This window comes from Halomicrobium urmianum, from assembly GCF_020217425.1.
Lineage (GTDB): Archaea > Halobacteriota > Halobacteria > Halobacteriales > Haloarculaceae > Halomicrobium > Halomicrobium urmianum.
In genome coordinates, this window is record NZ_CP084090.1 from 2,385,616 (window position 1) to 2,440,826 (window position 55,211).

54 protein-coding genes (2 of these 54 only partly in view) are annotated in these 55,211 nt (G+C 68.9%); 23 read left to right on the top strand and 31 right to left on the bottom strand.

Annotation, left to right across the window (positions count from 1 at the left end; genetic code table 11):
- Positions 1-1,209, top strand: partial view of an ABC transporter ATP-binding protein gene (locus tag LCY71_RS11935; protein ID WP_225333367.1) — the 3' portion only. 687 nt of this gene lie to the left of the window's left edge; the window shows 1,209 of its 1,896 coding nt (coding positions 688-1,896); the start codon falls outside the window, past its left edge; it ends in the stop codon at positions 1,207-1,209.
- 1 nt (position 1,210) lies between these two features.
- On the opposite strand, the gene LCY71_RS11940 is transcribed toward LCY71_RS11935, so the two are convergent.
- A complete protein-coding gene (locus LCY71_RS11940; RefSeq protein WP_225333368.1) occupies positions 1,211-1,672 on the bottom strand; it encodes an Hsp20/alpha crystallin family protein in 462 nt (153 codons plus the stop codon).
- Between the two features lie 236 nt (positions 1,673-1,908).
- On the opposite strand from LCY71_RS11940, the gene LCY71_RS11945 reads away from it, so the two are divergent.
- The gene (locus tag LCY71_RS11945) at positions 1,909-3,267 is read left to right on the top strand and encodes a DUF389 domain-containing protein (protein ID WP_225333369.1); all 1,359 of its coding nucleotides are present in this window, start codon (positions 1,909-1,911) and stop codon (positions 3,265-3,267) included.
- Between the two features lie 25 nt (positions 3,268-3,292).
- Here the strand turns inward: LCY71_RS11945 and LCY71_RS11950 are convergent, their stop codons facing one another.
- Positions 3,293-3,952, bottom strand: a complete 660-nt coding sequence (locus LCY71_RS11950; RefSeq protein WP_225333370.1) for an HAD family hydrolase — start codon at positions 3,950-3,952, stop codon at positions 3,293-3,295.
- 134 nt (positions 3,953-4,086) lie between these two features.
- On the opposite strand from LCY71_RS11950, the gene LCY71_RS11955 reads away from it, so the two are divergent.
- Entirely contained in the window at positions 4,087-5,805 is a 1,719-nt protein-coding gene (locus LCY71_RS11955; protein WP_225333371.1) for a radical SAM protein, read from the top strand.
- A gap of 183 nt (positions 5,806-5,988) precedes the next feature.
- Here LCY71_RS11955 and LCY71_RS11960 read toward each other — a convergent pair whose 3' ends face one another.
- From LCY71_RS11960 to LCY71_RS11975, 4 genes are all read right to left on the bottom strand, one after another.
- The gene (locus tag LCY71_RS11960) at positions 5,989-7,611 is read right to left on the bottom strand and encodes a cellulase family glycosylhydrolase (RefSeq protein ID WP_225333372.1); all 1,623 of its coding nucleotides are present in this window, start codon (positions 7,609-7,611) and stop codon (positions 5,989-5,991) included.
- Between the two features lie 164 nt (positions 7,612-7,775).
- Positions 7,776-10,310, bottom strand: a complete 2,535-nt coding sequence (locus tag LCY71_RS11965; RefSeq protein WP_225333373.1) for a fibronectin type III domain-containing protein — start codon at positions 10,308-10,310, stop codon at positions 7,776-7,778.
- Positions 10,311-10,485: 175 nt separating this feature from the next.
- Positions 10,486-13,584 carry a beta strand repeat-containing protein gene (locus tag LCY71_RS11970; RefSeq protein WP_225333374.1) on the bottom strand — a complete coding sequence of 1,033 codons (3,099 nt, stop codon included), beginning with the start codon at positions 13,582-13,584 and terminating at the stop codon, positions 10,486-10,488.
- Positions 13,585-13,784: 200 nt separating this feature from the next.
- Positions 13,785-14,384 (bottom strand): hypothetical protein, encoded by a 600-nt coding sequence (locus LCY71_RS11975; RefSeq protein ID WP_225333375.1) that lies wholly within the window; start codon positions 14,382-14,384, stop codon positions 13,785-13,787.
- Positions 14,385-14,505: 121 nt separating this feature from the next.
- On the opposite strand from LCY71_RS11975, the gene LCY71_RS11980 reads away from it, so the two are divergent.
- Entirely contained in the window at positions 14,506-15,369 is an 864-nt protein-coding gene (locus LCY71_RS11980) for a DUF8054 domain-containing protein (protein WP_225333376.1), read from the top strand.
- Between the two features lie 162 nt (positions 15,370-15,531).
- Positions 15,532-17,388, top strand: coding sequence for a lysylphosphatidylglycerol synthase domain-containing protein (locus LCY71_RS11985; protein ID WP_225333377.1), 1,857 nt, complete (start codon positions 15,532-15,534; stop codon positions 17,386-17,388).
- A gap of 25 nt (positions 17,389-17,413) precedes the next feature.
- Here the strand turns inward: LCY71_RS11985 and yjjX are convergent, their stop codons facing one another.
- Complete coding sequence (yjjX, locus tag LCY71_RS11990; protein ID WP_225333378.1) at positions 17,414-17,938, bottom strand: inosine/xanthosine triphosphatase; 525 nt, start codon at positions 17,936-17,938, stop codon at positions 17,414-17,416.
- Between the two features lie 244 nt (positions 17,939-18,182).
- Between yjjX and LCY71_RS11995 the strand changes: the two genes are divergently transcribed.
- Together LCY71_RS11995 and LCY71_RS12000 are read left to right on the top strand one after the other, a co-directional pair.
- The gene (locus tag LCY71_RS11995; protein ID WP_225333379.1) at positions 18,183-19,157 is read left to right on the top strand and encodes a transcription initiation factor IIB; all 975 of its coding nucleotides are present in this window, start codon (positions 18,183-18,185) and stop codon (positions 19,155-19,157) included.
- A 122-nt stretch (positions 19,158-19,279) separates the two neighbouring features.
- Positions 19,280-20,320, top strand: coding sequence for a DNA-methyltransferase (locus LCY71_RS12000; RefSeq protein WP_225333380.1), 1,041 nt, complete (start codon positions 19,280-19,282; stop codon positions 20,318-20,320).
- A gap of 46 nt (positions 20,321-20,366) precedes the next feature.
- Here the strand turns inward: LCY71_RS12000 and LCY71_RS12005 are convergent, their stop codons facing one another.
- Positions 20,367-20,915, bottom strand: a complete 549-nt coding sequence (locus tag LCY71_RS12005) for a hypothetical protein (protein ID WP_225333381.1) — start codon at positions 20,913-20,915, stop codon at positions 20,367-20,369.
- A 74-nt stretch (positions 20,916-20,989) separates the two neighbouring features.
- On the opposite strand from LCY71_RS12005, the gene LCY71_RS12010 reads away from it, so the two are divergent.
- Entirely contained in the window at positions 20,990-21,274 is a 285-nt protein-coding gene (locus tag LCY71_RS12010; protein WP_225333382.1) for a hypothetical protein, read from the top strand.
- Here the strand turns inward: LCY71_RS12010 and tnpA are convergent.
- Positions 21,238-21,678: an IS200/IS605 family transposase gene (gene tnpA / locus LCY71_RS12015; protein ID WP_225333383.1), complete on the bottom strand. Its 441-nt coding sequence runs from the start codon at positions 21,676-21,678 to the stop codon at positions 21,238-21,240. The genes LCY71_RS12010 and tnpA overlap by 37 nt on opposite strands.
- Before the next feature lie 95 nt (positions 21,679-21,773).
- Here tnpA and LCY71_RS12020 point away from each other — a divergent pair, with 95 nt between their 5' ends.
- The 4 genes from LCY71_RS12020 to LCY71_RS12035 all read left to right on the top strand — a co-directional run bounded on the left by LCY71_RS12020 (position 21,774) and on the right by LCY71_RS12035 (position 24,627).
- Entirely contained in the window at positions 21,774-21,917 is a 144-nt protein-coding gene (locus LCY71_RS12020; protein ID WP_225333384.1) for a hypothetical protein, read from the top strand.
- Positions 21,914-23,191 (top strand): RNA-guided endonuclease TnpB family protein, encoded by a 1,278-nt coding sequence (locus LCY71_RS12025; RefSeq protein ID WP_225333385.1) that lies wholly within the window; start codon positions 21,914-21,916, stop codon positions 23,189-23,191. The genes LCY71_RS12020 and LCY71_RS12025 overlap by 4 nt, the downstream gene beginning before the upstream one ends.
- A gap of 126 nt (positions 23,192-23,317) precedes the next feature.
- Positions 23,318-24,031, top strand: coding sequence for a type I 3-dehydroquinate dehydratase (locus tag LCY71_RS12030; RefSeq protein ID WP_225333386.1), 714 nt, complete (start codon positions 23,318-23,320; stop codon positions 24,029-24,031).
- Between the two features lie 140 nt (positions 24,032-24,171).
- Positions 24,172-24,627 carry a zinc ribbon domain-containing protein gene (locus LCY71_RS12035; RefSeq protein WP_225333387.1) on the top strand — a complete coding sequence of 152 codons (456 nt, stop codon included), beginning with the start codon at positions 24,172-24,174 and terminating at the stop codon, positions 24,625-24,627.
- Positions 24,628-24,792: 165 nt separating this feature from the next.
- On the opposite strand, the gene LCY71_RS12040 is transcribed toward LCY71_RS12035, so the two are convergent.
- Together LCY71_RS12040 and LCY71_RS12045 are read right to left on the bottom strand one after the other, a co-directional pair.
- Positions 24,793-25,071: a hypothetical protein gene (locus LCY71_RS12040; protein WP_225333388.1), complete on the bottom strand. Its 279-nt coding sequence runs from the start codon at positions 25,069-25,071 to the stop codon at positions 24,793-24,795.
- A 70-nt stretch (positions 25,072-25,141) separates the two neighbouring features.
- Positions 25,142-26,308 carry a 3-dehydroquinate synthase II gene (locus LCY71_RS12045; RefSeq protein WP_225333389.1) on the bottom strand — a complete coding sequence of 389 codons (1,167 nt, stop codon included), beginning with the start codon at positions 26,306-26,308 and terminating at the stop codon, positions 25,142-25,144.
- Between the two features lie 153 nt (positions 26,309-26,461).
- On the opposite strand from LCY71_RS12045, the gene LCY71_RS12050 reads away from it, so the two are divergent.
- The gene (locus tag LCY71_RS12050) at positions 26,462-27,337 is read left to right on the top strand and encodes a DUF7537 family lipoprotein (protein ID WP_225333390.1); all 876 of its coding nucleotides are present in this window, start codon (positions 26,462-26,464) and stop codon (positions 27,335-27,337) included.
- A gap of 160 nt (positions 27,338-27,497) precedes the next feature.
- Positions 27,498-28,844 carry a P-loop NTPase gene (locus tag LCY71_RS12055; RefSeq protein WP_225333391.1) on the top strand — a complete coding sequence of 449 codons (1,347 nt, stop codon included), beginning with the start codon at positions 27,498-27,500 and terminating at the stop codon, positions 28,842-28,844.
- A 13-nt stretch (positions 28,845-28,857) separates the two neighbouring features.
- Here the strand turns inward: LCY71_RS12055 and LCY71_RS12060 are convergent, their stop codons facing one another.
- The 4 genes from LCY71_RS12060 to trpC are packed head-to-tail and all read right to left on the bottom strand — an operon-like array spanning position 28,858 to position 32,580.
- A complete protein-coding gene (locus tag LCY71_RS12060) occupies positions 28,858-29,664 on the bottom strand; it encodes a 2-amino-3,7-dideoxy-D-threo-hept-6-ulosonate synthase (protein ID WP_225333392.1) in 807 nt (268 codons plus the stop codon).
- 26 nt (positions 29,665-29,690) lie between these two features.
- Positions 29,691-30,563, bottom strand: a complete 873-nt coding sequence (gene trpA / locus LCY71_RS12065) for a tryptophan synthase subunit alpha (protein WP_225333393.1) — start codon at positions 30,561-30,563, stop codon at positions 29,691-29,693.
- Positions 30,563-31,810 carry a tryptophan synthase subunit beta gene (trpB, locus tag LCY71_RS12070; protein WP_225333394.1) on the bottom strand — a complete coding sequence of 416 codons (1,248 nt, stop codon included), beginning with the start codon at positions 31,808-31,810 and terminating at the stop codon, positions 30,563-30,565. Before trpB ends, trpA begins: the two co-directional genes overlap by 1 nt.
- The gene (gene trpC, locus LCY71_RS12075) at positions 31,807-32,580 is read right to left on the bottom strand and encodes an indole-3-glycerol phosphate synthase (RefSeq protein WP_225333395.1); all 774 of its coding nucleotides are present in this window, start codon (positions 32,578-32,580) and stop codon (positions 31,807-31,809) included. The genes trpB and trpC overlap by 4 nt, the downstream gene beginning before the upstream one ends.
- 107 nt (positions 32,581-32,687) lie before the next feature.
- Between trpC and LCY71_RS12080 the strand changes: the two genes are divergently transcribed.
- The gene (locus tag LCY71_RS12080) at positions 32,688-33,059 is read left to right on the top strand and encodes a cupin domain-containing protein (protein WP_225333396.1); all 372 of its coding nucleotides are present in this window, start codon (positions 32,688-32,690) and stop codon (positions 33,057-33,059) included.
- Between the two features lie 75 nt (positions 33,060-33,134).
- Positions 33,135-33,602 (top strand): MGMT family protein, encoded by a 468-nt coding sequence (locus LCY71_RS12085; protein WP_225333397.1) that lies wholly within the window; start codon positions 33,135-33,137, stop codon positions 33,600-33,602.
- A gap of 18 nt (positions 33,603-33,620) precedes the next feature.
- Here LCY71_RS12085 and LCY71_RS12090 read toward each other — a convergent pair whose 3' ends face one another.
- From LCY71_RS12090 to lonB, 3 genes are all read right to left on the bottom strand, one after another.
- Positions 33,621-34,178: a hypothetical protein gene (locus LCY71_RS12090; RefSeq protein ID WP_225333398.1), complete on the bottom strand. Its 558-nt coding sequence runs from the start codon at positions 34,176-34,178 to the stop codon at positions 33,621-33,623.
- A 160-nt stretch (positions 34,179-34,338) separates the two neighbouring features.
- A complete protein-coding gene (locus LCY71_RS12095; RefSeq protein ID WP_225333399.1) occupies positions 34,339-35,145 on the bottom strand; it encodes a CPBP family intramembrane glutamic endopeptidase in 807 nt (268 codons plus the stop codon).
- A gap of 6 nt (positions 35,146-35,151) precedes the next feature.
- A complete protein-coding gene (gene lonB / locus LCY71_RS12100; RefSeq protein ID WP_225333400.1) occupies positions 35,152-37,248 on the bottom strand; it encodes an ATP-dependent protease LonB in 2,097 nt (698 codons plus the stop codon).
- Positions 37,249-37,402: 154 nt separating this feature from the next.
- Between lonB and LCY71_RS12105 the strand changes: the two genes are divergently transcribed.
- Together LCY71_RS12105 and LCY71_RS12110 are read left to right on the top strand one after the other, a co-directional pair.
- Positions 37,403-37,981 (top strand): nicotinamide-nucleotide adenylyltransferase, encoded by a 579-nt coding sequence (locus LCY71_RS12105; protein WP_225333401.1) that lies wholly within the window; start codon positions 37,403-37,405, stop codon positions 37,979-37,981.
- Positions 37,981-38,745: an SAM hydrolase/SAM-dependent halogenase family protein gene (locus LCY71_RS12110; RefSeq protein ID WP_225333402.1), complete on the top strand. Its 765-nt coding sequence runs from the start codon at positions 37,981-37,983 to the stop codon at positions 38,743-38,745. The genes LCY71_RS12105 and LCY71_RS12110 overlap by 1 nt, the downstream gene beginning before the upstream one ends.
- Before the next feature lie 315 nt (positions 38,746-39,060).
- Here LCY71_RS12110 and thsA read toward each other — a convergent pair whose 3' ends face one another.
- Positions 39,061-40,623: a thermosome subunit alpha gene (gene thsA, locus LCY71_RS12115; RefSeq protein ID WP_225333403.1), complete on the bottom strand. Its 1,563-nt coding sequence runs from the start codon at positions 40,621-40,623 to the stop codon at positions 39,061-39,063.
- Between the two features lie 386 nt (positions 40,624-41,009).
- Here thsA and LCY71_RS12120 point away from each other — a divergent pair, with 386 nt between their 5' ends.
- Entirely contained in the window at positions 41,010-41,819 is an 810-nt protein-coding gene (locus LCY71_RS12120; RefSeq protein ID WP_225333404.1) for an amidohydrolase family protein, read from the top strand.
- A gap of 213 nt (positions 41,820-42,032) precedes the next feature.
- On the opposite strand, the gene LCY71_RS12125 is transcribed toward LCY71_RS12120, so the two are convergent.
- From LCY71_RS12125 to LCY71_RS12135, 3 genes are all read right to left on the bottom strand, one after another.
- On the bottom strand, positions 42,033-42,932 hold the full coding sequence (locus LCY71_RS12125; RefSeq protein WP_225333405.1) for a glycosyltransferase family 2 protein: 900 nt from the start codon (positions 42,930-42,932) through the stop codon (positions 42,033-42,035).
- A gap of 78 nt (positions 42,933-43,010) precedes the next feature.
- A complete protein-coding gene (locus LCY71_RS12130; RefSeq protein WP_225333406.1) occupies positions 43,011-43,715 on the bottom strand; it encodes a class I SAM-dependent methyltransferase in 705 nt (234 codons plus the stop codon).
- Positions 43,716-43,808: 93 nt separating this feature from the next.
- The gene (locus tag LCY71_RS12135) at positions 43,809-44,204 is read right to left on the bottom strand and encodes a PPOX class F420-dependent oxidoreductase (RefSeq protein ID WP_225333407.1); all 396 of its coding nucleotides are present in this window, start codon (positions 44,202-44,204) and stop codon (positions 43,809-43,811) included.
- A gap of 139 nt (positions 44,205-44,343) precedes the next feature.
- Here LCY71_RS12135 and LCY71_RS12140 point away from each other — a divergent pair, with 139 nt between their 5' ends.
- From LCY71_RS12140 to LCY71_RS12150, 3 genes are all read left to right on the top strand, one after another.
- Positions 44,344-44,613, top strand: coding sequence for a helix-turn-helix domain-containing protein (locus tag LCY71_RS12140; protein ID WP_225333408.1), 270 nt, complete (start codon positions 44,344-44,346; stop codon positions 44,611-44,613).
- 141 nt (positions 44,614-44,754) lie between these two features.
- Positions 44,755-45,537, top strand: coding sequence for an MBL fold metallo-hydrolase (locus LCY71_RS12145; protein WP_225333409.1), 783 nt, complete (start codon positions 44,755-44,757; stop codon positions 45,535-45,537).
- A 67-nt stretch (positions 45,538-45,604) separates the two neighbouring features.
- Entirely contained in the window at positions 45,605-46,369 is a 765-nt protein-coding gene (locus tag LCY71_RS12150; protein WP_225333410.1) for a YkgJ family cysteine cluster protein, read from the top strand.
- Here the strand turns inward: LCY71_RS12150 and LCY71_RS12155 are convergent.
- Entirely contained in the window at positions 46,356-46,748 is a 393-nt protein-coding gene (locus LCY71_RS12155) for a TRAM domain-containing protein (RefSeq protein ID WP_225333411.1), read from the bottom strand. The two genes, LCY71_RS12150 and LCY71_RS12155, sit on opposite strands and share 14 nt — an antisense overlap.
- A 329-nt stretch (positions 46,749-47,077) precedes the next feature.
- Here LCY71_RS12155 and LCY71_RS12160 point away from each other — a divergent pair, with 329 nt between their 5' ends.
- The gene (locus LCY71_RS12160) at positions 47,078-47,323 is read left to right on the top strand and encodes a DUF7123 family protein (RefSeq protein ID WP_225333412.1); all 246 of its coding nucleotides are present in this window, start codon (positions 47,078-47,080) and stop codon (positions 47,321-47,323) included.
- Between the two features lie 254 nt (positions 47,324-47,577).
- On the opposite strand, the gene LCY71_RS12165 is transcribed toward LCY71_RS12160, so the two are convergent.
- From LCY71_RS12165 to mfnA, 8 genes are all read right to left on the bottom strand, one after another.
- On the bottom strand, positions 47,578-48,180 hold the full coding sequence (locus LCY71_RS12165; RefSeq protein ID WP_225333413.1) for a winged helix-turn-helix transcriptional regulator: 603 nt from the start codon (positions 48,178-48,180) through the stop codon (positions 47,578-47,580).
- Between the two features lie 39 nt (positions 48,181-48,219).
- Positions 48,220-49,398, bottom strand: coding sequence for an SPFH domain-containing protein (locus LCY71_RS12170; RefSeq protein WP_225333414.1), 1,179 nt, complete (start codon positions 49,396-49,398; stop codon positions 48,220-48,222).
- An 83-nt stretch (positions 49,399-49,481) separates the two neighbouring features.
- A complete protein-coding gene (locus LCY71_RS12175; protein WP_225333415.1) occupies positions 49,482-50,057 on the bottom strand; it encodes an NfeD family protein in 576 nt (191 codons plus the stop codon).
- A gap of 25 nt (positions 50,058-50,082) precedes the next feature.
- Positions 50,083-50,439 (bottom strand): DUF7312 domain-containing protein, encoded by a 357-nt coding sequence (locus LCY71_RS12180; RefSeq protein WP_225333416.1) that lies wholly within the window; start codon positions 50,437-50,439, stop codon positions 50,083-50,085.
- A 76-nt stretch (positions 50,440-50,515) separates the two neighbouring features.
- Positions 50,516-52,654 carry a methionine--tRNA ligase gene (gene metG / locus LCY71_RS12185; protein WP_225333417.1) on the bottom strand — a complete coding sequence of 713 codons (2,139 nt, stop codon included), beginning with the start codon at positions 52,652-52,654 and terminating at the stop codon, positions 50,516-50,518.
- Between the two features lie 252 nt (positions 52,655-52,906).
- On the bottom strand, positions 52,907-53,590 hold the full coding sequence (locus tag LCY71_RS12190; protein ID WP_225333418.1) for a LiaF transmembrane domain-containing protein: 684 nt from the start codon (positions 53,588-53,590) through the stop codon (positions 52,907-52,909).
- Between the two features lie 93 nt (positions 53,591-53,683).
- On the bottom strand, positions 53,684-54,265 hold the full coding sequence (locus LCY71_RS12195) for a YqaA family protein (RefSeq protein ID WP_373325168.1): 582 nt from the start codon (positions 54,263-54,265) through the stop codon (positions 53,684-53,686).
- A 69-nt stretch (positions 54,266-54,334) separates the two neighbouring features.
- On the bottom strand, positions 54,335-55,211 hold the 3' portion of the coding sequence (gene mfnA, locus LCY71_RS12200; RefSeq protein WP_225333419.1) for a tyrosine decarboxylase MfnA. Its footprint extends 173 nt past the window's final position; only the last 877 of its 1,050 coding nucleotides appear in the window; its start codon lies beyond the right edge, outside the window — the gene reads right to left on this strand; it ends in the stop codon at positions 54,335-54,337.

Below are 55,211 nucleotides of genomic sequence, written 5' to 3' on the forward strand. Positions count from 1 at the left end.
GTCGCGCGGCTGAACACGCGCCTGGAGAACAACCTCAGCGGCGCGGCGGTGATCAAGTCCTTCGACCGGTACGACTTCGAGTCCGGCCGCGTCGCCGACCAGAGCCAGGAGTACCACGACGAGAAGGTCGCCGCTCTGCGGCTCCGGCGCGGCTTCTTCTCCGCGCTGCGGCTGCTCACCGGCGTCGTGTTCGTCCTCGTCTTGCTGGTCGCCGGACGGGACATCATCGCCGGCGATCCGAACGCGCTGTCGGCCGGGGGCGTCGCCGTCTTCTTCCTGTACCTCCGGCGGCTCTACTCGCCGATGCGGCGGGTCGGTAAGTCCGCCAACAAGTACCAGCTCGCCAAGTCCAGCGCGGAGCGGGTGTTCGGCCTGCTCGCGCAGGAACCGACGGTGACCCAGCCCGAGGACCCGTACGAACCGGAGTCGATCGACGGCTCGGTGACCTTCGACTCGGTCGAGTTCGGCTACACCGATGACGAGCGGGTGATCGAAGACGTCTCGCTCGACGTTCCCGCCGGCGCGACGGTCGGGCTCGCCGGCACCACCGGCGCGGGCAAGTCGACGCTGCTGAAGCTCGTCCCGCGGTTCCACGATGTGGACGCCGGCAGCGTGTCGGTCGACGGCCGCGACGTCCGCGAGTACGACCTCCAGTCGCTCCGCGAGGAGGTGGCCGTCGTCGAGCAGCAGCCCTACCTCTTCTCGGGCACCGTCGCGGAGAACGTCGCCTACGGCGATCGCGAGGTCCTCGACGGCGAGCAGGCGGGCGACGCGGCGGCCCGCGACCGCGTCCGCGAGGCCGCCGCGGCGGCGGAGGCCCACGAGTTCATCTCGGACCTGCCGGAGGGCTACGACACGGAGATCGGCGAGCGGGGGATCAAGCTCTCGGGCGGCCAGCGCCAGCGCGTCGCCATCGCCCGCGCGCTGCTGAACGATCCGGCGATCATCGTCTTCGACGAGGCCACCAGCGATGTCGACACGGAGACGGAGGACCGCATTCAGGAGAGCCTCGACGAACTGATCGAGGACCGCACCGCGTTCGTCATCGCCCACCGCCTCTCGACGATCCGGGACGCCGACCGCATCGTCGTCATGAACGACGGGCGCGTCGCCGAGTCCGGCACCCACGCGGACCTCGTCGCGGCGGACGGCGAGTACGCCGACCTGTGGCGCGGGCAGGCCGACCGGACGGCCGCCGGCGCCGACTAGCCTACTCCTCGTCGCCGGCCTCGTCGACTGCTTCGCCGGCCTCTTCGCGTTCGTCGACCTCCTCGACCGTCTCGTCGACCGGTTCGGTCGCGTCCCGCCTGGGAACGCGGACCTCCAGCGTGCCGTTGTCCCGGAGCGTGGCCGACGCCGCGTCGGGGGCGACTCGGGCGTCCTCCGGCAGGTCGACGCTGCCCTCCAGCGAGAGGCCGCGTCCGGGATACCGCAGGTCGAAGTCGTCGCGGAACGACCGGAAGCGGTCGAGGCGGACGTCGATCCGGCCGTCCTCGTACTGGACGCGGACGTCGCCGGCCGACGCGCCCGGAGCGTCGAACACGGCCAGGTAGGCCTCGTCGCTCTCCAGCAGGTCGACCGGTAGCGGCGTCTGCTCCTGGACGCGCCCCGCGGCACGGCCCAGGTTCTCGAAGACGGCGTCGCCGATCGACTTGCCGAGGTCCTTGAACATCGTCAGACCCCCCGAGTCGGCCCGGTTCGGTGTCCCTGCGGTACCGCTGTGCTGTGGATGGCGCCGTCGACAGTCATCGTTCGAACGGTTGGTCGCCCATCCATTTATAGGCCGGGACGGGCAGGCCTGGAGACCGCCCGCGAGCCGGCGTCTGCGGCCGGGCCGTCCGGGCGAACGGAACCGGCATTCGTGTCGGCAGAGCTATCACTTTTCCGCGGCGACGCCCTACAGAGGCCATGCGCCTCATCCAGATCGCCGTCCCCGAGGACCAGCGGGCGGCGCTGGTCGAGGTCCTCGAGGACCGGGATCTCGGGTACACCGTCACGAACGGGCTGGTCGACGGCGGCGACCGGGCGATCATCTCCTTCGTGTTGCCCGCCGACGCCGTCGAGTACGTGCTCGACGACATGGAACAACGGGGATTCGACACGGAGACGTTCACCGTCTCCGTCGAGACGGAGTACGCGACCTTCGAGGGCGTCGACGACGTCCAGGACGAGTGGGCCAAGACGCCCAACCGGATCGCGCCGGAGACGCTCCGCTCGAAGGCCAAGGACCTCCGGCTGAACACCCGCTCGTACCTGTGGATGATGGTCCTGTCCACCGTCATCGCGACCGCCGGCCTGCTCCTGGGGTCGCCCGCTATCGTCGTCGGGTCGATGGTGCTCGCGCCGATCGTCAGCCCGATGCTGACTGCCAGCGTCGGCGCCGTCCGCGACGACCGCGACATGGTGCTCGACAGCCTCCACATGCAGGGGCTCGGCCTCGGACTCGCCGTGATCGGGGCGTTCCTGTTCAGCCTCCTCGCCAAGCACTTCTTCGCGGTCCCGATGGCGCTGGACATCGCCACCATCGAGGTTATCTCCGGCCGTTTCTCGCCGGGGATGCTGGCCGTCGTCGTCGGCCTCGCCTCCGGCGCGGCCGGCGCCTTCGGCCTCGCGACGAAGGGACAGGTCAGCATCGTCGGCGTGATGATCGCCGCGGCGCTGATCCCGACGGCAGCAGCGTCCGGCATCGGGTTCGCCTGGGACGTGCCCATCGTCGGCCTGGGTTCGCTCGTCCTGCTGCTCGTGACCATCGTCGCGGTCAACGTTGGCGGTGTCACCATGCTGAGCTACCTCGGCTACCGCCCCGACGAGGTCGACGAGGGCTTCTTCGACCTGTCGTCGGCGCGCGAGGTCGCCGTCCTCGTCGCGACGGCCGTGGCCGCCGTCCTCGTCGTCACCGCCGTCGGCTACGGCTCCTACCAGCAGTTCGCCTTCGAGCGGTCGGTCAACAGCGCCGTGACCGATGTCCTCGAGAGCGGCGAGTACGACGAACTGGAGGTGACCTCGATCGCCACGGAGTACGCCGCCGCCGGTCCGGTCTCCGATCCCACCACCGTGACCGTCACGCTCAGTCGGACCAGCGACCGGTCCTACGGCGGCCTCCCCAACGCCTTCTACCGGTCGATAGCGAACGAGACGGACGAGGACGTCCAGGTGCGGGTGCAGTACCAGGACTTCGACCGGTCGAACGTGTCGGCTACGGACAGCGGGAGCGCAGCGCTAGAGGCGGGCGGGCCGCGCGGCGTCGCGACTACCGGGATCCGCTGACGCGACCCCTCGCCGACGTGTCGGCTCAGGCCGTGCAGATGTCGTGGAGGTCGTCCAGCGAGTCGATGTCCCAGGTCGGCCAGCAGTTCAGGTCCCAGTCCGTGCGGTGGGGCCGGCGGATGAACGCGGAGTCGATGCCCGCGTTCTCCGCGGCCCAGATGTCGGACTCGTTGTCGCCGACGAACAGCGCCGAGTCGGCGTCCAGATCCGACAGGGCCCGCTCCAGGTAGTGCGGGTCGGGTTTGCGGCGGTCGAGGCTCTCGATGATGGGCTCGCGGCCGTAGTACGTGTCGAACAGGTGGGTGACCTCGTGGTGGTCGACGAGGAACTCCACGGTCTCGTGCTGGTTCGAACTGACGATGCCCCGCGCGACGTCGAGGTCGGCCAGCGCATGGACGTCGTCGTACAGCGCCTTCCGGCCGGCGCGGGCCTCCTCCTGCTGAGCGCGCGACATCGTGGCGTCGCGCTTCCGCCAGAACGTCTCGGGGTCGAGGTCGTACGTGTTACAGATGCGGTCTACCTGCTCGGGGGTCGCCCCGACGGTCATGTCGTCGACGTGGTCGGCGTCCGGGTCGGTCACGTCGAACTGCTCGAACGTCTCCCGGGTCGCCTCCCGGAGCACGTCGAAGTCCGTCCGACCGACGAGGACACCGTCGTTGTCGAACACGACGGTATCGTAAGTCATACTCCCGATACATCGCTCGGCCGTATAAGCGTTTCACCCGGCCGGTGCCCTCAGGGCCAGTCCCGACCGGGCGAACGGCGACGGCGCTGGGCCAACCAGACACGGTTTTACGCGTCCGGCGACTACCCGCGCCCATGACCGCAGACCCCGCCGAACTCGACGTGACCGTCGTCGACGGCTACGTCGACGAGCCGGCCCACTTCGGGGTCCCGCCGTACGTCTCGACGTACCCGCGCTACACGGCCGGGGCGCTCGTCGACGCCGGCGTCCCGCGCGAGCGGATCACCTACCACACCATCGACGCGCTCCGCGACGACCCCGACCGCTGGCGAGACGTCGAGGAGGCCGACCTGCTGATCTACGTCGGCGGGATGACCGTCCCCGGCAGCTACGTCGGCGGGACGCCCGCCGAGCCCGACGAGGTCCGGCGGCTGGCCTGGACCGCCGACGGCGTCTCGATGATGGGCGGCCCCGTCCGCTTCGGGGTCAGCGAGGCCAACGAGGGCGCCAGCGAGACCGAACGGGACGACCTGGACTTCGACTTCCTCGCGATGGCCGACGTCGAGGCCGCCGCCTACGACCTCGTCGACAGCGGCCTGGAGGGCTTCGAGGACCGCTACCGCGGCGTCCCCGAGGAGACCCGCTGGGCGCGGCAGGGCGCCTTCGTCGTCGAACAGCATCCTAACCACCCCGACTACCTCATCGCCGAACTGGAGACGTCGCGGGGCTGTCCGTACCGGTGTTCGTTCTGTACGGAACCGATGTACGGCGACCCCGACTTCCGACCGCCCGAGAGCGTCGTCGACGAGGTCGACGCCCTGTCTGATCACGGCGTGGCGAACTTCCGGCTCGGCCGGCAGGCCGACATCCTCGCCTACGGCGGCGACGGCGAGGCGCCCAACCCCGACGCGCTCCGGGAACTGTACGGCGGCATCCGCGAGGTGGCGCCCGACCTGGAGACGCTGCACCTCGACAACATGAACCCCATCACCGTCGTGAAGTGGCCGGAGTTGGCCCGCGAGGGGATCCGGATCATCGCCGAGCACAACACGCCCGGCGACACCGCCGCCTTCGGCCTCGAATCGGCCGATCCGGTGGTCCAGGAGGAGAACAACCTTAACGTCACCGCCGAGGAGTGCTTCGAGGCCGTGAAGATCGTCAACGAGGAGGGCGGCTGGCGGCCGGGCGAGGAGCCCGGCAGCGGGCCGAGCTGGGGCGACGCCGCCGCCGACCGCCTCCCCAAGCTGCTCCCGGGCATCAACCTCGTCCACGGACTCAAGGGCGAGCGCCGGGAGACCTTCGAGCACAACCGGGAGTTCCTCCAGCGCGTCTACGACGAGGGGTACGTGCTCCGCCGGGTGAACATCCGCCAGGTGATGGCCTTCGAGGGAACCGACATGGCCGACACCGGCGCCGAGATCGCCCACGACCACAAGAAGCTGTTCAAGCAGTACAAGCGCGAGGTCCGCGAAGAGATCGACAACCCGATGCTCCAGCGGCTGGCGCCGCCGGGCACCGTCCTCCCCGACGTCACGCTGGAGTACCACCAGGACGGCAAGACCTTCGGCCGCCAGCTGGGCACCTACCCGCTGCTGGTCGCGATTCCGGGCGAGCGGGAGCTCGGACGCACGATCGACGTCGCGGTCACCGACCACGGCTACCGCTCCGTGACTGGCGTCCCCTATCCGCTCGACCTCAACGACGCCTCGATGGACGAGCTAACGGCGATTCCGGGGGTCGGGAAGAGCACCGCCGGCGACATCGTCGTCGACCGCCCGCACGACTCCGTCGCCGAGGTCGGCACCGACCTCGAACGGTTCGCCGTCGTCCGCTCCTCCGAGCGCGCGGACTGACGACGCTACGGTTCTCCGCGGGCGTCGGGTACACGCTCTGTGGACGCGCCGCTATCAGAGTCGACGCGGACGGCGGCGTGCGAAAGGGGCCGCCGGAGAACGAAGCGGGCGGGCGTCGAGCCCGCCGCGTGTGTCGGCTTCAGGCGGTACCTCGATCGTCAGCGGGTGAACGGTGAGGGCCGATCAGATCTCGTTGAACAGTTCGACGAGGTCGGCGTAGTCGACGTTGCCGTTGCCGTTGTAGTCGTAGTACTCGACGTTATTCTGCATCCCCTCGCTGTCCATGTTCTCGAAGTACTCGACGACGTCGGAGTAGTCGGCCTCGCCGTTGCCGTTGAGGTCCTCGTAAGCCCCGTCGCCGTCCGGGTCCGTCGCGCCATCGGGCCAGTTCGGACCGTCGTCGGTGGGCGTGTCCTCGGTCGGCGTATCGCCGCCGTCGCCGCTTGGGATCCCGTCCTCGCGCGTCTCGACGAGCGTCTCCTTGATCAGGACGCCCATGTCGGGGTCGCCGCGCAGCTCCCACTCGCAGGGCAGGTCCTCGCAGTGGGTCGGAATCTCCCCCTCGTAGGGGTTCCCGACTGCGTCGGTCTCGCCGCTGGTCTCGAAGGCGTGCTCGAACATCGCCGGCAGCCACACCGGATCGGCGCACCACGCCGTCCAGTGCAGCGACGGCTCGGACTCAAGCCAGTCGATAAAGGGCCGTCCGAACCCCTCGGTGGTGCCCCTGATGTGCCGGTGCGGCTGGTGGTCCGAGAAGTTGTCCTGCCAGCCGAACTCGGTGACGAACAGCGGCACTTCCTCGAAGGCGCCCTCGACGCCGCTGTAGTCGTGGCCGCCCTGTTCGGCCCAGGTGTTCTCGTTGTTGGCCGCGTGGCCGGGATAGGTGTGGTAGGCGTACGAGAGGTTCGCGCCCTCGAACTCGCCGTAGATGGTCGCCCCCTCGGGCGTCTGGCTCCAGCCCGGGGACCCGACGATGATCAGGTTCTCCGAGTGCTCACGGATCGCGTCGACCCACGGCTGGGCCATCTCGCGCCACATGTCCCACTTGTCCTGCATCCAGGGGGCGGGCTCGCCGTCCTTGTACCGCGAACTGTAGAAGCCCGGCTCGGTCGGCTCGTTGTAGATCTCGAAGAACACGTGGCTGCTATCGGCGTACCGGGGCGCGACCGTCTGCCAGAAGCTGAGCACTTCCTCCTGCAGCGGCTCGTTGATCGGGCCCTTCTGGCTCTCCGCCCACTGGACGCCCTTCCAGTGGCGGTGGTAGTCGACGATGCAGTAGACGCCACGCTGCTCGCAGAGCTCGACGACCGGGTCCAGGTACGTTTCGAGGTACGCCTCGAGCTGGTCTTGGTCGAACGCCGGCACCGGCGGCGCCGGATCGTCCCCGTTCTCTTCCGCGATCGGCCCCGGCGGATGCTCGCCGATGTCGGTCGGCTGGACGGGCACCCGGATCACCCGCGGGTACCACCCCTCGTCGGCGCTCGTCAGGAGCCGGATCAGCTGCTCGGCGGTCTTGCCGCGCGCGGGCGCGGTCACGTTCATCCGCTTGGGGTCGGCGATGTTCAGCCCGCGTAGTTTCACCGGCTCGCCCTGTGGGTCCGTGATCAGGTTACCATCGACGGTCAGCCGAGGGGTCGGAATCCCCGCGGCCGACGTGCCGACGACGCCGCTCCCCACGCTGACTGCGAGCGCACCGGCGCCCGCCGTCGCCTTGAGGAAGTCCCGCCGGGACGAGCCCGACGCGACTCGGCCGGTGTTCGATTCGTTCGCGCGCGCGTCCGTGGTTCTGTTCGTGTCTCTGGTCATTGGTGTCGTACTCGAAAGGGCGACGGCTCGACGAGAGAAGCGACGGCACTGCGCTGCGTGCGTTCGGTCGGCGATGCGGTCGGGCGACGGCGTCTGCGGTCGCCGCGCTCTACCCCCGAGAGCGGGCGGACCGGGCGCGGCCGGTCGCCGCGGTCACGCGCTCGTCAGTTGACTTCGCCGAACAGCTGGACGACGTCGTCGAAGTCGATGTCGCCGTTGTCGTTGAAGTCGTAGTAGTCGACGTAGTCGGTCAGCTCCGGCTCCTCCATGTGGTTGAAGTAGATGACGATGTCGTCGTAGTCGACCTCGCCGTTGCCGTTGAGGTCCTCGTAGCTGCCGTCGCCGTCCGGGTCCGTCGGCTCGTTGCCGTTGATGTCACCGGGACCGCCGCCCGTGCCGATCTCCAGGGTCGTGCCCGCGGTCGACACCGGGATGTCGTCGCCGGCGTTGTTGTCGATGTTCTGGACGGCGACCACGACGTCGGTCGAACCGGAGTCGGTCTCCGCCTGGAAGGTGACCGAGCCGAGCTGGACGTCCTCGGCGCCGTCGGTGACGTTCTCCGAGAGGTCGGCACCGGCGATAGTCACCGTGGAGCCGTCGTCGGAGTACTGGGGGTAGTCGCCCAGCGTCTGCATCGGACTGTTCTCCAGCATGGCGTTCGCGATCGTCGCGACTGAGGTGTCTGCGACGCTGACGGCGACGCGGTAGCCCGACAGGCCCGAGGGGGCCTGCGAGAGCATGATGTTCGCCTTGGCCATGCCGCTGTCCGTGGTCGATGCCATCTCGAGGTAGACCTCGGCTTCGGGGCTGGGCGTCGTACCGCCACCGTTGCTGGTGTCCGTCGAAGCCGTGACCGTGGCCGCGCCGGACGTGTTACCACCGGTGTCGACGGCCGTGACGGAGACGTCGTAGTCCGTGCCGGAGTCGAGGCCCTCGAAGGTGGCCATCGTGTCCGAGACCTGCTTGCTGATGCCGGCGGCCTCGACGCTGTAGTAGTCGATGCCCGCGCCCGTCTCGCTGGGCTCGTCCCACGTGACCGTGATCGAGGAGTTCGTGGCGTCGTACTGCGAGAGGTTCGACGGCGCCGACGGACCGGTGGGTTCGGGCGTGGTCGTACAGTCGGAGCTGTCGGGGTCCTGGGGCAGGTCCGCGTCCGCGTGGCTCTGGACGTACTCCTGCCACCACTGGGCGTGGCCGCGGTTGTACTCGACCAGTTCGTCGAATGCCTCGCCCTGGAAGAACGGCGGGTCCCAGGTATGGTCGAAGTTCCAGGCGATCGGATGGACCGGGTACTCGTCGAAGAACGTCTGGTAGTCCTCGGCCTGGTTGGCCTTCGCGCTGGTCTCCACCCAGTCCGAGCCGCGGTCGGCGTCGCTGGGGTACTCCTCGGTGGCACCGTCGATGAACACGAAGTCGTTGTTGCCGCCACCGACGAACCAGCCCCACTCGTTGAAGAACACCGGGACTTCCTCGGCGGCCGCCCCGTAGTACTCGCTCATGGGCTGGAGGCTCTCGTGCGTGTAGCGGTGGCCCGTGTAGCACATGTTGGTGATGTCGCTATACGTGGAGCCGACGTCCTGGACCTCGTGGTCCTTCGCCCAGTAGGTGTACTGGCTCCACCGCGGCGACCCGACCGTCTTGACGCTGCCGGGCGCGTTCTCCTCGACGACCTTGATCCACGGCGCGACGCGCTCCAGGAACAGCTCCCAGAACGGCTCGGCGTTCTCGTGCTGGACGTCGGTGTTGAGACCGACTTCGCCGCCCTCACCGGGCTCGCGGTCAGGTGCGCCCCAGTCGCCGGCGTAGGGGCCGGTCGGCTCGTTGAAGATGTCGAAGATGACGTGGGGCATGTCGGCGTAACGGTCCGCCACCGTGCTCCAGAACATCGTCATCTCCTCGTCGAACGCCTCGGCGACGTTCGCTCCACCGTCGTTGTTGACCTCCGAGGACTGGGTCTCGAAGTAGGCGTCGTCCGGCGCACCGTCGAGACTCTGGATCTCGTCGACCTGGTCGGCACCGTGCCAGAGCACACCGCGCTCGCCGCACATGCCGTAGTCGTACTCGAAGGTCTCGTTGCCACACCGCTGCCACTCGCTGACCTCGTCCTCGTACTGGGCCTGGTGGAAGATCGGGTAGTGGCGGTGGTAGTCGAGCTGGATGTAGAAGCCGCGCTCCGCGGCCATGTCGACCAGCGGGTCCACGAACCGCTCGAGGTACGTGTCGAGCTCCTCCTGGGTGAACGCGACCGGCAGGGCCGGACCCCAGTTGTCGCCGTGGATGTGGTGGGACTCGTTGTTGCCGCTGCGGTCGGGCGCGGCGCTGATGTCCTGGGGCTGCATCGGCAGCCGGATGACCGTGTTCGGCCAGTCGGTGTTGGCCGTGGCCATCTCGATCATCTCGTCAGCCGTGGCGCCGCGCCATCCCCGGTTCGCGCGGGCGGGGTCGACGATGTTGACCCCGCGGAGGATGACCTCGTTGCCGCACTCGTCGACCAGCTTGTTACCCTCGCGCTCGAGCTTCGGCGTCGGGATGCCCTGGCCGGCCTGGGCCATCGAGTTCCCGACCATCGACGATCCGAGCGTGAGCCCGGCCGCCGTCGCCGTCGCGCCCTTCAGGACGGTCCGGCGCGTCGTGCCCGAACCGTCGGACGCGACCTGCTTGTCGCTCTGTGCATCCGCGTTGAAGTCGTCGTTCGTCATTAGTGTCGCCTGTGTGCTGGACTGACCCGACTCTATCTCTGCTTCGTCCGTCCCCCCATCGCGCGTGCGTCCTCGCACGCTTTGATCTGTGAGCGATACCCCCCACCGAGTCGCGGCAACGGGGCAGACCGCCCCGAACCGCTCTCAGCCCCCCGGACGGGCTCCGTTACCGTTCTCAGCTGCCGTTCTCGGCCATCTCTCTGAACAGCGAGACCACGTCGTCAAGGTCCAGCCGACCGTTCTCGTTGAAGTCGTAGGCGTCGCTGTTGTTCTGGATCGCCGGGTCGTTGCGCTGGTAGTCGAACTTGATGACGTCGGTGAACTCGACCTGACCGTTGCCGTTCAGGTCCTCGTAGAGACCGTCGCCGTCGTTGTCCTGCGGCACGACGCCGTTGACGGGTTCGACGCCGCCGCTGCCGCGGTTGTCTTCGCCGACGCTCAGCGTCGCCCGACCGGCCCCGATGTCCATCGCGCCGCCGTCGTCGTCGTCCATCGCCTCGACGGAGGCGTCGACGATCGTCTCGCCCGTCGCGTGCGTCGCCAGCGTCACCGTCCCCAGCCGCACGTCGGTGGCGCCGTCCTGGACGGATTCGCTGAGGTCGGCGCCCGAGATGGTCGCCGACGAACCGTCCGAGGACACGCTCGTCGAGTCGCCGGGCGAGGTGAACCCGGAGCCGGAGGCGACCGATTCGATGGTCGCGACGCCGGTGTCGGAGACCGCGATCGACAGCTCGAACCCGGAGACGCCGTCGGGTGCCTCGTCGAGCGTGATGGCGGCCTCGGCGGTGCCGTCCGGAGCGACCGACTCCATCGAGAAGTCGACGCCGATCGGGTAGTCGCCACCGGGGCCAGATCCGACCGACAGCGTCGCACTCTCGGTCGAGGCCGAGACGGCCTGCCCGTTGTCGTCGTCCATCTCATCGACCGACACGGAGACCTCGACGTCGCCCTGTCCCTGGGCGTCCAGGGTGAGCGCGCCGAGCGTCACGTCGCTGGCGCCGGCCTCGACGCTCTCGCTGAGGTCAGCCGCCGACAGCGTCGCCGACGAACCGTCGTCGGTCACGCTCGTCGAGTCGCCGGGCGAGGTGAACCCGGACCCGGTGGCGATCTCCTCGATGGTCGCGACGCCGGTGTCGGAGACCGCGACCGACAGGTCGTACCCGGAGACGCCGTCGGGCGCCTCCGCCAGCGTGAGGGCGGCCTCCGTCGAGCCGTCCGAGGGGATCGACTGGCTGGACAGGTCGACCGAGACGGTCGGCCCGTCGCCGCCGGTGCCCGGTCTGACCGACAGCATCGCGCTCTCGGTCGAGACCGAGACGTCGTTACCCTCGTCGTCGTCCAGGCGATCGACGTCGACGGAAACGTCGGCGCTGCCCTCGGCCTCACCGGCCAGCGTGACCGTCGCCAGCGCCACGTCCGAGGCGCCGCCCTGAACGGCCTCGCTGAGGTCGGCGGCCTCGACGGTCGCCGACGAGCCGTCGTCCGAGACGGTCGCCGAGTCGCCCACCGTCGAGAACTCCGTGCCCTCGACGCCGATCGAGTCGATGGTCGCGACCGACGTGTCAGAGACCGCCACCGACAGGTCGTACCCGGAGACGCCGTCGGGCGCCGAGTCGAGGACGGCCACGGCCTGAGTCGATCCGTCGGCCGCGATCGACGAGTCCTCCAGTTCGACGGCCACGGTCGAGCCCGCGGGCGGTTCGCCGGAGCCGACCGTCAGCGTGGCGCCTTCGGTGTCGACCGAGATGTCGTTGCCGTCGTCGTCGTCGTCGAGGCGGTCGACGTCGACCGAGACGTCGACGGAGACCTCGACCTCGCCCGGATTCTCGCCGGACAGCGAGAGCGTCGTCAGGGTGACGTCCGAGGCCCCCTCCCCGATGGCCTCGCTGAGGTCGGCGGCCTCGACGGTCGCAGTCGAGCCGTCGTCGGAGACGGTCGCAGTCGAGCCGTCGTCGGAGACGGTCGCCGACTCGCCCACCGTCGAGAACTCCGTGTCCTCGACGCTGACCGAGTCGGTCGTGGCGACGTCGGTGTCCGAGACCGCAACCGAGAGGTCGAACCCGAAGACGCCGTTGGGCGCTTCTGACAGTACGACGTCGGCGGCGGTGGATCCGTCGGCCTCGATCGACGAGTCGTCCAGTTCGATCGACACCGTCTGGTCGGCGGTCGGCGTCTCGCCGGGTTCGACGGTCAGCGACGACCCCTGCGTGGAGACGGGGATGTCGTTGCCGTCGTTGTCGTCGAGGCGGTCGACGTTCACGGAGACGTCGACGGAGACCTCGGCTTCGCCCGGGTTCTCGCCGGACAGCGTGACCGTCGCCAGCGCCACGTCCGAGGTGCCGTCGGGGACGGACTCGCTGAGGTCGGCGGCCTCGACGGTCGCCGACGAGCCGTCAGAGGACACGCTCGACGACTCGCCGACCGTCGAGAACTCCGTGCCCTCGACGCTGACCGACTCGATGGTCGCAACCGACGTGTCCGAGACCTCGACCGAGAGGTCGAATCCGGAGACGCCACCCGGGGCCTCGCCGAGCACGACGTCGGCCTCGGTCGATCCGCCGGACGCGATGGAGTCGTCGGACAGCTCGACCGACACCGTCTGGTCGCCGGGCTCCGGGGTCGGCTCCGTGGTCGTCTCCGTCGGCTCCGTGGTCGTCTCCGTCGGCGGGGGCGTCGAGGTCGAACCCGACGCGAACCGGATCGTGTCGATCTCGATCGCACCGGAGTTCTGCTGCCAGAAGTTGAGCCGGACGGCACTGACAGATCCGCTCACTCCGAGGTCGTCGAGATCGACCGCGACCGTCGAGAACTCCGTCCCGATCGAGTCGTCGGTCAGGTCGGCCAGCAGCGTCTGGGTGCCGCCGACGTTGAGTGTGAAGTGGCTCTCCTCGCCGCCCGAGTCGCCGCGGACGACGAATTCGAGCCGCGAGTAGTCGCCGACGTCCTGGTTGACGTTGGTGCCGAACCAGCCGGCGTTGTCGTACTCGAGTCGCAGTACGCCGTCACTGACCTCGCCGGTTCCGCCACCGTTGGCGAACGATCCGGCCCCCGTCCAGTTCTCGAGGTCGTTCTGGTCGGGATACGACGGATCTCCCTCGAAGTCGTTGACGACGAGCGTACTCTCCTGTGCGGTGGCCGCTCCGACGGCGCCGGTTGCGACGGCACCGGCGCCCGCGGTCACCTTCAGGAAGTCCCGACGAGACGTTCGTCCCCCGCCAGGCTGGTTGTTGCCCGATGCACTCCCATCTGCGCGATCGTAATTACCTTCCTTCATTCTTCCCCCCCCCAGCGTGTTGCCCTACACTGAGGTACCCACTGTGTCAATTGACTTCATTGCATAAAAAATGTTGCTAATAGTATCTTGTATAAAAAGAGGCCAGTATAAATTGAGCAAGGTAACTCGCAAGTACAAACGCACCGCGCGTGCGTCGAGTACGGTCCGGTGATCCGGGACGAGGTTGCCCGGGCCGTCGATCAGCGGACGATCTGCAGGAAGCCGTATCCGGCGAGCAGCAAGAGACCGAACACGACGACCGAGATAGCGGTCGTCATCGCGGTCTGCTGCAGCGAGCTCGCGGGGCCCACGCTGACGGTCCCGGTCTCGACGCCGGGCTCGATCTGCTCCCCCTCGTCACTGGGGAAAGAGCCCGTGGTGAGGCCGATCTCGATCTCACCGCGGCTCTGGCCCCTGACGGTCACGGACGCGAGCTGGACCTCGTCGGCGCCGGCCTCGAACGCGTCGTTGAGGTCGACGGCGGCGAACGTGGCGCTGCGTCCGCCGTCGGTCACGTTGGTCCCCGAGAGTTGCAACCGCTCGTCGACGCTGGCGCCCGTTATCGTCGCGGCCTCCCCCTCGACAGTCAGGCCGAACTCGAAGCCGGCGAGCCCGTTCGGCAGCGACGAGAAGTTCACCGCGACCGCCGACTTCTCGCCGGTCCCGACCTGCCCGTCCTCGATCACCAGCGTCGGTCCGTCGGCCGTCTGTGCCCCCACACCCTGAACTGCGCAGACACCGAGCGACGCGACGACGAGCGTCGCCACCGCTACGGTGCTGACGCGCACTGTGTCCCCCATTGATATCCCGAATGCAATGGGTAATAATAAACCTTCACGCCGATCGTTGTGGCTAGTTTCGGACGCAACCAAAGATTGAGTATGCTCAAGCAATAATACAGCCGCCAGTGGTGGGGTAGCAATGAATTACGTACAGACGACACTGGATCGACTGCGGCGACCGGAGTACACTGGGAAGAACAGGTGCCTGCCGTGCACGGCGTTCAACACGCTCATCGGCCTCGCGGCGGCCGTCGGCGTCGGCCCGGCCGCGGGAGCCGGCGCGGCAGCGGTCGTGCTGCTCGTGTCGGCGGCGTCCATCTACCTGCGAGGGTATCTGGTCCCCGGGACGCCGACGTTCACGAAGAAGTACTTCCCGCCGTGGCTGCTGAAGCTGTTCGGCAAGTCGGCAGCGCGGGTGCGGGACGCCACGCGGGACGACGAGGACGACGGGCTCCCCGTCGAGAACACCGAGCAGGTCCTGATGCGGGCCGGTGCCCTCGAGGAGTGCCGGGGCGGTGCCGACTTCTGCCTGACCGACGAGTTCGGGGCCGCCTGGGACGAGCAGATCGCCGAAGTCCGCGATAGCGACGCCGGGCGCGAGCGCCTGCTCGACGTCCTCGACGTCGACGAGGACGTCGACGTGGAGTACGAGGAACACGACAGCGCCTTCGAGGTCCACGCCGAGGGCTACCACGTCGGGACCTGGGAGTCCGACGCGGCGTACATAGCAGACGTCGCCGCCGGGCTGTTGCTGGCCGAGCGACTGGACAACTGGGAGCGCTACTCGACGATGCGCCGGGGCCAGATGCTCCAGGGACTCCGGCTGTTCCTGGAGACGTGTCCCAGTTGCGGGTCGCCGGTGACCTTCGGCACGGATACCGCCGAGTCCTGCTGTAGCGCCCAGGAGGTCGCCGTGGTCACCTGTGAGGGCTGCGGGAAGCGCATCTTCGAGGCGGCCGTCTCCGAGGAGCAGCCCCCGGGCGCCTCGACGACGATGATGTGAGGGCCGGAGCGGTACCGGAGCGCAGCGCTCTCCGAGCCCCCGTCGCAGGCTCCCGAGGACGCCGATGAGCGGCGGTCGTCGAGCCCTGCCTCGCTGCGCTCGGCGGGACGCCCACGTGGGCGAACGGAAGGTACTTTTTTATCGCACCCGGAGGACGACGGGATGACAGACGTCGAGGTGAGCGTCGTTCTCCCGGCGTACAACGAGGAGGGGACGCTGGAGGAGACCGTCGAGGTGACGCTGTCGACGCTCGCCTCCTTCCTCCCGAGCGAGAGCTTCGAGGTCATCGTCGCCGAGGACGGGTGCGACGACCGGACGCCCGAGATCGCCGATCGGCTCGCCGACGAGGACGAGCGCGTCCGCCACATCCACAGCGACGAGCGCCTCGGCCGCGGGGGCGCCCTGGAGTACGCCTTCCGCCGGGCCGAGGGGTCGACGCTGGTCTACTTCGACACGGACCTGGCGACGGACATGAAGCACCTCGAAGCGCTCGTCGAGTCCGTCCGGTCCGGCGAGTACGACGTCGCCACGGGCTCGCGCTGGATGCCGGAGAACCAGGCCGACCGCCCCGCCAAGCGCGGCATCCCGAGCCTGGGGTACAACACGCTGGTCCGACTCTTTCTCCGGTCGGACCTCCGCGACCACCAGTGCGGCTTCAAGTCGTTCTCGCGGGCCGCGTTCGAGTCGCTTTCCGACGACGTCGAGGACGAGCACTGGTTCTGGGACACCGAGATGCTCGTCCGCGCCCAGCGGGCGGGCTACCGCGTCAGGGAGTTCCCCGTCGACTGGGAGCCCAAGGGCGACACGAAAGTCGACCTCGTCCGGGACGTGTTCGGCATGGGCAGCCAGATCGTCCGGACGTGGTGGCAGCTGTCGGTCGACCCGCGGATCGACCGCAGGGTGAGCATGACCGCCGGGTCGCTGCTCGTGATCGCCGCGCTGGTGCTGGCGGTCACGGTCGTGTTCGACGTCTCCGCGGTCTTCGAGTCGATAGCGGCGGCCGACCGCCAGCTAGTCGCGCTCTCGGGGGTCGTCTACCTCCTCTCGTGGCCGCTGCGCGGCCTGCGCTATCGGGACATCCTCGATCGGCTCGGCCACGACAGCGACACGTGGTTCCTGACGGGGGCCATCTTCATCAGCCAGACCGGGAACCTCGTCTTCCCCGCCCGGCTGGGCGACGGGGTCCGCGCGTACGTCGTCAAGGCCAGGCGCTCGATCCCGTACCCGACGGGCTTCGCGTCGCTGGCCATCGAGCGCGTGTTCGACCTGCTCGCGATCACGGTGCTGGCCGGCAGCGTCCTGGTCGGTCTGGTGGCGACCGGCGGGACCGAACAGATCGCCGAGGCCATCGCGGCCGACGTGCCGCCCGTCGACGTCGGCGGCGAGACGCTCCGCCCGAAAGCGGCCGCGATGACCGCCATGCGGGTGGCCGCCGCCGTCGGCGCGGTGGCGGTCCTGGCCGTCGGCGTCATCGTCGTCAACGCGCGCCGCGACGGGAACCTCGTCCGGCAGGCGGTCACGGCGCTGAGCAGCGACTCCTACGCCGACTACGTCGCCGGGGTGATCGAGCAGTTCGTCGGCGACGTCGAGCGGGTCGTCAGCGACCGCGGGGCCTTCCTCCGGGTCGGCGTCGGCAGCCTCGTCATCTGGGTCGTCGACGTCCTGACGGCGCTGGTCGTCTTCGCGGCCTTCCCCGGATCGGAGACGGCGATGACGGCGTCGCTGGTCGCGGCCGCCTTCTTCGCCGTCAGTGTCGGCAACCTCGCGAAGGTCCTCCCGCTCTCGCCGGGCGGGATCGGCCTCTACGAGGGCGCGTTCACGCTCATCGTCGTCGGGCTCACCCCGATCTCCGCGCCGGTCGCGATCGCCATCTCGATCGTCGACCACGCCGTCAAGAACGCCGTGACGATCCTGGGCGGCGTGGCCTCGATGGCCTGGCTCAACGTCTCGCTGACGACGGCCGTCGAGGAGAGCCGCGAGGCGGGCGACGTCGAGGCGGCGACGGCTGCCGAGGACTGACGGCGGCACCGCAGACGGACTCTTCTCACCCCTCGTAGTGGTCGGTCACGAACGGACCGAACGCGCCGGCGACGGCGTGGACCAGCGACGACTCGCGGTCGACGGCGCCGCCGGTCAGCACGCCCGCCGCGCCGACCCCTTCGCCGACGTCGCTCGTCCCCGCCTGGTCGTCGAGCACCGGCCCGAGTTCCCCGCCGTCGCGGACGCGCTGCGCGACGTCGTCTGGCAACCTGATCGACGGCCCGCCGCCGCGGGCGAGGCGGTCGCCGTCGGTGACGGCCGCCCACATGACCAGCCACGTGCCCGGCGGGCCGTCAGTCTCGGCCACGCCGCCCTCGACGCCGACGCCGTAGTCCGCGTCGCCGGCCGCCAGCGCGCGCCGGGCGCGGTTCTCCGCGCCCGCGACCGTCTCCGCTCGTCTGCGGGGCTGTTCGGAGACGCCCGAGTCGACGGTGACGCCTTCGACGGTCGCGTCGAGGACGCCCGCGACGACGCGCTCGGTCGCGGCGACCTTCACCGGGTTCGTGCTGCCGACGAGAATCCGCGTCACGGTCCGATACAGGGTCGGCGTCGGCTTGGCCTTTCCGCACTCCGCGGCGCCGCCCCCGTTCGACGGGGAACCACCGCGGGCAGCGACGGGGACGCTCGTGCGCAAGCCACACACGACCCGTGCCGGTTCCGGCAGATACAAATAGTATTTGACGCACGTTACTGGCACTGATCAGGCGGTCGGGTCCGGCGAACCGCGCCGGCTTCTGGACGCGATCCGACCCGGCAGCCCCGGTACTCGCACCATGAACTCCAACTCCAGGACACGCGCGCGAGCGGACACGCGCACGGACGAGAACGAAGAAGAGGAACAGAACGAGACGACCGTGTGCCCGGAGTGTAACGGCGACCTGGTCGTCGACGACGAGCACGGCGAGACGGTCTGCGAATCCTGCGGGCTGGTCGTCGAGGAAGACGACATCGACCGCGGACCCGAGTGGCGTGCATTCGACGCCAACGAGAAGGACGAGAAGTCCCGCGTCGGCGCGCCGACGACGAACATGATGCACGACAAGGGCCTGTCGACCAACATCGACTGGCGCGACCAGGACGCCTACGGCAACTCCCTGTCGGGCAAGCAGCGCCAGAAGATGCAGCGGCTCCGGAAGTGGAACGAGCGGTTCCGGACCCGCGACTCCAAGGAGCGCAACCTCAAGCAGGCGCTGGGCGAGATCGACCGCATGGCCTCCGCGCTGGGCCTGCCCGACAACGTCCGCGAGACCGCGTCGGTCATCTACCGCCGCGCGCTGGACGAGAACCTCCTGCCGGGCCGCTCCATCGAGGGCGTCTCGACGGCGTCGGTGTACGCCGCCGCCCGCCAGGCCGGCGTCCCGCGCTCGCTGGACGAGATCGCCGACGTCTCCCGGGTCGACAAGGACGAGATCGCCCGCACCTACCGCTACGTCGCGCGCGAGCTCGGCCTCGAGATCGAACCGGCCGACCCCGAGAGCTACGTCCCGCGCTTCGCCTCCTCGCTGGAGCTGTCCGAGGAGTCCGAGCACCGCGCCCGCGAACTCCTCCAGAACGCCAAGGAGGAGGGCGTCCACTCCGGCAAGTCGCCCGTCGGTCTCGCCGCGGCCGCCGTCTACGCCGCCGCGCTGCTGACCAACGAGAAGACCACGCAGGCGGAGGTCTCGGAGGTCGCCGACATCTCCGAGGTCACCATCCGCAACCGCTACCACGAGCTGCTGGAGGCCGAGCAGGGCCTCCCGATGGCCTGACGGCGGCGCGAATCGGCGACGCCTCACAGCCCCATCGTAGCACCTCCGCGGACCGGTCGACCGCGCGGTACGTTTTGTCCGGAACCACAAGACTAGAGGGGAGCGACCACGACCCGGACCCCATGGAGACGGAGCATCGCGTCGTCCCGGGCGACGCTCGCGACATCGCCCTCCCGGACGACAGCGTCGAACTGGTCGTCACGTCGCCGCCCTACCCGATGATCGAGATGTGGGACGACGCCTTCGCCGACCTGGACCCCGCCGTCGGCGAGGCCCTGGAGGCCGGCGACGGCGACCGGGCCTACCGGCTGATGCACGACGTCCTCGACGCGGTGTGGGCCGAGCTCGCCCGCGTGCTCCGTCCGGGCGGCATCGCCTGTATCAACGTCGGCGACGCGACCCGCTCGATCGGCGACGGCTTCCGCTCGTTCCCCAACCACGCCGAGATCACCCGCCGGCTGGCCGACCGCGGCCTGCGCTCGCTGCCCGACCTCGTCTGGCGCAAGCCCGCCAACAGCGCAGCGAAGTTCATGGGCTCCGGTATGGTCCCGCCCAACGCCTACCCGACGCTGGAGCACGAGCACGTCCTCGTCTTCCGCAACGGCCAGCGCCGCGAGTTCCCGCCGGGCGACGACGACCGCTACGAGAGCGCCTACTTCTGGGAGGAGCGCAACGAGTGGTTCTCCGACCTCTGGGACCTCCACGGCGAGCCCCAGGACCTCGACGCCGGCGTCCGCGACCGGTCGGGGGCCTTCCCGCTGGAACTGCCGTATCGGCTGATCTCGATGTTCTCGGTCTACGGCGACACCGTCCTCGATCCCTTCCTGGGGACCGGGACGACGACGCTGGCGGCGATGGCCGCCGGCCGCTCCTCCGTCGGCTACGAGCGCGACGAGGGCCTGCTGGAGGCGCTGGCCGACCGGGTCGACGGCGTCGCCGACCGCTCCCGCGCCATCGCTCGCCGGCGGCTGTCCGACCACCGCGAGTGGGTCCGGCAGCGACGGGCGGACGGGAAGGAGCCGGGCTACGAGGCCGAGCACTACGACGTCGCCGTCAACACCAGGCAGGAGCGGCGGATCCGCCTCTACGCCGTCGAGGACGTCGCCGAGACGGACGACGGCTACCGCGCGACCCACGCCCCGGTCGAGGAGATCCCCGAGTGAGGCGCGGGTGCCGATCGGGCGGGCACCGGTGGGACGCGGCCGCCGATCAGAGGTACTGGACCTCGGAGTGGCCCACGCCGACCGGGAACGTCCGCGTGTACTCCCGGTCCTCGCCGCCGCCGTCGAGCGCGACGGTGACGGTCAGGCTCCGCGGCGCGGCCTCGATCAGCCGGTCGACCGGTACGTTCGGTTCGCTGATCACCTCGCCGTCCCGGTTCCGCAGGACGTTGTGGTCGACGGTCAGGACGAAGCCGAAGACGAGGCTCCGGAGTCCCGAGCCGACGCTCTCGAGGTCCCGACCGATGCGGTCCGCCACGACCCCGACGACGGCGTCCGTCGCGACGTCGCCGCACTCCAGTCGCGCCCAGTCCTCGAAGGACTGCGTGCGACCGTTCTCGACCACCTCGCCGGTCGACGCCCGGTACCCGACCGCGTCGTGGTCGACGGTCCGCTCGATCGTCTCGGGGTCGCCGCGCGCACGGTTCAGTTCCGGGTCGAGGAGCACGTCCGCCCTCGTCTCCCTCGCGAGCGCGGTCCCGCCCGGGGCGGCCACGGCGCCGCCCCCCGCCCAGCGCAGGAACCGTCGACGGTCCATGCCCGTCGGATCGCCGCGGGCCCGCATACGCTTTGCGCAGGGTCGACGGCGACCGGAGCCACCGCAAACGCTATGTGAGCGCCGGCGGGAGAACCGGGGAGATATCGCCCTCCGTCCCGTTCATCGATCCCCGCGACGGTACCGTCGACCTGGTTCAGGTCATCGAAGAGGCGCTCCCGCTCGCCAAGCTGATCGGGCTGTTCGCGCTCGTCGCGTTCGTCCCGTTCGCGATCGGTTTCCTGCTGGCCCCCTCCGGGCTGGCCCTCCCGTTTACCGTCCTCGGCCAGTTCGTCGTCGCCGTGGGGGCCGGCGTCGTGCTGATCTACCAGGCGGAGCAGGCCGAGTGCCTCGGGGCTTGACCCCGAGGGTGAAGGCCGTAAGCCCCGTTAAACTGCTCAATCGTGTCGGTCGAAACATCGCCTGCCGTCCCAACGTAGTACGATTCCTCCCAAAATCCGCCACCCCACAGATACTCCTCCAAGAACGGTTCGTGCTGTTCCCACATCTCCCGCGCCGTGATGCTCTTGACCGTTCGCACGATCTCGCTCGGTGCGTGCTTCGGGTGGGCTGACAGGAACAGGTGTACGTGGTCGGGTGAGATGTGGAGCGACAGTATCTCGTAGCCGTACTCGTTGCACACGTCGCGGAAACTCGCTTCCAGAGAATCCTCGATTGGTTCGAGTATCGCGTGGCGGTACTTCGGACACCACACGAAGTGGTAGTTGACGTTGTATACCGTGTGGTTCGACCGCTTCTCGCCCATACCTACCAATACAACTACAATCAGAAGTATTCTTTGAGGTGACTCACAAACTACCACCAGTAAACCCTTAAAGGGTGGAAGAACAAGGGGTAGACGTGACGAAGCAACTCAAGGTATCCGACGCCGTGTACGACGACCTTGACGAACTCAAGGACGAGGAGGGCCACACGAGTTTCGACAGCGTACTCCGCACGCTCCTCCTCCACTACCGTCACATCCAACCCAACGACCAAGAATGACCGACGCACAGGCTCTCGTCAAGACGCTGGACTTCCAACTCGACATCCAGAGTAACAACGAGAGCCTGCTGTACGACGCCACCCTCGAAGCACGGTCGGCGTACAACGAAACCATCCGCCTCGCCAAGCAGGGCGTTGATTGGGACGCGATTCCCGACCACGTGGCCGACGACGCCAACCTCGTGAAAAACACGACACAGCGCGTCGTTGCCAAAGCACTCGGAGCGATGGAGAATTACTACGAGTACGACGACTTCGACCAACCGAACCACACCAAGGACGGCGCGTACCCGCTCCGAGCAAACTACGAGGAAGGGTACAACCTGTCGCTCACCGATGACGGTGACGTGGTGTTCCGCATCAGCGCGAAGCCGTACAACCACGTCACGGGCGTTCTCGAAGGCGACGACGCCCACCTCGATATTCTCAAGACCGCTCTCACGAGTGACGAGTGGAAGATAGGGACGGGGGAAGCCCTGTTCCACAACGACAACCCCGAGTTACACGTCAATGTCACCAACACCGAACAGACTGTTCGAGACAAGCAGGACTCACGAACGGTCGTCGGCGTGGACGTGAACGAGGAGAATGTGGCTCTCACCGCACTCTCCGAAGAGGGCGTCGAGGACACGTTGGTCATCGACTTCCCCGAAATCAAGTTCGAGCGCCACCGCTATTTCACGATGCGAAAGCGCGTCCAGAACGCGGGGAAAGAGAGCATCCATGACACGTTGGAAGGGCGTGAGGAACGGGTCGTCCGCGACCGACTCCACAAGGTGTCTCGGCATATCGTGGAGTGGAGCCGTCAGTTCGAGACGCCGTGCATCGTCTTTGAAGACCTCAAAGAGATGCGCGACAGCATCGACTACGGCACGCGGATGAACCGACGCTTGCACCACCTCCCGTTCCGCGCCCTCCAATACTACACGTCGTACAAGGCGTCGTTCAGGTGCATCCCGACTGGTTGGATTGACCCGTACAAGACGAGTCAACGGTGTCCGATGTGCGGGCACGCCGAGCGAGCGAACCGCAACAAGAAGCGGTTCACATGTCGGTCGTGCGGGCATCAAGACCACAGCGACCGTGGTGCAAGCGTCAACATCGCCGTGAAAGGTATCAAGAAGTATCAGGACTGGAATGTGCCTGCTCTCAACAGCCTTCCCCAAGTGCGGAAGGTGCGACGGCAGGCATCGGGGGCCGTGGACGCCCCGACCGTGACCCACGACGCCGTTCGAGGCTATCAGACCGATGGTATCGTGGGAGTGTCCGATTAAACCACGGGAAGCCTCGGGGCTTGACCCCGAGGCGGTTCACTGCGTCGCTCGCGGGACGACTATCGTCGAGGAGTGAGCCGCCGGACGAAGGCCAACGGCTTTGTGCGGCGCGGTCGAAGCGGGCCCATGGAGTTCACGTCGTTCAGGTTGCTGGCCGCTACGACGGATCTGAGCGAGGAACCGGCGGCGCGCGAGCACGCCGACGGGATGGAACTGCGGATGGATCTCGCCGAGGACCCGCTGGACGCGCTCGACGCCTACGACGGGGAGCTACCCCTGCTGGCGACCAACCGGGTCCACTGGGAGGGCGGCGAGGCGCCGGACGACACCACTCGGCTCGACGCGCTGGAGACGGCCGTCGGCCACGACGCCGTCGAGGCCGTCGACGTCGAACTGGCGGCGCTGACGGGCGGGGGCGACTACGACGCGACGCGCGTGGTCGAGGAGGCCCGCGCGAACGACGTCGCCGTCGTCGTCTCCACCCACGATTTCGAGGCGACGCCGGACCGCGATGACCTGGTCGAGCGGCTCGGGACGGCCTGCGAACACGGCGACGTGGGAAAGATAGCGACGACGGCCCAGTCGTCCGCGGACGTGCTCGACCTGCTCTCCGCGACGCAGACGCTGACGAGCGAGGGCGAGCGAGTCGCCACGATGGCGATGGGCGAGCCGGGTCGTCACTCGCGGGCGGTGGCGCCGCTGTACGGCTCGAAGATCGGCTACGCGCCGGTCAATCCGACCGACGCGACGGCGCCCGGGCAGTACGACCTCGCGACGCTCCGGGAACTGGTCGACGACCTGCGGAGCGAGGAGTCGGAGCCCGAGACGGTCGCCCGCTGACGCGGCCCGACGTCCAGCCGAACTGCGTGTGGCCGGGCTCGCTGGAGCCGTGCTCCAGCGGCGGCCGGGAACCGGTTCGCCAGCGGCCGTGGACCGGATGCCGGTAGCTTAACAACTGTCCGCGCGTATGGCGGGGTAGAGTGTCTCGAACCGATCGCAAGCGGCCGTGGCTGGCCGCGATCCTCGCCGTGGCTTCCCCGGGGCTCGGCCACGTCTACCTCCGGGAGTGGCTCCGGGCCGCCCTGTGGTTCGGCCTCGTTCTGGGGTCGACGCTCATGCTCGTTCCGGAGTCCGTACTGACAGTCGACACCGTCTCTCTGGAGGCGATCATGGCCGCGTCCCGCGACATCAGTATGCGCAACCAGCTCGCGATGACGGCCGTCGTCCTCCTCAGCGGGGCCGACGCCTACTGGATGGCCACACAGGGCAACCGACGTGCGGCCGCCGCAGAGGGCGCGCGCTGCCCGCACTGCGGCAAGGAACTGGACGAGGATCTGGCGTTCTGCCACTGGTGTACGACCAGGCTGGCCCCGCCGGCCGAGTCGAACGCCGCCACTCGCGACCCGGTCGCCGCCGAGGACGGCTCCGACGCCTAGAACAGGTCGTCGAAGGCGCGCTTGCCGTGTGGACGTCGGACGGGTCCTGCTGCCACAGTTCGCACGTACAGGTGCCGACCAGCGACCGGTCAGTCTCGACCGACGCGTCGGAGCGGGCCGGACGTCGATTCGGTCGCTCGACGCGTCGCGACGACGGCCCAGTCCTCAGCGCCGCGGTCCGTCGGTGGCCCGGAGCCGCGCTCCGTCCCGCGGACAGTACTCGTAGTCGGGATCCGCGGTTCGGAAGCCGCACTGCGGACACTCCCGGTACGTGACGGTCGATCCGCCGGCTCGTCCACCCCCGCCCGCCCGCCGGAACAGGAAGGGGACGAACGGGAGAAAGAGGAAGACCGCGAGCGCGTCGAAGTACCACCAGAGGACGGCGGAGAGGAGCAGACTCCCCACGAGCCCGATCGCAGCGGTGAGCGTTCGCGATCCGAACATACCCGTCGTTCGCGCTTCGGCCTGAAAAGCCGCCCGTCGCGCGGCGGTGTGGACGCTCTCGGTACGGTCGTTACTTCTCGATGATAGACTCCTCGACCTTCTCGCCGAAGTGCCGCGCGGCGTCCTCGGTGTAGACCAGCAGTTCGTCGCCTTCGTCGACGTCCGTGATGGCGGTGCGGCCCTCTTTCGTGTGCATCTTGATCGTCTCTGCGTTCTGGATCAGCGTCTCGATGCGGTCGCCCTCCTCCGTCTCGGCCTGGACGCGGAACATCGGGCGCTTCTCGATCTTGGCGCGGCCGACGATGGCCTCGCGCGTGTTGCCGTTCTCGTCGACGATCTGGACCTCGTCGCCGCTGCCGACCTCGGAGAGGTACTTCGTACCGCCGTCGGGCGTGCGGACGTAGGCGTGGACGGCGCCGGCGTTGACCCGGAACGGGCGGGAGGCGACGTAGGGCGACTCGGCGGTCTCCGCGTGGACGAAGAAGAGGCCGCGGGACATCGAGCCGACGAGCATGCCCTCGTCGTGTTCCATCAGGTTGCCCGTGTCGATGCAGACGCGGTCGGCGGAGCCGGTCTGCTCGATGTCCGTCACCTCGGCCCACGAGAGGTCGAGCTGCTCGCGGCCGGCCTCGTCGCGGACCTCGACGGTGCGGCGGATCTCGTCGGGGTCGTCGGTGTCCAGCAGGACGCCGTCGGCCCCCAGTTCTAGCGTCTCGTAGGCGGTGCGGGCGTCCTCGGCGGACTGGACGCCGGTGATCAGGTCGGTCTCGTCGCCGACGCGGGCGATGAGGTTCTCCAGCGGGATGATCTGCCAGTCGTCGCCGATGACGATGGTGTGGTCGGCCTCGGCGGCGACCTGCTCGGCGAAGGCCTCGTAGTCCTCGTCGAAGATGCGGACGTAGCCGCCGTTCGGAGCGTCGCCGTCCTGCCGGAGCGCCGAGAGGTCCGCCGACCCCGAGAAGTCCGAGGGGAGGTCGACCGTGCCGTCGCCCTCGCCCTCCTTGCCCACGACGGTCGCGTCGGGTTCGATCTCGTCGCCCTCGGCGTCCATCACGTGGACGTCGCCGCCGGCGAAGGCGGCGACGTTGACCTCGCCCAGTTCGCGGACCCGCGCGACGTCGTGCTGATCGACCAGCACCCAGTCGACCCCCGCCTCGAGTCCGGCCGTGATGCGACGCTTTCTGGCCTCCCAGTCGCCGACCTCGTCGTCGGCCTTCAGCCACACGCTGCGTGTCATTATCCACCCGTGTGCGGGCGCGGGGCTTCAACGTGGCGGAAGGCGGGGACGACGCCGTCGGCGACGGACTCTCGCCCTCGACGGCCGGCCGCGAGCCCGGCCGTCCGGCCGCGGCCGTGTGTTTTTTCACCCGCTCACGCTTCCACCCGGTAGATGACTGCGCGAACGCTGGCGATGCTGTGCGTCGTCGGACTCGTCCTCCTGGCGGGCTGTGGAGGGCTGTCCGGCGGCTCCGCCGAGACGCCCGTGTCGAACGAGACGGACGGAGGGACCGCGACGCCGACCGGAACGCCGACCGAGAGCGCCGGCTCCGTCGACGAGTTCGCATTCCCGGCGGGGACGAGCGCCGACGGGTTCGGGAACGTGAGCGACCTGACGTCGGCCCACGGCGACACGCTGGAGGGTCAGGACGTCGAGTCGCGCTACCGGAGCGAATCATGGGAGCGGGACGCGTCGGGCAACCAGAGCAGCCTGCGCTCCGTGTTCACCGCCGACGTCCGCAGCGACGTCGAGGCCGAGCGGGCGCTCCTGACGACGAACGTCTCCTACGTCGGTCAGGGCCGCGTCCAGACCGTCTCGCTGACCACGTCGCTGACGACCGCCAACGAGACGTACACGCGCTCGGTCGACCGGGCGGGCAACGCCTCCTACTCCGTCGACACGCCCTCGACCGGCTTCGCGACGCGTCACGCCAGCATCAGCGCCACGGGGATCCGACCGGTCCTCGAGAGCGCGAGCTGGAACGCGACGGAGGTGACTCGGCGTAACGGGACGAAGGTGGTTCGGTACGAACCGACCGCCGTCACCACCGACGATCAGGCGACCAACGAGAACGCGGCGAACCTGACCGGCCAGGTGCTCGTCGACGAGGACGGCGTCGTCCACGGGGCCGAACTCGGCTTCGTCGTCAGCGGAAACGAGAGCCAGGGGTCGCAGGTCGTCCGGTACGACTACGACCTGATGCGACCTGACGACGTCGCGGTCGAGGACCCGGACTGGCTCGACGAGGCCCGCTCCGGCGGCGAGTAGTCGACCGGGACTGACCACCGTCGCTGTTTTCAGCGGACGACCCCTTTCGCGGCGCTCAGCGCCGGTACAGACTGCGATCGACGACCGTCTGACGTGCGTCTGGTATTCGAATTGATATCAGTCGTAATAATTAGGGGTGTGGACGACGAGTAGTACGTAGATGCACTCGAGTCCGGTCGTAACGGTCGCTGGCGCCAAGGGCGGCGTGGGCAAGACTACCACCAGTATCAATCTTGGAGTCGCCCTGGCCGACCGCGGTCTCGACGTCGTCGTTCTGGAGCTGGATCTGGCGATGGCGAACGTCGTCGACTTCCTCTCCCTGCCCGGTGCGGACGACGCGCCGACCGTTCACGACGTGCTCGCGGGCGAGGCGGCCGTCACGGACGCGCTGGCGCTGGCTCCGGGCGGCGTCACCGTCGCTCCCAGCTCCACGGACCTCGACGCGCTGGACGACGTGGACGTCTCCCGCGTTCCGGAAGTCGTCGAGGAACTCGCGGACCTGTTCGACGCCGTCCTGATCGACACGGCCGCGGGGGTCAACAGCGCAACCACGACGGCCATCGACCTCGCGGACTACGCCGTGCTCGTCTCGACGCCGCGGGTCGCGTCGCTGCGTGACGCCGACAAGACCCAGACCCTCGCCGACCGGTCGGACGGGGACGTGGCCGGACTGGTGCTGACGATGACCGGCACCGGCACTGCGCCGCCCTCGGGCGACCTCGCCGACTTCCTCGACGTCGACCTGCTGGCGTCCGTCCCGGACGATCCCTCGGTCCCCGGCTCGCAGGACGCCGGGGTGCCCGTCGTCGAGCGCAAGCCCGACGGCCCCGTTGCGAGCGCCTACCGCCAGGCGGCCGAGCGGATCCACCGGCAGCTCGCGGCACGCGAACCGTCGGACGAGGACGGGACTACCGACGACGGGGCGACGGGCGATCCGGACCAGTCCGACGAGGTCCCTGCCGACTCCGGGTCCGTCGACACGACCCAGTCCGCAGGGCCCGCGGACGACGCACGGGACCGTACGGGCGGCGGTGCCCGGACCGACCGGAACGGCGGCGAGCGACCGGTTCCAGGGACGCCCCCCGCGCCTGCCCGGAACGCGCCCGGCGACACACCGACCGAGACCGAGGCATCCATCGACATGACCACGGACGACACCACAGACGACGCAGCGAGCGACGAACCGGACGCAGAGCGCGAGACGCCCTCCAAGGAGGACCTCGAGGCCCAGGGCTGGACGTTCCCGGGCGCGAGCGACGACGAGTCCGGGACGGAGCCGGCCGGCGAGGAATCGCCGGATTCTGAGCCCGAACCGGACTCGGCCGGCGAAGTAGAAGTGCGCCAGGCGACCGACGGCGGCGTGGCCGGGGGCTACGTCGAGCAGACGATACTGTCGCCCGACGTGGACGGCGAGTCCGCCGTCCCGTCGCTCGACCCGGAGGCGACCGACGACGACGATGACGACGAGTCGCTGTCCGGTCGGATCTCGTCGCTGTTCGGACTGTAGAAGGGGAGAACCGTCAGGCCTCGACGGCCAGGCCGGCCTCGCGGAGCGCGGCCTCGGCCTCGGCGTCCTCGTGGACGACGGCGGCGACGGCGCGCGTGATCTTCTCCGGTTCCTCGTGCTGGAAGATGGAGCGGCCCATGGAGATGCCGGCGGCGCCGGCGTCGACGGCCCCGCGGACCATGGAAAGCGTCTCCTCGTCGGTGCCCTTCGACCCGCCGGCGATGACCACGGGCAGCGAGGTGGACTCGACGACGCGTCCGAAGGTCTCCGCGGTGCCGCTGTAGGCGGTCTTGACGACGTCGGCGCCCAGCTCCTCGCCCAGTCGGACGGCGTGACCCAGGTCCTCCGCGAAGGCCTCGGGGTCGTCGTCGCGGACGTCGTGGCCGCGCGCGTAGGTCATCGCCAGCACGGGCAGGCCGTAGCGCTCGGCCTCGCTGGTGACCTCCGCGAGCTGGCTGATCTGGTCAGGCTCGTGCTCGCTGCCGACGTTGATGTGGAAGGAGACGGCGTCGGCGCCCGCGCGGATGGCGTCCTCGACGGTTCCGGTCGGCCGCTTGTCGCTCTCGTCCGGGCCGATGGAGGTCGAGCCGTTGAGGTGGACGACGTACCCGGCGCCGTTGAGGTTGCCGTGGACGCGGCCCGCGATGCCCTTCTGCGTGAGGACCGCGTCCGCGCCGCCGGCCGTCACCGCGTCGATGGTCGATTCGATGTCGACGAGGCCGTCGACCGCGCCCAGTGTGATGCCGTGGTCCATGGGGACGATGACGTGCCGCCCCCCTGTCCCGATCCGATCCAGTCGCGCCGATTTCCCTGCAGTCATGTTGTGGTAGACTGTGGCAAGTACGATTATTTGCCTTCCGGTTGCGGTCGGTCCTGTGCCCCGCGGACTGCCCCCTCCTTCAGTTCGCGGGCCTTCGCTTCGAGGCGGTCCGCGACGTCCGCGGCGGGGTCGTCGTTCTCGTGGCCCCCGGCGACGATATCGACGAGCGCGGACCCGACGATGATCCCGTCGGCGCCCGCCGAGACGATGCGCTCGGCGTGGTCGCCGGTCTTGATGCCGAAGCCGACCGCCTTCGGGACCGACCAGTCCGACAGGCGCGCGAGGCTCTCCTCGGTCTGGTCGGAGACGTCGTCGCGCGCGCCAGTCACGCCCAGGCGCGCCTGGACGTACACGTAGCCCGACGTGTGCTGCTGCATGGCGTCGAGTCGCTCGCCCCGCGTCGTCGGGGCGACAATGAAGATCAGGTCGAGGCCGTACTCGTCGCAGGCCTCGCGCATCGGCCCGGCCTCCTCGGCGGGGAGGTCCGGGACGACGAAGCCCTCGATGCCGGCGTCGGCGGCGGCCTCGACGAAGGCGCGCGGGCCCCTGCTCGCGGTTTCACCGCTCGCATCCGAGGCGCGTTGCGCCTCGCCCTCCCCGTACTGATAGATCAGGTTGTAGTACGTCATACAGACCAGCGGCACGTCGACGTCGAGGTCGCGGACGAACTGGAGGAAGCGGTCGGGCGTCATGCCCGCCTCCAGCGAGCGGACGACGGCCTCCTGGATGGTCGGGCCCTCGGCCATCGGTTCGGAGAACGGCAGGCCGAGCTCGATCACGTCGGCGCCGCCGCGGGCCAGCGCCTCGACGTACCGCAGCGAGGACTCGTAGTCCGGGTCGCCCGCGGCGAGGTACGGGACGAAGGCGGGGCCGTCGGCGAAAGCGCGTTCGAGTCCCATCAGAGCCCACCTCCGACCTCGCGGAAGACGGAGAGGTCCGGCGCGGCCTCCAGGTCGCGCTGGCCCGTCTCCTCGATGACCGTCTCCAGGTCCTTGTCGCCGCGGCCGGAGACGTTGACGACGACGGTGTCGCCGAGTTCGTCGTGATGCTCGTGGAGATAGGCGAGGGCGTGGGCGCTCTCCAGCGCGGGGATGATCCCCTCCTCCTGCGAGAGGCGGTGGAACGCCTCCAGCGCGGCGTCGTCGCCCACGTTGACCGCCTCGACGCGGCCCTCGTCGACCATGTGGGCCAGCTCCGGCCCGACGCCGGCGTAGTCCAGCCCCGCCGAGACGCTGTGTGACTCCATTATCTGGCCGTCCGAGTCCTGCAGGAGCTTCGTCCGCGCGCCGTGGAGGACCCCCTCCTCCCCGGTCGACAGCGACGCGGAGTTGGGCGCGACGCCCGCCTCCTCGTCGACGGCCAGCGAGTCGCCGCCGGCCTCGACGGCGTAGAGGTCGACGTCATCGTCGTCGCGGAAGTGATGGAAGGTGCCCATCGTGTTCGAGCCGCCGCCGGCGCAGGCCAGGACGGCGTCGGGTAGGTCGCCGGTCTTCTCCCGGACCTGCTCGCGAGCTTCCTCGCTGATGACGGCCTGGAAGTCCCGGACCATCGCCGGGAAGGGGTGCGGGCCGACCACGGACCCGACGACGTAGTGGGTCGTCTCGACCGTCGTCGCCCAGTCGCGGAACGTCTCGGTGATGGCCTCTTTCAGCGTGCCGCGACCCGTCGAGACGGGGTTCACCTCGGCCCCGTTGAGCCGCATCCGGAAGACGTTGGGGCGCTGGCGCGCGATGTCGGTCTCGCCCATGTAGATCTCGCAGGGCATGTCCAGGTGCGCAGCGGCCATCGCCGTCGCCGTACCGTGCTGGCCCGCGCCGGTCTCCGCGACGATCCGCTCCTTGCCCATGTACTTCGCCAGCAGCACCTGCCCCAGCGCGTTGTTCAGCTTGTGGGCCCCGCCGTGGACGAGGTCCTCGCGCTTGAGGTAGACGTCCGCGTCGTAGCGCTCCGAGAGCTGTTCCGCGTACTGCAGCGGCGTCGGCCGCCCGCCGAAGTCGGCCATCCGCTCGCGGAACTCCTCGACGAAGTCGCCCTCGTTGTCGATCACGTACCGCTCGTAGGCGTCCGCCAGCTCCTCGATGGCCGGCATCAGCGCCTCCGGCACGTACTGTCCCCCGTAGTCGCCGAACGTGGATTCGCTGCTCATGTGTTCGTCTCCGTCAGTTCGCACGTCCGCTCGGTCACGTCCCCGGCCATGATGGCCGACCCCACCAGCAGGGCGTCGGCGCCCGCCGCCCGCATCCGAGAGACGTCGCCCGTCGATCCTATGCCGCTTTCCGCAATGAGCGTGACGCCATCGGGCGCGGCCGGCGCCACCTCCTCGAAGGTAGCGAGGTCGACCGCCAGTCGCGCCAGGTCGCGGTTGTTCACGCCGAGTATCTCCGCGCCCGCCGCGACCGCCCGCTCGACCTCCTCGCGGGTGTGAGTCTCGACGAGCACCTGGAACCCGCGCTCGCGTGCCGCGGCGATCAATTCTTCCAGATCGCCCGTCCCCTCCTCCTCGAGGAACCGCGCGATCAGCAGGACGACGTCCGCCTCGACGGCGTCGAGTTGCTCCTCGTGGAGCAGGAAGTCCTTGCGCAGCACGGGCACGTCGACGGCCTCGCGGACGCGTTCTAGCGTCGCCGTCGACCCCCCGAAGTGCTCCGGTTCGGTGAGCACGGACAGCGCGGCCGCGCCCCCCTCGACCATCCCGCGGGCGAGGTCGACCGGGTCGCCCTCGCGCTCGCCGTCGGTCGTCGGGCTCGTCGGCTTCACCTCGGCGATCAGCGGCACGCGCCCGTCCGCCTCCGCCGCGGCGAACGCCTCGGGCAGCGACCGCGCGTCCACGTCCACGCGCCCGTCGCCGCCCCCGCGTTCCCGCGCCGTCTCCAGGATGGAGCGGACGGCCGGTGCCATCTCCTCACTGTCGTCCATCTATGTACATTGACGGACAGACATGGACATAAGAGTTGCCCTTGGCCGGCGGCGGCGGTCGCCTTCCTGCCACAAAATAGAAACGTCGCCGAGACGCACCCGCGGGCATGGGCTACCACGTCGTCGACCCGGCCGCGCTGGACCCCGATCCGGACCGACCCTCCGAGATGCAGTATATAAGCGAAGCGGCGGACATGGACCAGATGGGCCTGCGCGTGTACTCGGTCGACCCCGGCGAGGAGGTTCCCCTCTCCGGCCTCCACTACCACGAGACCCAGGAGGAGGTCTTCTACGTCATCGAGGGCGTCCTGAGCGTGGAGACGCCCGAAGCGGTCTACCGCGTCGAACCCGACCAGTTCTTCGTCGCCGAACCCGAGAGCCCGCACCGCGCGCACGTGGCCGAGAGCGCCGACGAGTCGGCACGGGTGATCGGAGTGGGCGCGCCGCCGGTGAGCGACGGGCACGGCGTCGAGGAGTAACGCAACACCCGTCTGGCGACCGGTGCCGCCCCGATAGTGCGAATCTTCAAGGCCTGCACGGGCGGAGTAGCGAGCATGAACGGAGTCGCCGACGCCGGCATCTACGCGCGCGAGTCGGACTACCTTGACCGGTATGTCCAGGTGGGAGCGGCCGGAGAGAAGGTCATCAGCCTGTCATTCCCGACGACGCCGGACGAGGACGCCAGCGAGGACCACCTGCTGCTCGATCGGATCGACGAATACCTCCACAGCGAGGAAGACGACTTCCGCGACGTCGACGTCGGCCTGACCGTCCCGACCGACCGGCGGGCCGTCCTAGAGGCGACCCGGGAGGTCCCCTACGGACAGCAGGCCAGCGTCGAGCAGGTGGCCAACATGGCGGCCGGACTGGACGCCGACGACGAGGACGACGTCGCGACCGTCCGCGAGGCGCTGGCCGACAACCCCGTCCCGCTGGTGATCCCGGATCACCGCGTCCGAGACGGCCCCAGCGGGGCACCGCCCGAGGTGGAGCAGAAGCTACGCAGCCTCGAAGGGCTCTAGGTCCCGACAGCGGGGCGGTTACAGATCGTCGTTGGGCCGGTCGGGTTCGATCCCCGGTGCCGACGCCAGCCCGGCGATCCAGTCGGTCGGGATCAGTTTCGCGTCCGTCCCGGTGTCGATCTCCACCGCGCCCTCGATGGGCTCCTTGTGCTGCTTTCGGATCGGCGGCGTGTCTGTCACGACTGCCTCCGTCGTGTACCCGTACACGCCGCTGTCGGGCCCGTCGACGTGGTAGACGATCCGGTCCCCCTCCGACACCGGATCGTGGCGGGGCGACCCGCCCGACAGGTCTGGCCTGGTGCCGCCGCCTTCGGCCGCCCCCCGGTACTGGGGCTCGACGCGCCGAACGCTGAACCCCTCGATGGTGTCGACGTCGTCGCGCTCACGCCGCCAGTCCGCCAGCGCCGACCTGATGCGGTTGGGCCCGAGTTCCTCGGCGTCGTCGACGTCGATCGGACAGTTTCGGCGCCTGGGATTGCCCTCCGGATCGGTGTAAGCCACCAGCAGATCGTACCATTCCCCCCCGTCGACGTCCTCGACGTCGAACGTCGGCTCGTCGGTCGCTATCTCACCCATATATAATATTATATCCCAGAACTACTTAAATATAACAGAACATCGGGTAGAACTCGAATGCGTTCGATCCAATTGTCATTCTCGAAGATTCAGTTTTCACTGGAAACGTATCTGTGATAGATCGCTGCGTGGCTGCGAGGCGGAGAGCGCGGGGACGCCGTCACCCACCGGGGCGGCCGATTCCGAGTCCCTCGTGGACGGTCAGTTCGAGCGCGTTGACGAGGTAGTGGGCGACGGCGACTGCCAGCAGGCTGTCCGTGACGACGAACAGGGCGGCCAGTGCCATCCCGAGGCTGCCCGTAACGACCATGCCGACGCGACCCTGGGCGCCGTGTGCGGCCCCGAAGGCGATCGAGGAGACGATCGCCATCGGCCACGGTGAGATGCCCAGGCCCGCCTCGACGACGCCGATGGCCGCGGCCCGGAAGACGAACTCCTCAACGACGGCGATGATCGGCAGGACGCCGACCAGCAGGAGACCCCACCCGCGGGCGTCGTCCGGCGCCAGCATCTCGCGCAGGGACTCGTCGTAATCGACGCCGACGCGCCTGGCGGTCAGCCCGGCCAGCTCGTTGCCGATCCACAGCGCGACGCCGGCGGCGACCCCCACCGCTACGGCGGGGGTCCCCGTCGACAGCGGGTCTGCGGCGATGCCGAAGGCCCAGGCCGGAATCCCGAAGTAGAACGCCCCGGCCGCGAGCACGGTGCCGAACAGGCCCTGCGTGAGCGCGACGTTGGCGAGCAGGGCCCCGGTCGACAGCTCCAGCTCGATCGGCTCGGGGTCGTCGAAGCGCGGGATGACGGGGTCGCCGGGACGGGGGTTCCGCGTCGCGGGCCCGGCGAGGGCGCCCATCCGCTCCGGATCGACGGCGCCGTCGCTGACGGTGTCCTGCGTCAGGCGCGCGAGAGCGAGAAGGATAGAAACGGCGACGCCCGTCAGGCCGACGAAGGCGGCCCAGCGGGCCATGCGGCGTTACTGCGGGCTGGGCGAGCCGCCCTGGCGGCCCACCTCGTGGTCGAGTGCCTTGCCGGTGATGGACTTCAGCCGGTCGACCAGCGAGTCCTTCTCGGGTTCGCCGGCCAGCGCCACGTCCAGCACCTCGGAGATGTGCGAGACCGGGATGATCTCGATCATCTCCTCGTACTCCTCCTCGATCATGACGTCCTGGGTGTTGGCCTCGGGGATGATGACCGTGTCCAGTCCCGCCTTCGCGGCGGCCTCGATCTTGTGGGTGACGCCGCCGACGGGCAGCACGTCGCCCCGGACCGACAGCGAGCCGGTCATGGCGATGTTCTGCTCGACGGGGACGTCCTCCAGCGCGGAGATGACGGCCGTCGCGACCGTGATGGAGGCGGAGTCGCCGTCGACGCCGCCCTCGCCGGCCTGGACGAACTGGATGTGGACGTCCTTCTCCGAGATGTCCTCGTCGGAGAACTTCTTGATGATCGCGGAGACGTTCTGGACGGCCTCTTCGGCCATCTCCTGGAGCTGACCGGTGGCGATCACCTGACCGGGCCCCTGCGAGGGGGCGACCTCGGCCATGACGGGCAGGACGATGCCGGAGTCCTCGCCCATCACCGCGAGACCGTTGACGCGGCCGATCACGTCGCCCTCGTTGACGGTCAGCTCGTAGTCCTTGCGCCGCTCGATGTAGTCGTCGGCGAGCTGCTGCTCGATGGAGCGGCTGCGGTTCTTGGCCTGGAGCACGTCCTCGCGAGTGGTGTACTCGCGGTCGTCGGCGCGCGCGATGTCGCCGGCGACCCGCACGAGTCCGCCGAGTTCGCGGAACTTCAGGGTGAGGTGCTCCTTGCGGCCGGCGCGACGCCGGGCCTCCAGGATGAGCTCCTCGGCGGCCTCCCGGGTGAAGTGGGGGAGGCGTCCGTCGCGCTCGATCTCCTGGGCGATAAAGCGGGCGTACTTCCGGCGCATCTCGGGGGTGTCCTCGATGGTGTCGTCCATGTACACCTCGTATCCGTAGCCCTTGATCCGGGAGCGCAGGGCCGGGTGCATGTTCTCCATGGCGTCGAGGTTCCCCGCCGCGATCATGATGAAGTCACAGGGGACGGGCTCGGTCTGGACCATCGCGCCCGAGGAGCGTTCGGACTGGCCCGTGATGGAGAACTCGCCCTCCTGGATCGCGGTCATCAGCTTCTGCTGGCTGCGGATGTCCAGCGTGTTGATCTCGTCGACGAACAGGACGCCCTTGTTGGCCTTGTGGATCGCGCCGGGCTCGACGCGGTCGTGGCTGGGCGTCTCCATGCCGCCGGACTGGAACGGGTCGTGGCGGACGTCGCCCAGCAGGGCACCGGCGTGGGCGCCGGTGGCGTCCTCGAAGGGCGCGGTCTGCTGGTTCGCGCGGTTGACCAGCAGGTTCGGGATCATCGCGTCGTTACCGCGGGAGCCGTACCGGAAGGCGAGATAGATGACGCCGGCCGCGAGGATGCCCAGCAGGATCTGCTGGACCAGGATCAGGGCGTAGCCGATGACGATGGCGATGATGATCCACATGAGGAAGGTCCGCATCTGGTTGCGCTTGCGGGCCTCCTCCTTGTGGGCCTCGACGATCTGTTCGCCCTTGCCCGCGGGGACGGTGCGGACCTTGGGCTCGTTGCCGTCGTCGGGGTTGTGGTAGACCAGAACGTCCTGCAGCTCCTCCTGGGGGAGCAGCTGGGACATCGCCTTGGCCAGCATCGACTTGCCCGTCCCGGGCGAGCCGATCATCATCACGTGGCGTCGTTGCTTGGCTGCCTTCTTGATCACGTCGCGGGCGTGGTCCTGCCCGATGACCTGGTCGACGAGGCGGTCCGGGACCTCGATCTCGCCGGTGGTGTCGATGTCGAGGCCGCCGAGCAGGCCCGCCTCCTCGTCCTCGTCGACGATGGCGTCGCCCTCGACGTCGACCTCGACGCTGCTGCCCAGATCGGACAGGCTGCCGTCGTCACCTTCGTCGCCCGCGCCGTCGGCGTCGGTCCCCTCCTCGGGGACCTCGGCGGCGACGTCGTCCGCGGGCGCGTCGGTCACCTCCCGCTCTGACTCGGGAGTGTCGTCGGTCTCAGTGTTGTCGCTCATACAAGCGTTGCTACAATGACGGAAGGACCCTCCACTGATATACTTTCTCCCCGCAACCGGCGCCGAAAGCGGGCCGAAACCGCCAGATAGCGACCGGTTCCGTCGGTTCGTCCCCACTCGCCGTCTTTATACCAGTCCGGTCCGGAGAGAGGATATGCGCGGCTTCTACATCGGCCGGTTCCAGCCGTACCACAACGGCCACCACACGGTAATCGAGACCATCGCCGGGGAGGTGGACGAACTCGTCCTGGGGATCGGGAGCGCCGGCGACTCCCACTCGACGCGCAACCCCTTCACCGCCGGCGAGCGGATCATGATGATCACGAAGGCCGTCCGCGAGTTCGAGCGGGAACACGACCTCGTCACCTACGTCGTCCCCATCGAGGACCTCAACCGCAACTCCGTCTGGGCGAGCCACGTCGAGAGCATGTGTCCCAGTTTCGACGTCGCCTACTCGAACAACCCCCTCGTCATCAGGCTGTTCGAGGAGGCCGGCATCGAGGTCCGCCAGTCGAAGATGTTCGAACGCGACCGACTGGAGGGCAGCGACATCCGCGACGCGATGATCGACGGCGAGGACTGGCGAGATCGCGTCCCCGACGCCGTCGTCGAAACCATCGAGGAGATCAACGGCATCCAGCGCATCCGCGCCGTCGCTGAGGACGACGTCGTCGAGCGGTGGGAGACCGAGAACGACGACGGCGCCCGGGACGAGCGCCGACGGGAGGACTGATGATCACGCTCAGTTCCGACTTCGGCTCGCCGTACCCAGCGGCGATGAAGGGCGTGATCCTGCGGGAATCGGGCGCTCGCCTCGTCGACGTCTCCCACGAGTTCCCCCGGCAGGACGTCCGCGCCGCCGCCTTCTGGCTCCGCGAGGTGCTCCCTCACTTCCCGCCCGCGGTCCACTGCGTCGTGGTCGACCCCGGCGTCGGGACCGACCGGGCGGCCCTGGCGATCAGGGTCGGTGACCACGCCCTCGTCGCGCCCGACAACGGCGTCGCGCTCCCGGTCGCCCGCGAACTCGCCGGCGACGGCGACGTCATCGAGGTGTTCGAGATCGAATACGAATCGCCAGAGAGCGCCACCTTCCACGGCCGGGACGTGTTCGCCCCGGCGGCGGCCCGCGTCCACGAGGCCGGCGTCGACGCCGTCCACGAAATCGAGGGCTTCGAGCGTGCCGACGGCTACGAGGACCTGACCTTCCCGGAACCGACGGTCGGGAACACGGGCGCCAGCGGCGAGGTGCTGGTCGTCGACGACTTCGGCAACAGCGTCACCAACGTCCCCGGAGATGTCCTCGACGACCGCTGGGGAGACCAGGTCCGGATCAACGGCGAACCGGCCCCCGTCCGCCGGACCTACGCGGCGGTCGACCCCGGCCAGCGGCTGGTCACCGTCGGCAGCCACGGCAACGTCGAACTCGCCGTCAACCGCGGCCGCGGCGACGAGGCCTTCGATGTCGGCCGCGGCGCGCGCGTCGAACTGAACTTCTGAGCCGCGCCGCTGCTACGACTCTGTCCTTCGATCGGAACCGGAGTGAAACTCGGGGTTCGGAAGCGAAAACGGGGTTCGAGCGTCATTTCGCTTGCTCGGCCGATTGATCGCCGCTGACTGCGGCTTCGCGACGAAACGCTCGACCGTTTACTCAGCAGTCTGATCTCCGCTGACCACGGTCTCGCGATGAAACGCTCGACCGTTTACTCAGCAGTCTGATCTCCGCTGACCACGGTCTCGCGATGAAACGCTCGACCGTTTACTCAGCAGTCTGATCTCCGCTGACCACGGTCTCGCGATGAAACGCTCGACCGTTTACTCAGCGGAGATGACGTCGTCGATCCGCGCGATCATCGTCGCCGCCTCGGTGGCGGACTCGACGGCCTCGTGCTTGACCGCAGCGGGGTCGAGGACGCCGTAGTCGACGGGGTCGTCGATGACGCCCGTCTGGCCCTCGCTGATGATGCCTGCGCGGCCCTCGCTCTCGTAGCGGCTGCGGAGGTCGACCAGCGCGTCGATGGGGTCCATGCCGGTGTTCTCGGCCAGCGTGCGCGGCAGGACGTCGACGGCGTCCGCGAAGGCCTCGACAGCCAGCTGCTTGCGGCCCTCGATGGAGGCCGCTTCGTCGCGGATGTAGTCGGCGACGGCGATCTCGGTGGCGCCGGCGCCGGGGACGACGCCGCCCTCGTCGAGGGCGGCCGTCACGACGTCGAGCGCGTCCTGCAGGGCGCGCTCCAGTTCGTCGGCGACGTGCTCGGTGCCGCCGCGGGCGAACACCGTCACCGTCTCGGAGGTGTCGCCGCCCTGGACGAAGACGAGCTCGTCGCCGTCGCCGAACTTCTCGATGGAGACATCGTCGGTGTGGCCGAGGTCGCCGGACTCGAGAGCCTCGACGGACCCGACGCGGCTGGCACCGGTCGAGTCGACCACGGCGGCGACGTCGTCGTCGCCGACGCTCGCGAAGGCCAGCATGCCGGCCTTGGCGAGCTCGGAGGCCACCAGGTCCTCGATGTTACCGGTGACGAAGGCGACGTCGGCGCCGGTGTCGATCAGGTCCTGGGCGTAGCCGCGCAGCTCCTCCTCCTCGGCGTCCAGCGCCGCGTTGAACTGGTCGACGCTGGAGACGTTGTACTCGGCGTCGATGTTGCTCTCGCGGACCTCGAGGTCGGCGTCGACGACGGCGATGTTGGCGTCCTCGACGGACGTCGGCATGTTGTCGTGGGCAGGGTCCTCCTCGAAGATGACGCCCTCGACCAGTTCCGTGGCCGACGAGGCGGCACCGGTCTGGGTCCGGACGGCGACGTTGTCGCGGACGACGCCGGACTCGTTCTGGGCCTGGCGGACGGCGTCGACGACCGTCTCGGCGAGCCGGCTGGCGGCGACGTCGCCCGTGCCCTTGCCGGTCATGGAGGACTCGGCGACGGAGACGAGCGTCTCGTCGTCCAGCTCGTCGTCGAGAACCTCGCCCTCGATGGCCTCGCGGGCCAGCTGGGAGGCCTCGTGGTAGCCCTCGACGATTGTCGTCGGGTGGACGTCGTCGTCCAGCAGGTCCTCGGCCTGGGCCAGCAGCTGGCCGGCGAGGACGGAGGCCGTCGTCGTGCCGTCGCCGACCTCCTCCTCCTGGGTGTCGGCGACCTCGACGATCATCTGGGCCGCGGGGTGCTCGATGTCCATCTCGTCGAGGATGGTGGCGCCGTCGTTCGTGATGACGACGTCGCCCGAGTCGGAGACGAGCATCTTGTCCATCCCTCGCGGGCCCAGCGTCGTCCGTACGGACTCGCTGACGGCCTTCCCTGCGGAAATGTTCGAACTCTGTGCGTCCTTACCTTGCGTACGCTCCGTATCTTCGTTGAGAATGAAGAGGGGCTGTCCCCCCATGCGTCGCTGGCCCTGTGACATAGGTATGTACCTCGTTATATGGGTCGTTTGCAGTTCTATATAAAGTTTTTGCTAGTGCGACGCAGTGGGGCTACTCCCGGCGCAGTTCGGCAGATATCCGTCCGACGCCGAGTCGATAGCCGTACCTGTAAAGAGCGTTCCGGCATCGGTTCTGACGCACTGCATAGTAGAAATTAAACGCAATGACCGGCTCGAAGGACACCTGGGCCGCCCTTCGACGCGTGGATAGTTTCAATTTCTACTATACTGTGTGCTCTGTTGCTCCGGTCGGAAAGTGTGGCGGGCGCGTGAAAACGCGTCGGAGCGGCGGAACGACTGCCGTCCTGCCGATGGTTTAATACCGGGAACCGACATTGCCCACCACAATGCTGGAGTTGGAACACGGGTTCCGCGTGGTCGACGTCCACGCCCGCCTGGAGCCCGACGAGGAGCGCCGGCCCCGCGAGGGCATCGGGGACCCGGAGGGGCTCGAACGCGAGATGCACCAGGCCGGGGTGGTCCGCGCCGTCGCCGCCCCCGGTCAGCGCGACGACGGCTACCTCAAGGCCAACAACGCGGTCGCGCGGATGAGCGTCGGCCGTCCCCTCGTCGCCTTCGCGCGCATCAACGGCGCTCGCAATCCAGGCGAGAGCGCGGGCTCGCGCCTCCGGAACCTCGCCGCCTCCCGGAAAGGACACCACACCTCGCCAGAGGACGTCGAGCAGTACGCCTACGACGACCGCTTCGCCGGCTTCACTCTCCACCCCGCGAAGGACGGCCTCCCCGACGACGAGGTCCTCGACGAACTCTCCGAGACGGGTAAGCCGCTGCTGGTCCACGGCGGCACGACGTTCCCGCCCGAGGCCGTCGAGCGGGCCCTGCTCGACCACGACTTCCCCGTGATCATCGGTCACTTCGGCGCCCACCCGCTCCAGCGCGACCTCATGCACGAGGCCATCGACCTGCTGGACCGCCACGACGACTGCTACCTCGACACCAGCACCGTCCGTTACCGCGACCCGCTGGAGCGAGCGATCATGGAACACCCCGACCGCGTCCTCTTCGGATCCGGCGCACCCTCCGTCCACCCCAACGTCGCCGTCATGGAGATTCTCACCCTCGACGTCCCCGAGGACGCCATGAAGAAGGTCTTCTCGAAGAACCCCGGGCGCGTCGTCGAGGAGCTGGCGCCCTGAGGGCGCGGTCGAGCATACCGATCGCCGGAGGCGAGCGGTTTCACTTCTCGCGAGGGAGCGCAGCGACCGAGCGAGAAGGCCGTTTTTCGCCCACGTTTTTGTGAGGGGGGTCGGCGCTGGCGACCATCCGAAGTAACTCTGGGGCCAGCCTGTGCGGCCTTTCTTAAGCGACTGGCCGAGCGGCGTAGCCCGTCGAAGGCGGCGTCGCGGCAGTCAGCGCTCGTCGTAGACGGCGACGGCGCGGTCGGCGCGCGTCGACCGGCCGTTGGGGTTGCGCCGCCAGCTGCGGTCCCTGAACCGGGCGACCAGCCCGTCCTTGCTGCCCGCGGCGATCTGGCCGGTGACCGAGCGGCCGGTTCCGAGCCACTCGGAGGGGTCGGAGTCGCCGGCGAGGACGCCGCGCAGCCCCTCGACGGCGTCCCGGCCGGCCGATCCGAGGACGCGCCCGACGACGGTCGGACGGAGGCCGTAGTTCTTCACGAGCCGGTAGGACAGCGAGCGGTACTTCGGCCCCCACTCCGTCTCCCGGACGCCGCCGTCGGCCCCGTACTCGCGGCGGACGCTCATGTCGCTGTTCCAGGCCACGTCGTGGCCGGCGCCGGCGAGGCGGTGGGCCAGGTCGCGGGCGCCGGCGTCGAGGTACTCGTCGAACCCGTCCATCGCCTCCAGGACGGATCGCTCGAAGGCGACGTTACCGGGGTTGAAGAAGGACACGTCGCGCCCGACGACGGTGGCGTTCTCGGCGGATTCGGTCGTCATCCCGGCCGCGAGCTGCTCGTGAGTCGGTCCAGTAACGACGGCCGCGTCGCCGATGCCGTCGGTCACGGCGTCGAACCAGCTCGCCTCGACGGTGTACGAACGGTCCAGCAGCGCCACGACGTCGCCGTCCGCGCGGTCGATGCCGGCGTTGCGGGCCGCGCTGGTGGACCGATCGGAGATCTCGACGAGTACGTCGACGTCGCTGCGCTCCCGCACCATGCCCGTGGTGCCGTCCGACGACGGACCGTTGACAACGACCGTCTCGGCGTCGGGGACGTGGTCGGCGAGCGCGTCGAGACAGCGCGCCAGCTCCTCCCGACCGTTCAGCGTCGGGACGACCACGGACACTTCCATACCCCCCAGTAGTCGTCCGGAGGGGTATAAAACTCGTGCACTGTCTCGCCGAAATCCGAGCGTACTCGGCGCCGGCGGTCAGACGCGCGCGTCCCAGTAGGAGACGGAGGCCAGCGGGTCGCCCACGGGGCTGGCCCCGATGGCGGTGTCGATCGACCGGAATCCGGCGGCCAGGCTACCCGGAATCTTTCGGTAGAAGCCGTAGGGCAGGACGAAGTCGTGTTCGTCGCCGGCCAGCTCCAGGTCGGCCCCGTCGAGCAGGCGGTCGACCTCCCAGCGGGAGTACAGCCGCGACCCCATTGGGAGCGCCCAGTTGTACAGCGAGCGCGTCGAGAACCGATTGAAGGTGTCGAAGAAGACCTGTTTCTTCGAGACGCGACGCATCTCCGCCAGGAAGGCCGCGGGCGTGTCCGCGAGGTGGAAAAAGCGCATCGCGACGACGGCGTCGAAGTGATCGTCGGGGAACGGCAGGCGGGCGGCGTCGCCGCGCATGAACTCGACGCTGTCGGACAGGCCGGCCGAGCGGGCCTTCTCGCGGCCCTGCTGGAGCATCGGACCCGAGATGTCCAGCCCGACGACGTCCGCGCCCCGGTCGGCGAGCATGACGGTGAACCGGCCGGTCCCGCAGGCCACCTCAAGCACCGACTTCCCGTCGACGGGGCCGATGGCGTCGAGGACCGCCTCCTTCTCACGGCGATCGATCAGCTGTCCGCCCCGGGAGAACCGCTTCGCCTCGTACTCTTGGGCGACGTCGTCGGCCTGGTACCACTCCTGCCCTTTCACGCTCCAACTGTTGGAAACCCGGGGATTAAAACGATACTGCTTTCCCCGGCGGAAATCGGCGTTCGGGGCCGGGTGGCGGGTCCGCCCCGTTCCTCAAGACGTGACTACGCGGTCGGGTTCGATGGCCACGATCACGCGCGGGTTCTCGTCCTCGTTGGGATACTCGTCGACGTCCAGATAGCGCCGGGCCAGTTCGTCGATGTGTTCCTCGGCCCCCTCTTCGCGCAGCTCGACGACCTCGCCCCGCACCGAGAGGAACCGGTAGGGGTCGTCCGGGTCGGTCATGCTGAGTCCGACCCGCGGATCCTCCGAGAAGAACCGCTCCTTGGCCCGGCCGCGGACGGTGTTGACGAGGACGTGGCCGGCCTCGTCGTCGTAGTCGACCCAGACGGGCGTCACGTGGGGCGCGCCGTCCGGGGGCATCGCCGCGACGTGCGCGAACGTCTTCTTCTCGAACAGTTCGTGAAACTCCTCCGGGATGGACGCCATACACGCGCTTGGGGCGCGACACTGAAGAAATCGGTACCCAGATCAGGATATAAGGGTACATTATACAGACTTGAGAATCCCTATTGTATGGTCTTCCATATAGCCAAGTTTTACCATCAGTGGTCGGGCACCGCCTCGTATGAGCACGACGAGCGAGGAAGCCAAGCCGTCCGCGTTCGCGGAACCGGAGTTCCGCGAACGGCTCCGCGAGCTCCCGCCGAGCGCGAAGCTCGTGGCCAAGGTACTGGAGAGCGACGCGCCCCTCTCCCAGAGCCAGCTGGTCGACCAGTCGCTGCTGCCCGACCGGACCGTCCGGTACGCGCTGAACCGCCTGGAGGAGTCCGACCTGGTCGACTCCCGGTACAGCTTCACGGACGCGCGCAAGCAGGTGTACTACCTGACCGATTGATACGGGCTGTCGTAGCCGCGTCCCGGTTCGACTGCTCGATCCCGGGCGGTCGTCCCAGTCGTGACCGACAACAGTCCGATGCCGGGGCCGACCGACCGCAAAGTTTCAGCCTCGGAGAGGAGAAGAGATGCGCGTAACGGTATGAGCGAAGACCACGCGACGATCCGACGAGTCCCCGTCGAGACCGGCTCGCCCAGCGGCGCGACGAACGCCTACCTCGTCGGGTCGGATCCGACGCTGCTGATCGATCCGGGCGCCCGGAGCGACGGCTTCGACGCCGCGCTGGCCGACCGAACGGTCGAACACGTCGCCGCGACCCACCACCACCGGGACCACGTCGGCGCTCTCGCCGACTACGCCCGCGCACACGACGCGACAATCTGGTGCCGCGCCGGCCGCGCGGACGACTTCGCAGCGGCGACCGGCGTCGAACCGGACCGGACGTTCCGCGAGGGGACAGTGATTCCCGCCGCCGACGGAGTCGAGGCCCTGGAACTGCCTGGCCACTCCCCGGAACACGTCGGGTTCGCCACCGGCGGCGGCGTGCTCGCCGGCGACCTGGTCGTCGCCGAGGGCAGCGTCGCCGTGGCCGCCCCGGAGGGCGACCTTCGGGCCTACTGCACCTCGCTGCGGCGCCTGCACACGAGGACGCCGCCGCGGCTCTATCCGGGCCACGGACCCGCCGTCGACGACCCGCGAGCGACCTGTCGACGACTGCTCCGGCACCGCCTCGACCGGGAGGAGCGGATCCGCGCGGCCGTCGCCGGCGGCGCCGAGACGGTCGACGAGGTGCTCGCGGCGGCCTACGAGAAGGACCTGACCGGTGTGCGAGAACTGGCGCGCGCGACCGTCCGCGCCCACCTGGTGAAGCTCGCCGTCGAGGACGCCGTCGTCTGGGACGGAACGCTCGCGGAGCCCGCGTGACGGCCGGCCGGATCGATCACTCGGCCGAGGGCGCGGGGCTTTTGCGCCTCGGCGCGGAAGGGTAATCGTGGAATCACTGGAGGACGAACTCGCGCGCGCACACGACCTCGATGTCGCGGAACTGGCCGACGCCGTCGAGTCGATCGGGTTCGAGTGCACGCGCTGTGGCGCCTGCTGCAAAGCCGAGACGAGTTGCGGGAGCGGCGGTGACGCCGAGAGCGGCGACGCCGACGGCGACGAGGCAGAGACCGAGCCACACACGGCGACCGTCTTCCCAGACGAGATCCGCCGGCTGCAGGACGCGGGCGACTACGACTTCCGCGACGTGGCCCGCCCGATGCCCTACGGCCTGACCGAGGGCGAGGACGGCCCCGAGGGCGAGACGTTCGAGTGGGCGCTCCAGACCGACGGCTGCGGCGACTGCGCGTTCTACGAAGAGGGAGCGACGTCGGAGACGCCACACGGAGACGGCGGCGCTGCCGGAGAGGCGGGCACGGGCGCCTGCACGGTCCACGACGACCGACCGCTGATCTGCCGGACCTATCCATTCTCGGTGGCGCTGGGCGGGACCAGCCAGCCGATGGGCGAGGCCGTAGACGAGGAGGGCGTCGTCCGCGCGCACGAGTGCGAGGGGTTGGGCCGGGACATCGACCGCGACGAGGCCGAGGAACTGGCCGCGGCGCTCAGGGAGCGCGCTGTCCGGGAACTGGAGGAGGCCATCGCCGTCCGGGAGAACTACGAGCCGGTAGACGTGGACGGCGACGTGGTGGTACACGATTCCGAGGGGGCGAAACGCCCCGACGGAACTCCCTTCGACGCTACTCCTCGATAATCTCGCCGACGGCGAAGTTGGACTTGACCTCGGTGACCTCGATCTTGACCCGCTCGCCGATCTCGGCCCCGGGGACGATGATGACGTAGCCGCGCTCGACGCGCGCGATGCCGTCGCCCTGCTTGCCGATGTCCTCGACCTCGACGTACCGGATCTCCCCCTCTTCGACTGGCGGCTGGGGCTCCGAGGGCGTCCCGGAAGAACCGCTCTCGCTCTCGTCGCTCTCCCCCTCGGCGGCGATGAGCGCGACGCGATAGGTGTCGCCGGACTGTACGGACCCCGTCTCCACTTCCCGACGTGGCACCTCGACGACGTAGCGGTCGTCGTCGTCGGTGACTTCGGCGCTGAACAGACACAGGAGTTTCTCTGAGATTTCCACAGTGTAGACCTCCACTCGCGGCATGCGTGGCCTCTGATATAGTTGTTGCCGTCTCGACGGGACTGAGGCACCCGTCCGCGACCGCCCCGCTCGATTGGTTCGCGTTACTCCCAGCTAACCCGACGTTACTGCGGGGCCCGCAGTCACGTCCAGCGTTACCCGCCCGTACCAACCGCCGCGGTGAGGCGGTCCGGCGACGGGCGCGCGACCGGTGCGACGTCGGCCGCGAACGGACGGCGACGCGTCGTGCCGGCCGAAAACCGCAGGACAGGAGCGGGTTAACCGACTGTACCAAACGCACTAAGACCGAACCACCTCTACGAATTTTCATGAGCACGACAGCGAACGTAACGGTCGACGCCGGACTCTCCGAGAAGCAAGCCCACATCCTCGAGTTCCTCCGCGAGAACGCGGACACGCAGACGTACTTCAAGTCCCGGCTCATCGGCGAGGAACTCGGGCTCTCGGCGAAGGAAGTCGGCACGAACATGACCGCCATCGCCGAGGGCGACTTCGACGTCGACGTCGAGAAGTGGGGCTACTCCTCGGCGACGACCTGGAAGGTCACGACCTGATTCCCCCTATCTTCCCCCCTGCGACGACCTCCCATCGTCGCCCGGGCCTCCACGGCGCGCTCCCCCCCTGCGCTCCCCTGCGGTAGCGTCCACTTCGCGTTCTCCCCCCTGCGACAGGCGTCGCCCCCGCCCGTCGCTGTCGGGCTCTCCTCACACGTCCCTCAGCGGCGCGACTCCGCGCCGGTCGCGCGAACCGCCGGTTCTTCGACCACGCGAACGGGCGACGGAATCCGAGAACTGACCGCGGACCCCGATCAGGGGTCGTAGGAAACGAGGTCGGCGGACTCGCGCGCGAGCGCGGCCGCCTCGTCGCCGAAGGAGTCGGCGTACCTGAGCACGAGCACCAGCAGCGTCTCCGGGACGGCGACGGTGTAGTCCTCGCGGTCGAGCAGCCCGGCCTCCTCCAACTCGGCGGCGTACTTGCTGACGGTCGGGCGGGAGACATCGACGCGATCGGCGAGGTCGCCGGCGGACAGCGTCGGATCCCGAAGCAGGGCCACGAGCATGCCTCGCGGCGTCTCCCGGCGGAGGTACCCCAGCGCCACCTTCTCGCGCTCGGTGAACTCGCCGGCCAGGAAGAAGCGCCGGTAGTCGCCGTCACGGCGACTCTCGACGGTGTCCTCGCCCTCGAGTTCGCGGAGGTGGTGCTGGGTCTCGCCGGTTCCCAGTTGCAGGTCGTCGCGGATCTTCGAGAAGTGCGCGCCGGGCGTCGTCGAAACGTACCCGGCGATCGCGCTTCGGGCGTCGCTGTCGCTGTCGTCGGACGAGAAGCGTACGAGCGGGCTCGACGCGCCCAGGGCGGCGAACCGCCGGAGCGTCGCCCGCTTCGACTCGTCGACCCCACCGTCACCAGCCATCGTTGCGTTATACGGGGACCAGTAATTTAACCGCTTCGCCTAGGACCCCTCTCCGTCGCCGGTCGGGCCGGCGCCGGCGTCGTCGTTCCCGGTCGCCTGCGACCCGAACTCCTGGTCCATCTCGTCGATGACCTCGTCCGGGTCCGAGATCTCGTTGGGGTCCTGGCCGTGCTTGACGGCCTGTGCCTCCTGCTCCATCTCCTCGACGTCGACGTCGGCCTCTTGGTCGATCTGGCCGAGGATCTCCTCGATGTCGTCGAGCCCGAGCATCTCGCGGGACTCCTCGTCGAAGTCCAGCGCCTCGAGAACGTGGCCGTTCTCCTTCACGTCGGAGCCGGTGAGGTGCTTGCCGTAGCGGCCGACCAGCGACGTGACCTCCTGGGGCAGGACGAAGGTCGTGGACTCGCTCTGACCGATGCCTTCCAGCGTCTCCATCCCCTTGTCGATGATGGCGCGTTCGCCCATCGCCTCGGCGGACTTCGCGCGGAGGACGGTCGAGATGGCGTCACCCTGGGCTTCCAGGATCTGGCTCTGCTTCTCACCCTGGGCGCGGATGATGTTGGACTGCTTGTCACCCTCGGCGGTCTCGATGGCGGAGCGCCGTTCACCCTGTGCTTCTAGGATCATGGCGCGGCGCTTCCGCTCCGCGGAGGTCTGCTGCTCCATGGCCTGCTGGACGTCCTTCGAGGGGTTGACCTCGCGGACCTCGACGGACTCGACGCGGATCCCCCACTCGTCGGTGGGCTCGTCGAGTTCCTGGCGGATCCGGGAGTTGATCTCGCCTCGCTTGTTGAGCGTGTCGTCCAGTTCCATGTCGCCCAGCACCGCCCGCAGCGTCGTCTGGGCGAGGTTGGAGGTCGCGCGCTCGTAGTTCTCGACCTCGAGGAACGCCTTCTTGGGGTTCATCACCTTGATGTAGACCACGGCGTCGGCGGTCACCGGCGAGTTGTCGCGGGTGATGGCCTCCTGGCGCGGGACGTCCAGCGTCTGGGTCCGCATGTCGAATCGCGTGACGTCCGAGACGAAGGGATAGATGAAGTGAATCCCCTGGTCGAGGAGCCCGCGGTAGGACCCGAGGACCGTGTATGCTCCCTGCTGATACGGTCGGATGATGACGATGCTCGAGTACACCACTGCGATCGCCAGCAAGAGGAGGACGACCGCGATCAGACCGAGACCGAGGCCGGCACCTCCCTGGAGGGCTACGCTTGGTAGCATAACGTGCGGAACTCAGAGAGCCTGAAATAAAAGTGTTCTGTCAGCCGTTCACACAGTGCTGGCCGTTCGCGCCGGGCGAGCCGTCAGGCCGCGTCGGACTCCACGTCGCGGTCACGGTCCGCCTCGTCGTCGGCGTCCACGCCGTTCGCCCGATCGCGCGCGAGTTCGCGGTCGATCTCGTCGGTGCTCGCGACGCGCTCGACCGTCAGGACGTTACCGCCGCCGGGGTCGACGACCATCACTTCCTCGCCCTCCTCGATCACCCCGTCGACGCTGCGGGCCCGGAAGTAGGGGTTGAATCCGCCGTCCTCGAGCTTGACCTCGCCGTCGGAGTGGGTGACCCGTTCGGTGACCCGGCCGAACTGGCCCCGAAGCGAGTTCGAGTCGGTCGTACTCGCCGCGCCCTCGCCGCCGTGCAGGTCGATCTGTCGGTAGCCCCACAGCGTCAGGGCCGTCGCCGCCAGCACGACCACCGCGAGGATGATCGGCGCGAGGATGCCCAGTCCGCCGGGCATGAGCAGCCCCACGATCCCCGCCACGAGGAGGGCGACCCCCAGGACGAAGAAGTGCGCGCCCGGCGCGAGCGCCTCTGCGACGAGGAGGATGGTCCCCCCCAGCAGGAGCAACGTGGACACCGACTCGCTGAACAGGGACGCCATGGTCGGCCCTTGGGCTGCTGCGAAATTAAGTCCCCGGGTTGACGACACCGAAGAAAGCGAACAGGGCGAGCGTCCCCACGAGCGCGCCTGCGGCGACGAAGGCGACGGTGGAAAGCGCCAGACCCGACAGGTCGACGAACAGCGCCGAGATGGCCAGCGCGCCGACGTACACGCCGACGGCGACGAACAGCGCGTTCTCCAGGGTCGGCTGCTCCGGTTCGACCTCGCCGTAGCCGGTCAGCGTGCCGGCGGCGCCGTGCTCCGCCTCTGGATCGTCCCCGTCGGCCGCGCCGTCGTCGCCGTTCTCGACGACGCCGTCCGGGCCGACCTCGTCGACCGAGAAGCGCCACTCGCGCTCGCCGTCTCCCGCGTCCTCGACCATGCGCGACCGTACGCGGTCCGGCTACAAAAGCTCCGTCGAGATGGATCGGCGCTCGCTCGCGATAGCGAGGGCGCTCTCAGCGAATCTTCGTGCCGAGGGGCGCGTCCTCGTGAGTGGTCAGCAGGTCGGCGTCCTCGCCGGCCGCGAGGACCATGCCGTCGGACTCGTGACCGAACAGCTCCGCCTTCTCCATGTTCGCCAGCAGGATCACGCGGGTGCCCTCGAGGTCGTCGGCCTCGTGGAGGCCCTGGAGGCCGGCCACGACCTGCCGGGTCTCGACGCCGATGTCGACCTCCAGCAGCATGAGGTTGTCAGAGTCCTCGATGGGGTCGGCCGACAGGATCTCGCCGACGCGCATGTCGACGTCCTGGAACTCCTCGAAGCTGATCCGCTCGTCCGCGATGGGTTCGAGGTCCATGCCGTCGGCCTCGTCCTCGTCGTCCGTATCGGCTTCGCTTTCCTCGTCCTCGCCGGCGGCCTCGACGCGCTTGCGGAGCTGATCGTTGAGCGCCGCGACGTGCTCGTCCTCGATCTGGGAGAACAGCTCCGTGGGCTCGTCGAACTCGGCGGGCGGGCGCTCCAGCGCGGTCTCGAGCGGGACGTCGGCGACCGAGCCCTGTTCGCCGAGCTGGCCCCAGACGCGCTCGGCCTTCTCCGGCAGGACGGGCTGGGCCAGCACGGCGACGGCCTTCGACAGCTGGACGCAGTCGCGGATGACCTGTTCGGCCCGCTCCGGGTCGTCGTCGACGAGGTTCCAGGGCTCGTTGCGCTGGATGTACTCGTTGCCGTAGTCGGCGAGGTCGACGGCGACGTCCGCGAGCACCCGGAGGTCGTACTCACGGACGGCGGTCTCGAACTCGCCGACGGCGTCCTCGATGCGGGCCTCGACCTCGTCGCTGGTGGCGACGTCGGGCGTGCCGCCGTAGTTGCGCTGGGCGAACAGCAGCGACCGGTAGAGGAAGTTGCCGAGGTTGCCGACGAGCTCGCCGTCGACGCGCTCGGCGAAGCGGTCCCAGGAGAAGTCGACGTCCGACTCCAGGCCCGACCCCGAGAGGATGTAGTAGCGGAACAGGTCGGGGTGGAAGCCGGCGTCGAGGTACTCCTCGGCCCACACCGCGCGGTTGCGCGACGTCGAGAGGGACTTGCCGTCGATGCCGACGAATCCGGAGGCGAGGATCGCCCGGGGCTCGTTGTAGCCGGCGCCCCGCAGCATGGCGGGCCAGAAGACGGCGTGGTGCTGGATGATGTCGCGCCCGATCACGTGGACGATCTCGGCGGCCTCGTCGTGCCAGTCGTCGTCCCACTCGGTGCCGTGGCGCTTCTCGCCGCCGATCTTCCAGACCCGCTCCCAGTCGTACTCGTCGGCGCCGACGCGCTCGCTGTACTGCTTGGTGGAGGCGACGTACTCGATGGGGGCGTCGACCCAGACGTAGAGGACGAGGTCTTCCGCGCCGTCACCGTCCTCGGCGTCGCCGGGGTAGTCGATGCCCCAGTCGAGGTCCCGCGTGATACAGAGGTCCTCCAGCTCCCCCTCGATCCACTCGCGGGGCTGGTTGCGGGCGTTGTCGCTCCCTTCGAGGCGGTCGATGAACCCCTGGAGGTACTCCTGAAAGTCCGACAGGCGGAGGAACTTGTGCTCGCGCTCGCGGTACTCGGCGGGGTTGCCCGTGATGGTGCTCGTGGGGTCCTCGATCTCGCCGGGTTCGAGGTGCCGCTGACAGCCCTCGTCGCACTCGTCGCCGCGGGCGTGCTCGCCGCAGTAGGGGCAGGTGCCCTCGACGAGCCGGTCGGGCAGCCACTGGTCGGCGTCGGGGTCGTAGGCGACCTGGATCTCCTTCTCGACGACGTGGTCGTTGTCGATCCACGACCGGACGAACTCCTTCGTGAGTTCGGTGTTGGTCTCGTCGTGGGTGTGGCCGTAGTTGTCGAACTCGACGTTGAACTTCGGGAACGTCTCGGCGTACTGCTCGTGGTACTCCAGGGCGAACTCCTCGGGGTCGACGCCCTCCTCGGCGGCGTTGACCGCGATGGGCGTCCCGTGCATGTCCGACCCGCAGACGAAGGCGGTCTGCTGGCCGACGCGTCGGAGCGCCCGGGCGTAGGCGTCGCCCTGGACGTACGTGCGGAGGTGACCGACGTGCAGGTCCCCGTTGGCGTAGGGGAGCCCGCAGGTCACCACCGCGGGTCGATCAGTGGGGAACTCCTCGTGGCTCATGTGTCTGTGCTACCTCCGAACTCGTGGAAAGGCTGCCGGTTTAGCATGGCTGTGACTGTGTCTCGTCGGTCGGAAGCGGTGCGAGAACCGGGCGGCCGAGGTTCGCCGGCCGCGCTCGGGGGCCGTCCTACCGGCCGCCGACCGCCGCCCGGGTCCACCCGGCGCTCCCGTGGCGACGCATACGCATCGGGATGCCGGTGTGGACCCCCATCTCGGCCGGTACTGGCCCGCGGAGCGACAAAAGCGGTTCGGTCAGTCCTCGACCGCCACTCCGCCGAAGGCGACCAGACCGGTCACGACCAGGTCGACCTCGTCGTGGACGTCGGCGCTGCGGACGCGATCGTCGCTGACGCCGCCGAGGATCGGCAGGACGTCCAGCCTGACGTTCCACTCCCGCGGCACGACGATCTCGACGCCGCCGAACATCGCGATCGCGTTCACGTGCGCCGGCTTCTCCGGAACGGTCGCGTCGCGGAGGTCGACGGTCGCCGCGCCGAAGAGAGCCGTCAGATCGGCACCGGTGAACTGGTCGGTCGTCACGCGCGTCTCGCTACCGCCGAGGACGGCCATCGAGGAGACGTGCGAGTCGGGCGTCGCGGCGGGGCTCCGGCGGTAGTGGCTGAGTAGCAGCGAGAGCCCGAACAGGACCACCAGCAGCGGCCACAGAGATCCGAGTTCCGCTGCGTCGACCAGTCCGAGCGCGGAGAGCTGCCAGAGGCCGGCGACGATCACCACCACGACCGGTCCGAAGAGGTTGCGGAAGCCGCTGACCGCGATGGCGTACAGTCCGAGCAGGACGAACAGCGACGGGACGAACCGCCAGAGGACCGACGTGTCGTACGTGCCGGTGGTGTCGAGCAGGAGCAACAGGCCCGCGAGGAGGACTGCGAGCCCGAACAGGACCTGAGTGGGGACGCGTCGACGGGCGGTCGACATGACCGCCCGGACGCGCCCGCGAGTGATAAGTACAGACTCGTTATCGAACGCTACGCGATCGTTACTCGCCCGGCCGCCCCGCGAGCCGCCCGCTCAGAACGCCAGAGAGGCCCCGCCGATGAGGCCAAGCGTCACGAGCAGTCGCCCGACGCTGCCGGCGAATGTGGCCAGCGCGAACTTCAGGTAGTCCTCCTCCAAGACGGAGAAGGCGTAGATGGAGAGCGTGTCGGGGAAGCCGGGGACGCTCAGGGCCAGCGCGAGCCCGACGTAGCCGAACTGCTGGGCGAGTTCGACGGTCCGGCGCTCGGACCAGGCGACGACGTCGAACCGGGACCGCCGGAGGAACCGAACGACGGGGCCGGATTGCTTTGCCTCCTGGCCGAGGTGGAAGGCGAAGACGCTCCCGGCGGCCTTGCCCAGCCCGGAGATCACGATGACCACCGCGAGGTCGAGGCTCGTCGGGAGCCCCAGGCGGAGCGACGAGGCCGGGGCCAGCACGATCTCGCTCGGCAGCGGGAGGACGAACGCGATCAGGAAGGAGTAGACTCCGATGAGGAGCAGGCCGACGGGCCCGGTCGCGGTACAGACCGCCCGCTCGAAGCCGACGGGATCGCCCGTCGTCGGGCAACTGGCGAGCAACACTGGGAGGCCCTCGAGTGGCACAACTACTTTCAGTAGGGCCCCGGTCCTAAACTTTGATATTCGCCATTCGGGAGCGACGACTCTCTCGGCCCACCGACCGCGTCAGTACCAGTCGAGGTCGTCGACGAACGAGCGCAGCATCGACCGGGTGACGTGGGGCATGCAGACGACGCGCAACTCGCCCGCAGACGTCTTGGAGACGCGCCAGTCCCGCTCCCGGAGCTCCGCGGCCATCGGTCGCGACAGGTCGGCGGCGACCAGCGGGAGTTCCGGCCCGACGACGTCGTGGCCGCGGGCGGCCAGCTGGTCGGCGAGCCACTCCGCGTTGTCCATCTCCCGGTCGTAGGTCTCGCGGTAGCCGTCCGGCCACAGCGCGTCCATGGCTGCGACGGCGCTGGCGACGCCCGCGCCGGAGCGCGTGCCGGTCAGCGTCACCTGTGACGTCGACTCCAGGTAGGGCGTGTCGATGGCGAGTTCGTCCAGCAGATCGGCCGACCGCACAAGCAGGCCGCCGGCGGGCACCGCCGCCTGGCCGACCTTGTGGGGGTCGATGGTGAGCGTGTCCACGTCGGCGTGGCCGAAGTGCCAGCGGTGGTCGGTGAAGGGGAGGTAGAAGCCGCCCCACGCCGCGTCGACGTGACACAGCGCGCCGGCGTCGGCCGCCAGGTCGGCGATGGCCGGGATCGGATCGACCTGACCGTACTCCGTCGTGCCGGCGACGCCGACGACGCAGACGGTGTCGCCGTCGATCAGCTCCGCCATCGCGTCGACGTCGGCGCGGTAGTTGGTGGCGGGCGCGGTCCGCAGTTCCACGCTCAGTGTCTCGGCCGCCTTCCGGAAGGAGAAGTGGGCGTGCTCCGGCGCGACGACGTTCGGATCGTCGGTCTCCGCCCGGTTGCGCGCGATGCGGACGGCCTGGATATTGGCCTCCGTGCCGCCGCTAGTGACGTACCCCTCCGGTTCGGGCAGGCCCGTGATC

What these genes read in the sequence shown, in the direction of transcription:
- LCY71_RS12175 (WP_225333415.1), bottom strand. Translation starts at nt 50,057, where the DNA reads ATGGCGTCCCTGTTCAGCGAGTCGGTGTCCACGTTGCTCCTGCTGGGG.
- LCY71_RS12080 (WP_225333396.1), top strand. Translation starts at nt 32,688, where the DNA reads ATGGGCTACCACGTCGTCGACCCGGCCGCGCTGGACCCCGATCCGGAC.
- LCY71_RS12110 (WP_225333402.1), top strand. Translation starts at nt 37,981, where the DNA reads ATGATCACGCTCAGTTCCGACTTCGGCTCGCCGTACCCAGCGGCGATG.
- LCY71_RS11970 (WP_225333374.1), bottom strand. Translation starts at nt 13,584, where the DNA reads ATGAAGGAAGGTAATTACGATCGCGCAGATGGGAGTGCATCGGGCAAC.
- LCY71_RS12095 (WP_225333399.1), bottom strand. Translation starts at nt 35,145, where the DNA reads ATGGCCCGCTGGGCCGCCTTCGTCGGCCTGACGGGCGTCGCCGTTTCT.
- LCY71_RS11940 (WP_225333368.1), bottom strand. Translation starts at nt 1,672, where the DNA reads ATGTTCAAGGACCTCGGCAAGTCGATCGGCGACGCCGTCTTCGAGAAC.
- LCY71_RS12120 (WP_225333404.1), top strand. Translation starts at nt 41,010, where the DNA reads ATGCTGGAGTTGGAACACGGGTTCCGCGTGGTCGACGTCCACGCCCGC.
- LCY71_RS11965 (WP_225333373.1), bottom strand. Translation starts at nt 10,310, where the DNA reads ATGACGAACGACGACTTCAACGCGGATGCACAGAGCGACAAGCAGGTC.
- LCY71_RS11995 (WP_225333379.1), top strand. Translation starts at nt 18,183, where the DNA reads ATGAACTCCAACTCCAGGACACGCGCGCGAGCGGACACGCGCACGGAC.
- LCY71_RS12160 (WP_225333412.1), top strand. Translation starts at nt 47,078, where the DNA reads ATGAGCACGACAGCGAACGTAACGGTCGACGCCGGACTCTCCGAGAAG.
- lonB (WP_225333400.1), bottom strand. Translation starts at nt 37,248, where the DNA reads ATGAGCGACAACACTGAGACCGACGACACTCCCGAGTCAGAGCGGGAG.
- LCY71_RS12125 (WP_225333405.1), bottom strand. Translation starts at nt 42,932, where the DNA reads ATGGAAGTGTCCGTGGTCGTCCCGACGCTGAACGGTCGGGAGGAGCTG.
- LCY71_RS11950 (WP_225333370.1), bottom strand. Translation starts at nt 3,952, where the DNA reads ATGACTTACGATACCGTCGTGTTCGACAACGACGGTGTCCTCGTCGGT.
- LCY71_RS12085 (WP_225333397.1), top strand. Translation starts at nt 33,135, where the DNA reads ATGAACGGAGTCGCCGACGCCGGCATCTACGCGCGCGAGTCGGACTAC.
- tnpA (WP_225333383.1), bottom strand. Translation starts at nt 21,678, where the DNA reads ATGGGCGAGAAGCGGTCGAACCACACGGTATACAACGTCAACTACCAC.
- LCY71_RS12165 (WP_225333413.1), bottom strand. Translation starts at nt 48,180, where the DNA reads ATGGCTGGTGACGGTGGGGTCGACGAGTCGAAGCGGGCGACGCTCCGG.
- LCY71_RS12005 (WP_225333381.1), bottom strand. Translation starts at nt 20,915, where the DNA reads ATGGACCGTCGACGGTTCCTGCGCTGGGCGGGGGGCGGCGCCGTGGCC.
- LCY71_RS11975 (WP_225333375.1), bottom strand. Translation starts at nt 14,384, where the DNA reads ATGGGGGACACAGTGCGCGTCAGCACCGTAGCGGTGGCGACGCTCGTC.
- LCY71_RS11980 (WP_225333376.1), top strand. Translation starts at nt 14,506, where the DNA reads ATGAATTACGTACAGACGACACTGGATCGACTGCGGCGACCGGAGTAC.
- LCY71_RS12145 (WP_225333409.1), top strand. Translation starts at nt 44,755, where the DNA reads ATGAGCGAAGACCACGCGACGATCCGACGAGTCCCCGTCGAGACCGGC.
- LCY71_RS12000 (WP_225333380.1), top strand. Translation starts at nt 19,280, where the DNA reads ATGGAGACGGAGCATCGCGTCGTCCCGGGCGACGCTCGCGACATCGCC.
- LCY71_RS12055 (WP_225333391.1), top strand. Translation starts at nt 27,498, where the DNA reads ATGCACTCGAGTCCGGTCGTAACGGTCGCTGGCGCCAAGGGCGGCGTG.
- LCY71_RS12135 (WP_225333407.1), bottom strand. Translation starts at nt 44,204, where the DNA reads ATGGCGTCCATCCCGGAGGAGTTTCACGAACTGTTCGAGAAGAAGACG.
- LCY71_RS12170 (WP_225333414.1), bottom strand. Translation starts at nt 49,398, where the DNA reads ATGCTACCAAGCGTAGCCCTCCAGGGAGGTGCCGGCCTCGGTCTCGGT.
- thsA (WP_225333403.1), bottom strand. Translation starts at nt 40,623, where the DNA reads ATGGGGGGACAGCCCCTCTTCATTCTCAACGAAGATACGGAGCGTACG.
- LCY71_RS12045 (WP_225333389.1), bottom strand. Translation starts at nt 26,308, where the DNA reads ATGACACGCAGCGTGTGGCTGAAGGCCGACGACGAGGTCGGCGACTGG.
- LCY71_RS11945 (WP_225333369.1), top strand. Translation starts at nt 1,909, where the DNA reads ATGCGCCTCATCCAGATCGCCGTCCCCGAGGACCAGCGGGCGGCGCTG.
- LCY71_RS12060 (WP_225333392.1), bottom strand. Translation starts at nt 29,664, where the DNA reads ATGACTGCAGGGAAATCGGCGCGACTGGATCGGATCGGGACAGGGGGG.
- LCY71_RS12105 (WP_225333401.1), top strand. Translation starts at nt 37,403, where the DNA reads ATGCGCGGCTTCTACATCGGCCGGTTCCAGCCGTACCACAACGGCCAC.
- LCY71_RS12025 (WP_225333385.1), top strand. Translation starts at nt 21,914, where the DNA reads ATGACCGACGCACAGGCTCTCGTCAAGACGCTGGACTTCCAACTCGAC.
- trpB (WP_225333394.1), bottom strand. Translation starts at nt 31,810, where the DNA reads ATGAGCAGCGAATCCACGTTCGGCGACTACGGGGGACAGTACGTGCCG.
- LCY71_RS12040 (WP_225333388.1), bottom strand. Translation starts at nt 25,071, where the DNA reads ATGTTCGGATCGCGAACGCTCACCGCTGCGATCGGGCTCGTGGGGAGT.
- LCY71_RS12140 (WP_225333408.1), top strand. Translation starts at nt 44,344, where the DNA reads ATGAGCACGACGAGCGAGGAAGCCAAGCCGTCCGCGTTCGCGGAACCG.
- LCY71_RS12050 (WP_225333390.1), top strand. Translation starts at nt 26,462, where the DNA reads ATGACTGCGCGAACGCTGGCGATGCTGTGCGTCGTCGGACTCGTCCTC.
- LCY71_RS12090 (WP_225333398.1), bottom strand. Translation starts at nt 34,178, where the DNA reads ATGGGTGAGATAGCGACCGACGAGCCGACGTTCGACGTCGAGGACGTC.
- LCY71_RS11955 (WP_225333371.1), top strand. Translation starts at nt 4,087, where the DNA reads ATGACCGCAGACCCCGCCGAACTCGACGTGACCGTCGTCGACGGCTAC.
- LCY71_RS12180 (WP_225333416.1), bottom strand. Translation starts at nt 50,439, where the DNA reads ATGGTCGAGGACGCGGGAGACGGCGAGCGCGAGTGGCGCTTCTCGGTC.
- trpA (WP_225333393.1), bottom strand. Translation starts at nt 30,563, where the DNA reads ATGGGACTCGAACGCGCTTTCGCCGACGGCCCCGCCTTCGTCCCGTAC.
- trpC (WP_225333395.1), bottom strand. Translation starts at nt 32,580, where the DNA reads ATGGACGACAGTGAGGAGATGGCACCGGCCGTCCGCTCCATCCTGGAG.
- LCY71_RS11985 (WP_225333377.1), top strand. Translation starts at nt 15,532, where the DNA reads ATGACAGACGTCGAGGTGAGCGTCGTTCTCCCGGCGTACAACGAGGAG.
- LCY71_RS12030 (WP_225333386.1), top strand. Translation starts at nt 23,318, where the DNA reads ATGGAGTTCACGTCGTTCAGGTTGCTGGCCGCTACGACGGATCTGAGC.
- LCY71_RS11960 (WP_225333372.1), bottom strand. Translation starts at nt 7,611, where the DNA reads ATGACCAGAGACACGAACAGAACCACGGACGCGCGCGCGAACGAATCG.
- metG (WP_225333417.1), bottom strand. Translation starts at nt 52,654, where the DNA reads ATGAGCCACGAGGAGTTCCCCACTGATCGACCCGCGGTGGTGACCTGC.
- LCY71_RS12190 (WP_225333418.1), bottom strand. Translation starts at nt 53,590, where the DNA reads ATGTCGACCGCCCGTCGACGCGTCCCCACTCAGGTCCTGTTCGGGCTC.